General features: G+C 60.2%; 51 protein-coding genes (1 of these 51 cut by a window edge). 19 read left to right on the plus strand and 32 right to left on the minus strand.

Translation table 11 applies throughout. The features are described 5' to 3' along the window. Positions 1–55: 55 nt before the first annotated feature. On the minus strand, positions 56–1141 hold the full coding sequence (ychF, locus tag ACMXX3_RS02020) for a redox-regulated ATPase YchF (protein WP_421083140.1): 1086 nt from the start codon (positions 1139–1141) through the stop codon (positions 56–58). A 152-nt stretch (positions 1142–1293) separates the two neighbouring features. Here ychF and ACMXX3_RS02025 point away from each other — a divergent pair, with 152 nt between their 5' ends. Both ACMXX3_RS02025 and ACMXX3_RS02030 read left to right on the plus strand, forming a co-directional pair. Beyond that, the gene (locus ACMXX3_RS02025; RefSeq protein WP_421083141.1) at positions 1294–1503 is read left to right on the plus strand and encodes a hypothetical protein; all 210 of its coding nucleotides are present in this window, start codon (positions 1294–1296) and stop codon (positions 1501–1503) included. 18 nt (positions 1504–1521) lie between these two features. Next, complete coding sequence (locus tag ACMXX3_RS02030; protein ID WP_421083142.1) at positions 1522–2325, plus strand: hypothetical protein; 804 nt, start codon at positions 1522–1524, stop codon at positions 2323–2325. Here the strand turns inward: ACMXX3_RS02030 and ACMXX3_RS02035 are convergent. After that, entirely contained in the window at positions 2322–2645 is a 324-nt protein-coding gene (locus ACMXX3_RS02035) for a DMT family transporter (protein WP_421083143.1), read from the minus strand. The genes ACMXX3_RS02030 and ACMXX3_RS02035 overlap by 4 nt on opposite strands. Before the next feature lie 149 nt (positions 2646–2794). Here ACMXX3_RS02035 and rmuC point away from each other — a divergent pair, with 149 nt between their 5' ends. After that, positions 2795–4006, plus strand: a complete 1212-nt coding sequence (rmuC, locus tag ACMXX3_RS02040; RefSeq protein WP_421083144.1) for a DNA recombination protein RmuC — start codon at positions 2795–2797, stop codon at positions 4004–4006. Between the two features lie 180 nt (positions 4007–4186). On the opposite strand, the gene ACMXX3_RS02045 is transcribed toward rmuC, so the two are convergent. Beyond that, positions 4187–5278 (minus strand): 4-hydroxy-3-methylbut-2-enyl diphosphate reductase, encoded by a 1092-nt coding sequence (locus tag ACMXX3_RS02045; RefSeq protein WP_421083145.1) that lies wholly within the window; start codon positions 5276–5278, stop codon positions 4187–4189. A 20-nt stretch (positions 5279–5298) separates the two neighbouring features. Continuing rightward, positions 5299–6492 carry a hypothetical protein gene (locus tag ACMXX3_RS02050; RefSeq protein WP_421083146.1) on the minus strand — a complete coding sequence of 398 codons (1194 nt, stop codon included), beginning with the start codon at positions 6490–6492 and terminating at the stop codon, positions 5299–5301. A gap of 231 nt (positions 6493–6723) precedes the next feature. Here ACMXX3_RS02050 and xseA point away from each other — a divergent pair, with 231 nt between their 5' ends. Then, positions 6724–8037, plus strand: coding sequence for an exodeoxyribonuclease VII large subunit (xseA, locus tag ACMXX3_RS02055; protein WP_421083147.1), 1314 nt, complete (start codon positions 6724–6726; stop codon positions 8035–8037). Positions 8038–8068: 31 nt separating this feature from the next. After that, positions 8069–8308: an exodeoxyribonuclease VII small subunit gene (locus tag ACMXX3_RS02060; RefSeq protein WP_421083148.1), complete on the plus strand. Its 240-nt coding sequence runs from the start codon at positions 8069–8071 to the stop codon at positions 8306–8308. Positions 8309–8373: 65 nt separating this feature from the next. On the opposite strand, the gene ACMXX3_RS02065 is transcribed toward ACMXX3_RS02060, so the two are convergent. The 3 genes from ACMXX3_RS02065 to ACMXX3_RS02075 are packed head-to-tail and all read right to left on the minus strand — an operon-like array spanning position 8374 to position 11166. Continuing rightward, positions 8374–9591 carry a pyridoxal phosphate-dependent aminotransferase gene (locus ACMXX3_RS02065; protein WP_421083149.1) on the minus strand — a complete coding sequence of 406 codons (1218 nt, stop codon included), beginning with the start codon at positions 9589–9591 and terminating at the stop codon, positions 8374–8376. 10 nt (positions 9592–9601) lie between these two features. Next, positions 9602–10699 carry a glycine betaine ABC transporter substrate-binding protein gene (locus tag ACMXX3_RS02070; protein WP_421083150.1) on the minus strand — a complete coding sequence of 366 codons (1098 nt, stop codon included), beginning with the start codon at positions 10697–10699 and terminating at the stop codon, positions 9602–9604. Further along, on the minus strand, positions 10696–11166 hold the full coding sequence (locus ACMXX3_RS02075; RefSeq protein ID WP_421083151.1) for an NUDIX hydrolase: 471 nt from the start codon (positions 11164–11166) through the stop codon (positions 10696–10698). Before ACMXX3_RS02075 ends, ACMXX3_RS02070 begins: the two co-directional genes overlap by 4 nt. An 89-nt stretch (positions 11167–11255) precedes the next feature. Here ACMXX3_RS02075 and ACMXX3_RS02080 point away from each other — a divergent pair, with 89 nt between their 5' ends. After that, the gene (locus ACMXX3_RS02080; protein WP_421083152.1) at positions 11256–12239 is read left to right on the plus strand and encodes a mechanosensitive ion channel family protein; all 984 of its coding nucleotides are present in this window, start codon (positions 11256–11258) and stop codon (positions 12237–12239) included. On the opposite strand, the gene ACMXX3_RS02085 is transcribed toward ACMXX3_RS02080, so the two are convergent. The 5 genes from ACMXX3_RS02085 to galU form a co-directional block, all read right to left on the minus strand. After that, positions 12236–13126, minus strand: coding sequence for a LysR substrate-binding domain-containing protein (locus tag ACMXX3_RS02085; RefSeq protein WP_421083153.1), 891 nt, complete (start codon positions 13124–13126; stop codon positions 12236–12238). The two genes, ACMXX3_RS02080 and ACMXX3_RS02085, sit on opposite strands and share 4 nt — an antisense overlap. Then, entirely contained in the window at positions 13123–13608 is a 486-nt protein-coding gene (locus tag ACMXX3_RS02090) for a hypothetical protein (protein ID WP_421083154.1), read from the minus strand. Before ACMXX3_RS02090 ends, ACMXX3_RS02085 begins: the two co-directional genes overlap by 4 nt. Before the next feature lie 442 nt (positions 13609–14050). Continuing rightward, positions 14051–15667, minus strand: a complete 1617-nt coding sequence (locus ACMXX3_RS02095) for a CHAD domain-containing protein (RefSeq protein WP_421083155.1) — start codon at positions 15665–15667, stop codon at positions 14051–14053. 127 nt (positions 15668–15794) lie between these two features. Next, entirely contained in the window at positions 15795–16727 is a 933-nt protein-coding gene (locus ACMXX3_RS02100) for a hypothetical protein (protein ID WP_421083156.1), read from the minus strand. A 171-nt stretch (positions 16728–16898) separates the two neighbouring features. Continuing rightward, entirely contained in the window at positions 16899–17804 is a 906-nt protein-coding gene (galU, locus tag ACMXX3_RS02105; RefSeq protein WP_421083157.1) for a UTP--glucose-1-phosphate uridylyltransferase GalU, read from the minus strand. 105 nt (positions 17805–17909) lie between these two features. Here galU and ACMXX3_RS02110 point away from each other — a divergent pair, with 105 nt between their 5' ends. Then, positions 17910–18494 (plus strand): 5-formyltetrahydrofolate cyclo-ligase, encoded by a 585-nt coding sequence (locus ACMXX3_RS02110; RefSeq protein WP_421083158.1) that lies wholly within the window; start codon positions 17910–17912, stop codon positions 18492–18494. A 55-nt stretch (positions 18495–18549) separates the two neighbouring features. Next, positions 18550–18732, plus strand: coding sequence for an FmdB family zinc ribbon protein (locus ACMXX3_RS02115; protein ID WP_421083159.1), 183 nt, complete (start codon positions 18550–18552; stop codon positions 18730–18732). A gap of 49 nt (positions 18733–18781) precedes the next feature. Here ACMXX3_RS02115 and ACMXX3_RS02120 read toward each other — a convergent pair whose 3' ends face one another. From ACMXX3_RS02120 to ACMXX3_RS02140, 5 genes are all read right to left on the minus strand, one after another. After that, positions 18782–19015: a hypothetical protein gene (locus tag ACMXX3_RS02120; RefSeq protein WP_421083160.1), complete on the minus strand. Its 234-nt coding sequence runs from the start codon at positions 19013–19015 to the stop codon at positions 18782–18784. After that, positions 19012–22914, minus strand: a complete 3903-nt coding sequence (locus ACMXX3_RS02125) for a DEAD/DEAH box helicase (RefSeq protein WP_421083161.1) — start codon at positions 22912–22914, stop codon at positions 19012–19014. The genes ACMXX3_RS02120 and ACMXX3_RS02125 overlap by 4 nt, the downstream gene beginning before the upstream one ends. Before the next feature lie 46 nt (positions 22915–22960). Next, positions 22961–23416, minus strand: a complete 456-nt coding sequence (locus tag ACMXX3_RS02130) for a cell shape determination protein CcmA (protein ID WP_421083162.1) — start codon at positions 23414–23416, stop codon at positions 22961–22963. 2 nt (positions 23417–23418) lie between these two features. Continuing rightward, positions 23419–24210 (minus strand): MurR/RpiR family transcriptional regulator, encoded by a 792-nt coding sequence (locus ACMXX3_RS02135; protein ID WP_421083163.1) that lies wholly within the window; start codon positions 24208–24210, stop codon positions 23419–23421. A gap of 78 nt (positions 24211–24288) precedes the next feature. After that, complete coding sequence (locus ACMXX3_RS02140) at positions 24289–25932, minus strand: alpha-glucoside-specific PTS transporter subunit IIBC (protein ID WP_421083164.1); 1644 nt, start codon at positions 25930–25932, stop codon at positions 24289–24291. A 284-nt stretch (positions 25933–26216) separates the two neighbouring features. On the opposite strand from ACMXX3_RS02140, the gene ACMXX3_RS02145 reads away from it, so the two are divergent. The 5 genes from ACMXX3_RS02145 (at position 26217) to ACMXX3_RS02165 (ending at position 32181) form a co-directional block, all read left to right on the plus strand. Continuing rightward, positions 26217–27047, plus strand: a complete 831-nt coding sequence (locus ACMXX3_RS02145; protein ID WP_421083165.1) for an endonuclease/exonuclease/phosphatase family protein — start codon at positions 26217–26219, stop codon at positions 27045–27047. Positions 27048–27083: 36 nt separating this feature from the next. Then, positions 27084–28832 (plus strand): alpha-glucosidase, encoded by a 1749-nt coding sequence (locus ACMXX3_RS02150; protein WP_421083166.1) that lies wholly within the window; start codon positions 27084–27086, stop codon positions 28830–28832. A gap of 209 nt (positions 28833–29041) precedes the next feature. Next, positions 29042–30781: a glycoside hydrolase family 13 protein gene (locus ACMXX3_RS02155; protein WP_421083167.1), complete on the plus strand. Its 1740-nt coding sequence runs from the start codon at positions 29042–29044 to the stop codon at positions 30779–30781. Positions 30782–30907: 126 nt separating this feature from the next. Then, positions 30908–31327 (plus strand): VOC family protein, encoded by a 420-nt coding sequence (locus ACMXX3_RS02160; protein ID WP_237208070.1) that lies wholly within the window; start codon positions 30908–30910, stop codon positions 31325–31327. Positions 31328–31440: 113 nt separating this feature from the next. Then, positions 31441–32181: a type 1 glutamine amidotransferase domain-containing protein gene (locus tag ACMXX3_RS02165; protein ID WP_421083168.1), complete on the plus strand. Its 741-nt coding sequence runs from the start codon at positions 31441–31443 to the stop codon at positions 32179–32181. Positions 32182–32327: 146 nt separating this feature from the next. Here the strand turns inward: ACMXX3_RS02165 and ACMXX3_RS02170 are convergent, their stop codons facing one another. The 9 genes from ACMXX3_RS02170 to groES form a co-directional block, all read right to left on the minus strand. Continuing rightward, positions 32328–32840 carry a hypothetical protein gene (locus tag ACMXX3_RS02170; RefSeq protein WP_421083169.1) on the minus strand — a complete coding sequence of 171 codons (513 nt, stop codon included), beginning with the start codon at positions 32838–32840 and terminating at the stop codon, positions 32328–32330. Between the two features lie 389 nt (positions 32841–33229). Then, positions 33230–34822, minus strand: a complete 1593-nt coding sequence (gene guaA / locus ACMXX3_RS02175) for a glutamine-hydrolyzing GMP synthase (RefSeq protein WP_421083170.1) — start codon at positions 34820–34822, stop codon at positions 33230–33232. A gap of 128 nt (positions 34823–34950) precedes the next feature. After that, complete coding sequence (locus ACMXX3_RS02180) at positions 34951–35502, minus strand: DUF3817 domain-containing protein (protein ID WP_421083171.1); 552 nt, start codon at positions 35500–35502, stop codon at positions 34951–34953. 56 nt (positions 35503–35558) lie between these two features. Further along, positions 35559–36512 (minus strand): SURF1 family protein, encoded by a 954-nt coding sequence (locus ACMXX3_RS02185; RefSeq protein ID WP_421083172.1) that lies wholly within the window; start codon positions 36510–36512, stop codon positions 35559–35561. 92 nt (positions 36513–36604) lie between these two features. Continuing rightward, complete coding sequence (locus ACMXX3_RS02190; RefSeq protein ID WP_421083173.1) at positions 36605–37732, minus strand: GuaB3 family IMP dehydrogenase-related protein; 1128 nt, start codon at positions 37730–37732, stop codon at positions 36605–36607. Positions 37733–37832: 100 nt separating this feature from the next. Beyond that, a complete protein-coding gene (guaB, locus tag ACMXX3_RS02195) occupies positions 37833–39350 on the minus strand; it encodes an IMP dehydrogenase (RefSeq protein ID WP_421083174.1) in 1518 nt (505 codons plus the stop codon). Between the two features lie 204 nt (positions 39351–39554). Beyond that, positions 39555–41705: an acyltransferase family protein gene (locus tag ACMXX3_RS02200; protein ID WP_421083175.1), complete on the minus strand. Its 2151-nt coding sequence runs from the start codon at positions 41703–41705 to the stop codon at positions 39555–39557. A 173-nt stretch (positions 41706–41878) separates the two neighbouring features. Then, positions 41879–43471, minus strand: a complete 1593-nt coding sequence (groL, locus tag ACMXX3_RS02205) for a chaperonin GroEL (protein ID WP_421083176.1) — start codon at positions 43469–43471, stop codon at positions 41879–41881. Between the two features lie 51 nt (positions 43472–43522). After that, on the minus strand, positions 43523–43810 hold the full coding sequence (gene groES / locus ACMXX3_RS02210; protein WP_135013045.1) for a co-chaperone GroES: 288 nt from the start codon (positions 43808–43810) through the stop codon (positions 43523–43525). A gap of 266 nt (positions 43811–44076) precedes the next feature. On the opposite strand from groES, the gene ACMXX3_RS02215 reads away from it, so the two are divergent. From ACMXX3_RS02215 to ACMXX3_RS02225, 3 genes are all read left to right on the plus strand, one after another. Then, complete coding sequence (locus ACMXX3_RS02215) at positions 44077–45285, plus strand: MFS transporter (RefSeq protein WP_421083177.1); 1209 nt, start codon at positions 44077–44079, stop codon at positions 45283–45285. Positions 45286–45480: 195 nt separating this feature from the next. Then, positions 45481–46761: a THUMP-like domain-containing protein gene (locus ACMXX3_RS02220; RefSeq protein ID WP_421083178.1), complete on the plus strand. Its 1281-nt coding sequence runs from the start codon at positions 45481–45483 to the stop codon at positions 46759–46761. 110 nt (positions 46762–46871) lie between these two features. Then, on the plus strand, positions 46872–48014 hold the full coding sequence (locus ACMXX3_RS02225) for a glutamate--cysteine ligase (protein ID WP_421083179.1): 1143 nt from the start codon (positions 46872–46874) through the stop codon (positions 48012–48014). Positions 48015–48065: 51 nt separating this feature from the next. On the opposite strand, the gene tsaD is transcribed toward ACMXX3_RS02225, so the two are convergent. The 5 genes from tsaD to alr all read right to left on the minus strand — a co-directional run bounded on the left by tsaD (position 48066) and on the right by alr (position 52436). After that, on the minus strand, positions 48066–49172 hold the full coding sequence (gene tsaD, locus ACMXX3_RS02230; RefSeq protein ID WP_421083180.1) for a tRNA (adenosine(37)-N6)-threonylcarbamoyltransferase complex transferase subunit TsaD: 1107 nt from the start codon (positions 49170–49172) through the stop codon (positions 48066–48068). Beyond that, entirely contained in the window at positions 49162–49689 is a 528-nt protein-coding gene (rimI, locus tag ACMXX3_RS02235) for a ribosomal protein S18-alanine N-acetyltransferase (protein ID WP_421083181.1), read from the minus strand. Before rimI ends, tsaD begins: the two co-directional genes overlap by 11 nt. Continuing rightward, positions 49689–50366 carry a tRNA (adenosine(37)-N6)-threonylcarbamoyltransferase complex dimerization subunit type 1 TsaB gene (tsaB, locus tag ACMXX3_RS02240; RefSeq protein WP_421083182.1) on the minus strand — a complete coding sequence of 226 codons (678 nt, stop codon included), beginning with the start codon at positions 50364–50366 and terminating at the stop codon, positions 49689–49691. Before tsaB ends, rimI begins: the two co-directional genes overlap by 1 nt. Before the next feature lie 199 nt (positions 50367–50565). After that, positions 50566–51165, minus strand: coding sequence for a tRNA (adenosine(37)-N6)-threonylcarbamoyltransferase complex ATPase subunit type 1 TsaE (gene tsaE, locus ACMXX3_RS02245; protein WP_421083183.1), 600 nt, complete (start codon positions 51163–51165; stop codon positions 50566–50568). Positions 51166–51167: 2 nt separating this feature from the next. Then, positions 51168–52436, minus strand: a complete 1269-nt coding sequence (gene alr / locus ACMXX3_RS02250; RefSeq protein ID WP_421083379.1) for an alanine racemase — start codon at positions 52434–52436, stop codon at positions 51168–51170. Positions 52437–52583: 147 nt separating this feature from the next. On the opposite strand from alr, the gene ACMXX3_RS02255 reads away from it, so the two are divergent. From ACMXX3_RS02255 to ACMXX3_RS02265, 3 genes are all read left to right on the plus strand, one after another. After that, positions 52584–53789, plus strand: a complete 1206-nt coding sequence (locus ACMXX3_RS02255) for a glycosyltransferase (protein WP_421083184.1) — start codon at positions 52584–52586, stop codon at positions 53787–53789. An 8-nt stretch (positions 53790–53797) separates the two neighbouring features. Then, positions 53798–54586: a phosphatase gene (locus ACMXX3_RS02260; RefSeq protein WP_421083185.1), complete on the plus strand. Its 789-nt coding sequence runs from the start codon at positions 53798–53800 to the stop codon at positions 54584–54586. A gap of 150 nt (positions 54587–54736) precedes the next feature. After that, positions 54737–56209: a sugar transferase gene (locus tag ACMXX3_RS02265; protein WP_421083186.1), complete on the plus strand. Its 1473-nt coding sequence runs from the start codon at positions 54737–54739 to the stop codon at positions 56207–56209. 56 nt (positions 56210–56265) lie between these two features. On the opposite strand, the gene ACMXX3_RS02270 is transcribed toward ACMXX3_RS02265, so the two are convergent. Beyond that, on the minus strand, positions 56266–56680 hold the end of the coding sequence (locus tag ACMXX3_RS02270; RefSeq protein WP_421083187.1) for an ADP-dependent NAD(P)H-hydrate dehydratase. 509 nt of this gene lie beyond the right edge of the window; only the last 415 of its 924 coding nucleotides appear in the window; its start codon lies off the right edge, out of view — the gene reads right to left on this strand; the stop codon is at positions 56266–56268.

Genomic DNA, 56680 nt, shown 5'->3' on the forward strand with positions numbered 1-56680 from the left:
GGCTGGTAGCTCCTTCCAAGGAGCTACCAGCCACTCAATCATCAAAAGCTACAAGCTAGACGTTGAAGCGGAACTCCACCACGTCGCCGTCCTGCATGACGTAATCCTTGCCTTCCATGCGGACCTTGCCGCGGGCCTTTGCCTCGGCCATAGAACCGGCGTCGTCCAGGTCGGAGAAGGAGACAACCTCAGCCTTAATGAAGCCACGCTCAAAATCGGTGTGGATCACACCGGCTGCCTGGGGGGCGGTGTCGCCCTTGGTAATGGTCCAGGCGCGGGTTTCCTTGGGGCCTGCGGTCAGGTAGGTCTGCAAGCCCAGGGTGGAGAAGCCAACACGGGCCAGCTTATCCAGGCCGGACTCGTCCTGGCCACTCATTTCCAGCATTTCCCGGGCCTCTTCTTCAGAGAGCTCAACCATGTCAGCCTCAAGCTTGGCGTCCAGGAAGACGGCCTCAGCGGGGGCAACCATGGCGCGCAGTTCAGCCTGCTTTTCCTCAGAGGCAAGGACGCCCTCGTCCGAGTTAAAGACGTAGATGAAGGGCTTGGAGGTGAGCAGGTTCAGCTCCTTGAGCAAGGCCATGTCGATCTTTGCTTCTTCGTACTTGGAGATCAGGGTGTCGCCCTGTTCCAGCACGGCCTGGGCCTTCTTGTATTCCTCAAGCTGGGCAGGGTCGCCCTTCTTGATCTTGACGGCCTTTTCCAGGCGGGGAATAGCGTTTTCCAGGGTCTGCAGGTCAGCCAGCACCAGTTCGGTGTTGATGGTTTCCATATCGCTGGCGGGGTCGACTTTGCCGTCGACGTGGATGACGTCGGGGTCGTCGAAGGCGCGGACGACCTGGGCGATCGCGTGAGCCTCGCGGATGTTTGCGAGGAACTGGTTACCCAGGCCTTCACCCTCAGAGGCACCACGGACGATACCGGCGATATCCACGAAGGAGACGGTCGCGGGCAGGATGCGCTCGGAGCCGTAGATTTCGGCCAGGCGGGCCAGGCGCTCGTCAGGTAGGTTGACGACGCCCACGTTGGGTTCGATGGTTGCGAAGGGGTAGTTCGCTGCCAGGATGTTGTTTTTGGTCAGTGCGTTAAAAAGGGTCGACTTGCCGACGTTGGGCAGACCCACAATTCCAATAGTTAAAGCCACGGTTTCTAGTTTACAGGGGTGAGTCAAGCGGGCGCGGGAGCCTTAGGCATGAGCTGTAAGCGGTGCGGACGCCCGCCACCGGCGGGTAGGTCTGGCAGCTCCCCCTCGCCCACTTCTTGTTATCCAGGACACATCACATTAAGCTGGTCAGCATGACAGGAGCCCAGTTTTCAACTCAAGACATCATCATCCGCCCGATTAATATCGACTCCGATGCCGATATGGAGCAGCTCAATGCCCTGGATTCTGCCTGCGATGAAAAGCTCTACGGCTTCCCGTCCACCACAACCGTTGAAGAGCGGCGAGCTATTCTTGCTCCCTCCAGTTACTATGAAAACCACCGTTGGGTGGCAGAGGCTTAGGGGAAGATTCTCGGTATTGTGCTGGTATCACTCCCCCTCAAAGAGAACCTGAATGGCCTGAACTTCCATCTCGCCGTCCATCCCAAGGCCGAAGGGCGGGGCCTGGAAGAGGCACTTACCCACCATGCCCTAGCCGAGGCTATCGAACCCAGCGGACGCACCCACATCACCTATTACGGCTACCTCATGCAGGATCACAACAAGGACGACCCCGCCCTGCCCATCAACAGGGTTGCGGCCCTTCTGGGCTTGGAACCTAAGAATTCTGCTATCACGAGAATCGCTCCCCTACCGCTTCCCGCAGACCTTGTGCAGGAGGCTGGGCACAAGACAATAACCGATCCCGCCTACACCTTCGAGGTTTGGGAACATAAAATTCCCGAACAACACCTAGAGTCAGCCGCAGCTGCTTACCACCAGCTAGAGGTAGATGAACCCACTGGAGAAGCCCGCCGGGAGGCTTCAAACTTCACCCCTGAGCGTCTGCGCGAGATAGAGGAGAAAACCCATGCATCAGGAGAAGAACTGATGTATGCGGCAGCCCTACACCAAGGAAAGATTGCAGCGATAACGGCTTTGACCTATCCCACCGATACACGCAATGCCTCAGCCTGGCAGGAATCCACCGTGGTCATGCCAGAGCACCGCGGCCTTGGCCTCTCGCGCACCCTCAAGGTTCTGAGCCATACCCGACTGCCGGCGTCCGCACCCCACATTCGGCAAATTATTACCATGAACTCGGCCGTCAACCCGGCCATGATTAGGGTTAATGAGGAGCTGGGCTACCGGCCCGTCTGGGAAGAAATCTGCTATCAGAACTAGTGGCTAGCCCCGCCCAGGTTGAGCACTAGCACCCCGGCAACAATCAGGGAAATACCCACTACCTTCACTAGGGTGATGGGCTCCCCCAGGAAGACCGCACCGATAGCGACGATGGCAGCGGTGCCCAGCCCCGACCAGAGGGCATAGGCCACCCCCACCGGAATGTCCCTCACCGCCAGGGCCAGCATGAAAAAGGCAAAACCATAACCTGCCAGGCAGCCGAGGGTAAACCAGAGGCGGGTAAACCCTTCGGTGTACTTCAAAAGGCTCGTGGCAAGAAGCTCAGAACCGATGGCAAGGGCAAGAAAAAGGTAGGGCATGCAACCAGTCTAGGGCACTTCAGCCAGCACCAGATGAGGCACTTGGAAAGGGTAGCTTGAGTATTTCCCCACCCCAGTAAAAGAACCCCGGGTATGACCCACGGGTGACGGCCTCTCCGGTTACCTGTGGGCTGGGTAAAGTAGGGGGTATGGCTACTTCAACGGTTCTTCTTGCTGTCCTGCTCGCCCTGATTCTGGGGGCGCTCGCAGGCTATCTTTGGGGACGGGCGGGCAGCGGCTCTGTTGATTCCCTCAAGGAAAAGAATTCCCGCCTGACTGCCGACCTCGCAGCAGCCCAACGAGCCGAAGCCCTGCTGAGCGAGCGCGTCCGGGAGCTGACAGTCAAAGCGGAAGAAGATGAAGACGTCCTGCTGGCCCTGGCTCCCCTCAAAGCCCAGCTGGCCACAATGGAAAAATCCGTTCGCACCATGGAAACCCAGCGGGCCCAACAGTACGGGGGCCTGGCGGAGGCTCTTGCAGAGACTAACCGCACCGGGGCCCAGTTGCGGGAGGCTACCGGCGCTCTGGCCGGGGCCCTGCGTTCCTCATCAGCCCGGGGAACCTGGGGAGAAGCCCAACTCCGCCGAATCGTTGAAGCAGCCGGTATGACCCGCCACATCGACTACACTGAACAAACCACAGCCCAGGCTACTGCCGCCAATGGAACAGACCGGGTGATCCGTCCCGATATGGTGATCAACCTGCCCGGTGAAAAAACCATTATCTGTGACGCTAAAGCGCCCCTGGCTGCTTACCTGACAGCCCAGGAAGCTGACACCCCTCAGAAACAAAAGTCCTTCCTGACCCAGCACGCCCGGGCCCTTAGAACCCATATCGACGCCCTGGCTAGTAAAAACTATTGGTCCGGCTTCCATACCTCCCCCGAACTCGTCCTCTGCTTTATCCCCTCCGAGTCGGCCCTCTCTGCAGCCCTCACCGCAGATCCGACCCTCCTGGACTACGCCGCGGCGAAGAATATTGCCCTTGTCTCCCCAACCTCCCTTCTGGCTGCCCTCAAAGCGATTTCTTTCTCCTGGCGTCAGGACGCTTTGACCGACAACGCCCGGGAGCTCTTTACCTTAGCGACCCAGCTTTATGACAGGCTGGGTACCGCAGGAACCCACCTCAACGGCATGGGCCGGGCTCTGACCCGCGCCATTGACTCCTACAACGGCCTGGTTGGCTCCCTCGAAACCCGCGTCTTTGTGACCGCCCGCAAAATGAGGTCCCTCTCTGGCCAGACAGGCCCGGCAGATCAGCTCATCCCTACTCCCGTCGATTCCACGGTCAAGCCCCTCACCGCCCCTGAATTTACCCAGGGAGATCTTCTCACTGAAGAAGACCTAGACTGGACCCGGTAAAGCACAACCCCGGCACCTCATTCAAGAAAGAGGTGCCGGGGTCTGAACTTTTTAGGTGGGCTAGGCTAGCCTGCGTTACCGGGTCGGCTTTGCTCCACACTTCCTAAATTTGCCCAATCGTGGGCAAATTTTTAACGGAAGAGGACTTCGTCGCGAAGCCAACCCGGTCGCTTCGCGATTTTACCGGGTCGGCTTCGCTCCTCGTCCTCCAAGACGCATAGCAGGCTCGCCTGAATCGTTCTTCAGGGCCGCGCGAAGCTCCTTGGGCAGGGAAAAGAGGATGTCTTCCTTAGCAGTCTCAAACTTTTCAACATCAACGTAACCGTAGTCGGCCAGCAGACGCAGAACGTCCTGCACCAGAACCTCGGGCACCGAAGCGCCGGAGGTTAGCCCCACGGTGGTGACGCCCTCAAACCAGGCTTCATCAACCTCATTGGCGTAATCCACCAGGTAGGCCTGCTTGGCCCCGTATTCCAGGGCAACTTCCTTCAGGCGCACCGAGTTAGATGAATTGGTAGAGCCAACAACGATCACCAGATCAGCCTGGGGAGCAATCTCCTTAATAGCGCCCTGGCGGTTAGAGGTTGCGTAGCAGATATCGTCGGACGGCGGGTCCTGCAGGGTCGGGAAACGCTCCCGCAGGCGGGCAACGGTTTCAAGAGTCTCATCGACAGACAGGGTGGTCTGAGAAATCCACACGACCTTCTCGGGGTCGCGGACGGTTACCTTATCTACCTCATCGGGTGAGTTCACAATCTGGATGTGGTCGGGGGCTTCACCAGCGGTTCCCTCAACCTCTTCATGGCCTTCATGACCAATGAGCAGAATATCGTAATCCTGCTTGGCAAAACGTACTGCCTCACGGTGCACCTTGGAGACCAGGGGGCAGGTGGCGTCAATAGTGTTGAGCTGCCGATCCTCAGCTGAAGAAACCACAGCTGGTGACACGCCGTGGGCTGAGAACACCGTGACCGAGCCTTCGGGAACTTCCTCGACCTCGTCCACAAAAATTGCCCCCTGGGCTTCCAGGGTTTCAACGACGTGGCGGTTATGTACGATTTGCTTCCGGACGTAGACGGGCGCACCGTAGTGCTCTAGGGCCTTCTCAACGGCGATTACGGCCCGGTCAACGCCAGCACAGTAACCTCGGGGGGCTGCGAGGAGCACTTTCTTCTGACCGGTCGGGGCGGCCGCTTCAACCTCTTCACGGGAGCGGCGCACGCGCGGCACGGTGGGCAGGCCAAGTTCAATGGTCTTTTCAGCTGTAGACATAGTCTCCATCTTACGGGTTTCTAGCGGGTCCGTGCAGTGGCGAGTCTCGCAGAAATCTTCAGGACGGCCGCCAAGACCGCCAGCAGGGCTGCCAGGGCAGCGGCTACCAAAAGGCTCAGGGCAACAGTGGTGTGGAAGTCAGCAAAGGATCCTGCAATCGTTTCAGAAAGCTTTTGGAGGAAGGTAAGTGCCGCTCCTCCTACCGGCAGGTCAAGGCCCGTGGTCAGGGAGAAGCCGGTGGCCAGGAGGCTGGCCAGCCAGCTGAGGCCTGCACCTATCAAGAAGACAACCGCCAGGTAACCGAAGCGGCTGCCAGGCCATAAAAGAACCCCGGCGAGCGCCGCTGCTGCGCTGAGAACGAAGAGGAGCGGCCAGAGGTCTGAGATGAAAATCAGGGTATTGGCTAGAGAATTGAGGGGCCAGATGCTCTGGCCGGTATCGAGGACGAGGGTGCGGCCAGGTAGCCCAGAGGTGTCGATAGGGACTCCGGTTGAGGTAGCTACGCTGGTGGCTGCTGCATCGTAGATGGCGCTCAAGTCCAAGATTGCAGGCCTGCTCTCTCCGCTGAAGTTATAGGCGTGGGTATCTGTGATGACCTGGTTCCAGAGCTGGGGGTAGGCCTCTGAGTTAATGGTTGCGCCGGTTGCCGTATCGACAAAATTTTTGGTTTGGTCATAGAGCCAGTTCTGCACTCCCCCGTACCAGGTGGTTGAGTTGCCGTCTCCCAGGTAGGTGGAGATGGCCGGGGAGGCCATGATGTCGTCGGTCACGGCTGTAGCCAGGGTTTGCTGGAATTCTGGGTCGCTTGCGATGCCTGAGGTGAGGGCGGTGAAACCGGCTGTGTCTGTAATGGTGTGGGCTGACCAGTAGGCAGCTGCCCCGGTCAGGCCGGTGGCAAGAGCCAGGAGGGCACAGAGGACGCCGAAAAAGCGGCGGGCCAGGCTGAAGGCCGGACGGCGCCGCCCCCTTGCCAGGGCAGGGCTAGCGGCTGGTGTAGACGGTGCCCCATGGCCAGGCAGGACTGGATAGGCAGAGGCTTGACTGTAGGGAGCCGTAGGCTCTTGGCTCAGGGGCTGGTGGGTAGAAGAACCCGTTGGTGGTTGGCTGGCGCCAGGATGAGGAGGTAAGGAGTTGGCGGACTGGTGCCGCCGCTGGACCTCGGGATTGGTCCAGTTGCCATCGAAGTCTTTGAAATCGGTAGGAGGAGTGCCCATGATGCCCTATCCTAAACCTTTTGGCTGTGGATTAGCTTTCTGGTTCTTGAGAGATAACCAGTGGTCCGTTGAAGGCAGGTCGATGGCTAGGTAGCCGGTGCTCTTATCTGTGCTAGCCGCCTGACCTGAGATGCGGGGCGGGTGCGTCCTGCCCCTCATTTTTCTGTTTTTCTTGGTGGTATTTGCCCCTGAGCTTCTTAAAATGTCAGGCAGCGGTGGTAATAGTGGGGTATGAACAGTTTTGGTGAGCAGTCCCTTTCCCTAGCCCAGGCCCAAGAGCAGGCAGCCCAAGCGGCTGCTGCCCCTGCCCAGCCCCTGGCTGAGCGGGCTGGCCAGACCACTGCTGATAACCCTTGGCCCCTGCACCTCTTATCCAACAAGATGCACGAATACATTGCCCGGTGCGTCCCCACCTGGGTTGAGGGTCAGATTATTGAGCTCAACCATCGGGGCCGGGTCTCCTACCTGACCCTTCGCGATATCGAGCAGGAAGTCTCAGTATCGGTCACGGTCTGGGGCTCCGAAATGGCTAAGGTCCAGGGCCAGCTGGAGCGGGGCTCCCGGGTTGTCCTCCAGCTCAAACCTGATTTCTGGGTCAAGACCGGACGCCTGTCCATGCAGGGTTCCCATATCAAGCCTGTCGGTGTGGGCTCCATGTTGGAGCTGATTGAGAAGCTCCGGGGCAAGCTTTCGGCCGAAGGGCTCTTTGACGGTGCCCGTAAGAAGCCCCTGCCGCTCCTCCCCCGCCGGGTCGGCCTCATTACCGGCCGAGATTCCGATGCCATGAAGGACGTCATCCGCAACGCCTCCCTCCGCTGGCCCGCCGTAGATTTTGAGGTCCGCGAGGTCGCTGTTCAGGGCGTTAATGCGGTTGCCCAGGTGACCGCCGCCCTAGCAGAGCTTGATGCCCGCCCCGATATCGACGTCATTGTCATAGCCCGTGGCGGTGGCTCCTTTGAAGACCTCCTGCCCTTCTCCGAAGAAGCCATGGTCCGGGCAGTTGCCGCAGCCCAGACCCCGGTCGTCTCCGCTATCGGCCATGAGGCTGACTCCCCGCTGATGGACCACGCAGCGGATCTGCGGGCCTCCACCCCCACCGACGCAGGGAAAAGGATAGTGCCTGACGTCCGCGAAGAACAAGAACTCTTCCGGGGGGCTCGATACCAGCTCGCCCGGGCTATCGAACAGATGCTTGCCCGCGAAAAGCAGGGCCTTGCCCAGGTACGCTCCCGTCCGGCCCTAGCCAACCCGGCTTCAACCCTCTTGGCCCGGGCCGAAGACCTTGACAGGCTCCGCACCCGCGGGCTCAAGGCAGCTACCCACCGGGTTGCCCGCGACCGCGATCTTATCGGCCAGCTCCGGGCCCGAGTTACCGCCCTCTCCCCCCAACAAACCCTCAACCGGGGCTATGCCGTCCTGCAAACCAACGACGGCCACCTGGTCCGAGACGCCACAGGCCTTGCCCCGGGTTCCGCCATTACCGTCAGGGCTGCAAAGGGCTCCCTGGAAGCAAGCGTCACCGCCGTCCACCCTGATAACCACTAAGTATTAGCTACAGACAAGAAAGAAGAAACCCATGAGCAACCCCATCGAATTCAAGACCGAACTCAACGCTCTTCCTGTCGACCAGCTCACCTACGAGCAGGCCCGGGAAGAACTGCTGCAGGTCGTTAGCCGAATGGAGTCAGGGGCAGGAACCCTTGAAGAATCCATTGCCCTTTGGGAACGCGGTGAAGCCCTTGCCAACCGGTGTGAAGCCTGGCTAGACGGGGCAAGCGCCAAACTAGATGCAGCCCGCCAAGAAGCCCAGGGCTAAATAAGCAGCCCCGCACCACCAAAGGGTAAGTGCGGGGCTAACCTGGCTTTCAAGCAGGGTCATGATTAGTTTTGCTTGTAATCGCTCAAGAAATTGCCCAAACGTTCCAGGGCATCTGCGAGGACGTGGATATCGGGCAAGAAGACCAGGCGGAAGTGGTCAGGAGCCCCCCAGTTAAAGGCTGAACCGTGGCTCAGCAGAATCTTCTGCTCCCGCAACAGGTCAAGCATGAACTTCTCATCGCTGGTGATATTGAACTTATCAACATCGATCTTGGGGAAGAGGTAAAGGGCGCCCTGGGCCTGCTGGACGGTGATTCCGTCCATCTCGCTGAGCATCTTGTAAGACAGGTCGCGCTGTTCCTTCAGACGGCCGCCGGGCAGAATCAGATCGTTGATGGACTGGTAGCCACCAAGAGCCGTCTGGATAGCGTGCTGGGCCGGAACATTGGCGCACAGGCGCATATTAGCCAGCAGGTTAATGCCCTCAATGAAGGGGGCTGCAGCCAGCTTCGGGCCAGAAATCGCAACCCAGCCGGCCCGGTAACCGCAGACCCGGTAGGCCTTCGAGAGGCCAGAGAAGGTCAGACAGAGGACGTCATCGCCGGTGAGAGAGGCAACGTGGGTCATGACGTTGCCATCGTAGAGAATCTTCTCGTAGATTTCATCGGCAAAGATAATCAGCTCGTGCTCGCGGGCAAGGTCTACGATCTGCTGCAGAACCTGGGGTGAATAGACAGCACCGGTGGGGTTATTGGGGTTAATCACCACAATGCCGCGGGTGTTCGGGGTGATCTTGGATTTGATGTCCTCGATATCGGGGTTCCAGCCATCTGCTTCGTCACAGGTGTAGTGAACCGGCTTGCCGCCTGCCAGCTGGGTTGACGCCGTCCAGAGGGGGTAGTCGGGGCTGGGCACCAGGATTTCATCGCCGTTATCGAGCAGGGCCTGGAGGGTCATGGGAATCAGCTCAGAGACGCCGTTACCCAGGTAGACATCATCAGTGGTGATGTTCATGATGCCCTCGTTCTGGTAGTACTGAACGATGGCGGTCCTAGCTGAGTAGAGTCCCCGGGAATCTGAGTAGCCCTGGGTTTCGGGGAGGTGCTCGATGATGTCCATCATGATGGTTTCGGGCGCCTCAAAGCCGAAGGGGGCGGGGTTGCCGATATTGAGCTTGAGGATACGGTGGCCGCGGGCCTCCATCCGCTGGGCTTCTTCGAGGATAGGGCCGCGGATGTCGTAGAGGACGTTTTGGAGTTTCTTTGATTGCTTGAATGCCATGAGATTCAGATTACCCTTTCAGGGCTGTCAACCAGAAATGTGCGGCCTCTGTTTCAGTAAGCGGATGGTCACCGCTGGTGAGGGTGTTCAGTCGGGCCAGGTGGTCAGAGGTCAGGGAGGCTGAGACACCATTGATGATGTCGATGGCCTCTTGGGGTAGTTCGTCGCTTCTGACGATGGGCACAATGTTTTGGGCCAGCTGGGTGCGTTCGGGGTCGTCGAGAAGAATGAGGTTGTGGACGCTGATAGCTGGGTTTGCGGTGTAGACGTAGGCCAGATCAGTTTGCCCGGTGATGAGCTGATGGATTTGGTCGGCCCGGTCATCGAAAGTGTTAATGGCACCTGGGGTGCAGGAATAGTCGGCTTGGAGAGAAGCTGCTCCGCTGGGGTTCTCCTGGTAGGTTTCGGGGGCAACCAGGGTGAGGTTTCGGCAGGTTTCTCCGAGATCCTCCATGTCACTGATGCTGTGGCGGGTAGCTGTAGCCCGGGTCATCACGTAACCGTAGCGGTTGGTGGCCGATGAGGCGTCAAGGAGGCTAGCTCCAGCCGGCAGGGTTCCTTCTAGGGCCTTGTAGATATCTGAGGGGCTCAGCCCCCGTACATTGACTTGCTCACCATTGGGGCCCTTAGCGCCGTTGTCGGTGAGGTACAGGAGCAAATCGCCGGTAAGGTCAGGGGTTAGGTGGGTGACTCCGGCCATCGGGAGGGGCTGACCTGTAGCCTGGGGGCTTGCACTTTCTTGGGGCGTACCCAGGTCAAGGCCCATGCTGGTAAAGAGGGATTCGCGGTTTGGTTCCGTTTCGACCACTTCTACCCGGTACCCTGCAGCTTGGAGGGCAGCCTGGTAGATGTAGGCGGCGTGGCGGGTTTCTGGGGTCAGGCCGGTACCGACGGTGAGAGTAGCCTGGGTCGGGCCGCTTGAGGGTGAGGACGCCCCTACCCCACCGGTCGCCGAAAGGCTGGGGGTTGAGGGGGCGGCAGCGTCCTGGGCGGAAGAACCGCAGGCGCTCAGGGCAAGCAGGGGCAGAAGGAGTAGGCAAGTCATCCGGGTGGCAGACTGCCGCCCAGTGCCAGCTAGGTGGGGGCGGGGCCGTCCTGAAAAAATCATGCGGATTCCTGCCGGTAGGAGCGGGCCATGTCGCTGGCGTCGTCAAAGCCTAGTAAGCGGGCCGCTTCATCAAGGGCTGAGTAGTAGGGGTGCTGATCGAGTTCAGCAAGAGGGATCCAGGCGGCCATATCGCTGGACCCTCCCACCTCATGGGTTAGCTCCCCGCCGGTGACGTGCCCGCGGTAGATGGTGCGGAAGGCACAGAAGGGCCGGTCGGTGCCGTCCTGGTCGAAGTAGGCGGTATGAACTCCAAGCAGGCCATCGAGTTCGATGGTATAGCCGGTCTCTTCCAAGACTTCGCGCACGGCCGTCTCAGCTGGTTGCTCGCCGGGATCCATACCGCCGCCGGGTAGGGTCCAGCCCGGTTCATAGCCGGGGATGGTGGGCACCCAGCGGGATAAGAGTATCTTGCCGTCCTCAATCACCACAGCGTAAGCAGCCGGGCGGGTATCCATCACCAGGGGCATTGGGGCAACCTTCCGTCACAAACAATCGTCATCATTTCAGTCTACGGCTTTGGCGGCTATGCTCAGCTAAACCCGCTAACCTCGTGAGTATGAGTTTTCTGAACGCCACCACAACGACCCCCCTTGAAGAAAGCGCTGAGGTTGCAGGCACCGTCCTGACCCGCCTGGCTAGTCTCGATTTCTGGCTCGGGGCACCGGCGAGGATTGCCATCATTATTGTTCTGGGCATTATCCTTCAGATGCTGGTGCGCCTGGTGATTCGTAAGGTTACCGATTCGATTGCCCGCGGTACTAAAAACCGGGTTCTTGCAACCGATGAGAAGCCCGGGGCTATCAGCCGTTGGCGGGCCGATGCCTCCCTAGCTTCAGCGAGGCAGACCCAGCGGGCCCAAACTGTCGGGTCGGTGCTGCGGTCCGTTTCGTCCATCGTGATTTGGACGGTCATGATTGTCATGATTATTGCCGAAATGGGCTTTAACATTGCCCCGGTGATTGCTTCAGCCGGTGTCGTCGGCGTGGCCCTGTCCTTTGGTGCCCAGTCCCTGGTGAAGGACTTCCTGGCGGGCATCTTTATCGTTGCCGAAGACCAGCTTGGCATCGGGGACTGGGTCAATCTGGGTGAAGCTGAAGGTGAAGTCGAAGCTGTTGGCCTCCGCACCACCCAGGTGCGAGATAGTGCAGGCACCCTCTGGCATGTTCGCAACGGGGAGATCCTGCGGGTGGGCAATTCTTCCCAGGGCTGGGCCCGCACTATCATCGATCTCCCTATCCCCTACACCGCCGATATCGACGAGATGGGCCAGTTCCTCCTGGAGTCAATGCAGCAGGCTGTAACCCTGCCCGGTATTGCAGAGAATATCTCGGGTGAGCCCCAGTACCTGGGTGTTCAGTCGGTGACCGGTGAACAAGTGATCTTGCGCCTGACCGTCAAGACGGCCCCCTCGGAGCAGTTTATGGTGGGCCGTAAGCTCCGGGAGCAGCTGAAGAAGGCTATGGACGAACGGGGCCTGCGTATTCCCCTGGCCAACCAGTCTGTTGTCTACGGGGAAAAATCAACCGATTCCCAGGCCTAGCGCTTCTTCCTCTTCTGGGCCTGGTACTGGCGCAGGTTCCCGTTCTTCTGGGCATTGCGGCGCTTGCGGTCTTCAGCTTCCCACTTCTTGTTGGCCGCAGCCCGCTTGCGCTTAGCTTCTTCCTTAGCCCGGCGCTGCTTGTCGAGGGCCACCTCGCGGGTATCAGACCCGCGGTTGGAGGCTGCCGTCCGGCCCCGGGTAATGCCGACAAAATCTTGAATAATCTGTTCGCGCTCATCACTTCGGCCGGGGTTGCGCGGCCAAACCAGGAGCACCGGGTATTCTTTCAGCCCTTCTACCGGCCGATAGGTCAGATCCTTGCGGTGGTAAAAACGGGCCACTGACATTGGCACTACGAGTAGGCCAATTCCGGCCGCCACGAGTTCAACAGCGTCGCCCCGGTGACGCATTTCGGGCAGGGGCCGGGGATTTTCTTCCCGGTAGGACGCTGAAACCTCAGCCCAGGCGGGCACCTCGGCAGGGTCTTGGAGCAGGAACTCTTCAGCTAAATCAGCTACCGGGACAGTCTCTAGGACGGTGAGCAGGTGGTCTTTAGGTAGCACCACCACCGGAGTCTCCCGGTAGAGTTCAATGGCGTGGTAGCGCTTACGGTCAAGGGCAGCTGCCTCGTCCTCACCTCGCAGAAGGACCATGTCGGCAAAAGCGTCCAGGGCTGAGAGCCCCTGGCCCTCAGCCAGGGCAACCTCGGTGAGCGGGGCCAGGGCTGAGTAGCGTTCGCGCCAGCGGTTGAACCATTTGCCGGGCATGACACCGGGAACGTAACCGACACACAGGCCGGGAACCTGGCCGACGCTTTCGTAGCGGTCAGTGTGGTCATCAATGAGCAGGTGGGGGTGGGCGAGTATTGCCTCGCTGAGAGAGGTCATGGGCGGTTCCCTTTCGAGATTCGAGGCATGGAGCGGCGGGCGTCCTTCCATTTGAGGACGGCGATGATGGTGATGAGCAGGAGGATGAGGGGGACGGCAACGGCCGGGTTTTCGAGCCAGAGCCAGATGACGGACATACCGATGGTGGCGTAGATGGTGCCCCACATGAGGGTTCCGATGAGCATGGCTGGAATCCAACGGATCAGGGGCATTCGGGTAAAGCCGGTAGTGATGATGACTGCGGTTTGGAAACCGATCGTGAGGAAGCAGAGGGGGACGGCCAGCACTCCCCAGCGGTTGATGAAGAGTTGGGCCCGCTGGTAGAGGGGGTGGTCCATGAGTTTCCGTATAGTGGCAAGCCGACTGCCTCCGGTGGCGGCGAGGTAGCCGAGGCTGTAGATGATGCTGGTACGCACAATTCCCACTATCCACATAAAGCCGATAGCGGCAGACCAGTGTAATCCTTCAAGCCATTCTCTCACTCCCCCAGTCTAGCGGTTCTGGCGGAGCCAGGACGTTTCCGTCCGACCGGGAGGGGCAGAGCAGACCCTTCTCCCAGTGGTGACTTGGGGAAACACCCTTTTAGTTAGGTTAGCCTATTTTCATAGATAGCTTTGCCAAAATTTTTTTGCTCAAAACACTAGCCAAACCCTCCAGAATTAGGATATATTTTTATTACCTAATAGCCGCACGGCCCTGTGGGAGGGCTGGCTATTTCGGTGCTGTCGAAGACTTTTCTTCCTGTGTGTGATGTAAAGTCCCCTGGCCACCTCCTCGGTGACCAGGGGACTTTTCTTATCTGGGCGCTTCAAAGGTTGGGGCCTAGGATCTACAAGCGGATTGTGGGGCAACCAATTGCTAATCACAACCCAGTAACCCACCACAGGCACCGAGGTTGGCCCATCAGCGGAAGCCAGCCCACTTCTACTTCAGCTGCATATCCTTGAGGGTTTCAAGCTGGCAGGTGATACTTGCTCCAAGCGTTATCCTTACGACTTCCGCCTTGAGGTCGCTACGGCCCAGGAGATAGCCGAGGGTCAGCTGGTCTACCGCACCCTGGTGGCCCAGCAGCCAGGCTGCCAGAGTGTTCTGGTCGGTTAGTTTTCCCTGCTGGCTTTGAATCTTCTTAGCCAAGTTCAGAAGCTCTTGCTGCCCCGAGGTGAGCTGGCCGCCTGCAGCCTTGATTGCGCTCAAACAGTAGCGGGCTGCCTTAGCCAGCTTGCGGACGTCGTGAACCTGCTCGTCGAGGTGGGCTGAAGCCGCCCGCCCCTGGGGGTCTTGCGGGTAGGTAGCAGCAAGAGGGGCCGCAGTCTTCACCAGGTGCTTGCGTAACCGCTTGGAGACCTTGTTGATGTAGTTATCCGGATTCAGGGGCAGGTCACAGTAGGCAGTGACATCGGTGGCTAGCTGAATGAGGCCAGCCTGCAGGTCCAAACGGGCAGGGGAGGTGATGTAGGTTCGAGCGTTTTTCAGGTAGGTGGCATCTTCGGCCTCTAGAACCTGCTTCAGGGTCTGGGATTGGAGGGCAACGGTTGCTGGGCTACTCTCCACTGTCTCTGTGACAAGCTCTGCAATGAGCTCCCCGTTCCGGTGGGGTTCTAACTGGCGGGCATAGGTCTTGAGTCCCTTGGCCAGCTGTTTGAGGCTGGTCTTAGCCTCAGCCTCTTGGGCGTAGGGCTGAGCCATATACTTGATGACGCTGCGGAGCTGACGGGCAGCTACCCGCCCCTGGTGGGTTGAGTCTGGCGCTCCTGCCCGAATCAAGAGGTCAGCCTGGGCAAGCTTCACCGTCAAATCCCGCACAATCCCGGCAAGCAGGTGGGCCGATGGCAAAATGACCTTATCATCTGCGGGTGCAGGGAACAGGCCACCCGGCACCTGAGCAGCAGCACCCAGTTGTTGGGCCCGGCGGGCTTCAAATTCAGCATCGGCCCCCAGGGCACGGGCTATCTTAGCTGTAGAGGTTGAGGCAGAAGCCCCTGCTGCCAGCAGGGTAGCCTCCACGGCTGCAAAAACTCGGGCTGCCCCGTCCGGATCTTCTAAACCTCCATCTAAAAGTTCAACCTCCCACTCGTGCCAGGTGCGTTCAACACCTGTGGAGAAATCGGTGGCAGCAACCGAATCATCACAAATCTCAGCAATGGCCGCCCCGGCCTCAGACCTCACAACAGTCCTGACCCTGCGGGTGAGCAGGGAAACGGCAGGGACAGCCTGCTCTTCCAGGAGCACCGGGGCAAGGAAGTCAGCCACAGCAGCAGGAATCTTGTCGCCTTCCTCTAGCTCAAAGGTGACCTCGTGGCGTCCTCCGGCTGCATCAAACTTGATGTGCCACCCCTGGTCGTAGCCACCGGTGCGGCGGCGCAGGGCAACCTGGTGACGGCCCAGGGCCTGGCTGGCCGTGTCATAGTAGGTGGCATCGAGATTTTCCACCACCGGATGATCAGCGGTGAAACCGTCAAAAGACCAGGTTAACTCTGGAGTGGCCTGGGTCAGATCCAGCATTTCAAACTTACGTTCAACTTCGAGGTGGTGGGCAACCATGCCTAGCCTTTCGGTGATCCTCTTTTTCCTCTTTAAGCCTATACGGCGCCCCGCCTACCGGTAGGCAGGCGGGGCGCCAAAAAGGTTCTAAGACATCTAGAGTTTTTACCCTCCAGAACTGCGGGGGTTAGGCTCGGCGGCGACGCAAAACTTCGTCAAGGTTCATGCCAGCTGCCTCAGCTAAGGTCTGGCTGGTGCTCTGCGGGGCCTGGACGGTCTCGACCGGCTCGACCACCTTGCGCTGGGCGACGGGGGCGTCCAGGTAGGTGGGGCGGGGCACCTCGGTGACGGTCCAACGGGTGTCAGGTAGGGCCTCGTCCATGCGGAGCCGGGTGGGTTCTGCTGACTTTTCTTCGGCCTTAGATTCAGCCGGAGCTTGGATCCGTACGGGCTGATGTTGGGTGCGGGCCTTGCGCAGGGCCTTGGCTGCGTGGCTGACAGGCAGGGTTGCCTGGGCCCGGGCAGGAAGCGTCGGGGTTGCCCGTCGGGGCTTCTCCTCGCCGGGGGCAATCTCAGCCCGAGAAGCCTGAGTCTTCTCCTGGAGGGTGGGACGCTCAGGGCGGTGGAGCTTCTTGCTCTGTTCTACCTTCATAGCCGTGCTGGCCCGACGCCGGTCCCGATCGCGCAGGGCCAAAACCCGAAGGGCAACCAGGCAGCCCAGGGCTAACAGCAGGAAAAGCACCGGGGTTACGAAGGTCAAGGCTGTGAATGCAGCAACCAGGGCGGTCACCCCAGAAACAAGCAGAAAGAGGGCACCGGCCCCAAAAATTGCCATACGGCCCCATCTCAGGCGCAGGGCCGGACGAGCTTCGGTAGCGTCAGCGGTAGAAGCGGAGCCAGATCCACCAAATCCACCGGCAACCGCTACCGGCGAATCAGCGTCCGCATAGGCCATGAGGGCAACCTGCTCATCGGAGTCTGTAGGTACCAGGATGTCATCGCAGGCCTTTTCAGCACCAAAGGCGTAGGCTACGCGGGACTTGGATTGCCGATTGATCATCATGAGACCCACTAATACAAGAGCAAGCAGAATGACGCCTGACGTTCCCAGAACACTCATCGGGGTGGGCCTCCTTCAAGTCAAATCAATGATGTACCGGTCAATTCTACCCCAGCAACCCGGCCCCCTCCCCCAGTTTTCAGGCGGAGGACAATAAACGAAGGCCTCTCGTTCACAGTATGAACAAGAGGCCTTCAAGGTAAGGTTCAGGTTTATGAACCGGCAGCTTCTTTAGATCTCAGCTGCGAATTCCTTAATCCAGGTACGCAGCTCAGGGCCGAGATCCTCGCGCTCTGCTGCAAGGATGACGTTAGCCTTCAGGTAGGAGAGCTTATCACCGGTATCGAAGCGGCGGCCCTTGAATACAACGCCGTAGACACCCTCGCCCTCACCAGTACCCTGAGCCAGGGTCTGCAGGGCATCGGTCAGCTGGATCTCGTCACCGCGGCCGGGTGCGGTGTTTTCCAGCACCTCAAAAACCTTGGGAGACAGCACATAGCGGCCGATGACTGCCAGGTTGGAGGGGGCGTCCTCCTTGGCGGGCTTTTCCACCAGGCCGGTGACCTTGTAGAAGCCCTCTTCACCTTCTACAGCCTCAATAGCTGCACAACCGTAGGCTGAAATCTGGTCTTCGGGAACCTCCATGAGGGCCACTACTGAGCCGCCGGTCTTCTGCTGAACAGCAACCATCTCTGAGAGCAGGTCCTCTGATTCATCGATCAGGTCATCGCCAAGCAGAACCGCAAAGGGCTCGTTACCAACGTGGACCTTGCCACGCAGAACAGCGTGGCCCAGCCCCTTGGGGTCGCCCTGGCGGACATAGTGGATTTCACCGAGTTCGTTGGAATCTTCAACGCTCTTGAGCAGGGCGTCCTTACCCTGGTCTGCAAGCTGCTGTTCCAGGCCGGGAACGCGATCGAAGTGATCTTCAAGGGCCCGCTTGTTACGGCCGGTAATCATGAGTACGTCATTGAGCCCAGCGCGAATGGCTTCTTCGACAACGTACTGAATGGCAGGACGGTCTACAACAGGCAGCATTTCCTTCGGGGTTGCCTTGGTTGCAGGAAGGAAGCGGGTGCCAAGACCAGCGGCAGGGATGACTGCCTTGGTGACGGTGAGTGATTTATTTTCGGTCATAGGCATAAGAATACCTGTAATCACAGGGGGTTTCTGATCTCAGGCGGTAAATTAGACGGTGATTTGTGTTTGATACCACGGGGAGAAAAGGAAATGACCCTATCTGTGACAGATTCTAAGGCTTTTGCCAGGTCTTATCTCCGGCGGCGCCGCCGGGATGTAGGGATTTCTGCTGACCTGAGGGCAGCATTTACTGGCCAGTGTGAGCAGCTGTGGGCCCGGCTTGAACCGGTTTCGACAATTGCAGCTTTTCTGCCCCTGCCCACTGAACCCCCTATCCTCGACGGTCTTACCCGGGCGGTGGCTGCTGGCCACCGGGTCCTTGTTCCCGTTGTTGAACCGGGCCGCACCCTCACCTGGGTGGGCTGGGAGCCGGGGGCGGCGACCGTCCGTAATTCTCTGGGTATTGCTGAGCCGGACGGCCAGCGCCAGGGGCCTGAGGCCTTTGTGGGGGCAGACCTGCGTTTAGTTCCGGCCCTTGCCTTCGATTTGGCAGGACGCCGTCTGGGCCAGGGAGGTGGGTATTATGACCGGCTTTTTGAGCAGCTGGGGGAACTGGCTATGAGCCCCACAACGGTTGGTGTGGTCTTTGAGCGGGAGGTTGTGGATGCAGTCCCGACAGATCCCTGGGACGCTACCCTTGGCTGGGTGCTGACCGAACTGGGCCTGCGCCAGCTGGGAGTAAGATAGAGGGCAGATATGCCCCGCCCGGCACTGAGCCCGGGCTGATATTCAAGGAGTTGACGTGCCCGTTTACGTTTACCAGTGCAAGAATTGCGACCATGTCTTTGAGCAGCACCAGTCCTTTAGCGATGCGGCCCTCACCACCTGCCCCGAGTGCAAGCAAGATACCCTGCGGAAGAAGTTTGGCCAGGTCGGAGTGGTCTTTAAGGGATCTGGCTTCTACGCCAACGACAAGGGCAAGTAGGCCCTGACCCCAAGCTGAAAGGCTCCCCAACCGGGGAGCCTTTCCTGTTTTAAACTGTTCCTCCGTAGTGGGGAGGAAGCTGTTCTTTAAGCCATGTATCCCTATCGTCTGCCTCTGGGCTCTGCCGGGTGTAACTTTCGGCAGGTGTCAGCCCGGCAAGGGTGGGTTCAGGCCCGGTGAAGGCTGAACCGCCTGTGGCCCTGCGGTTGCCCCGGCGTTTTTTGGGAGTGGGCTGGTAGCCACTACTGACCGTCTTGAGCTGATCTTTCTGGGATTCGCTCATGATTCTGGGCTTTCTGTTATTCCCAGGTAGCTGGCGATACGGTTGACTACCGTTTCAGGCTGGGAGAAGACTTCGATGGTCCAGGCGGTCATGGAGTTCCAGCCGGTGCGGGAGAGTAGTTCCGGCACCAGGCGGGAGCGTTCCCGAACGGACAGGGAAGCGTAGGCGTCGGTTCCGTCGGAGATGACAGCCAAAGGGACGCGGGTGGGCGTGGGCTGGTCAATATCGTGGAGCATTTTGCGGGCGCGGGGGCTAGCGAGGGCACCTGCAACCAGGGATTCGGCCTCACTGGTTGCCACCAGGGAGAAAATCTCACGGGGGGATTCGTGCAGGGTCAGGGGCAGGGCCGCAACCCGGCGTTGGAGGTCCCCCAGGAGCCAATCGCCCATGTCAATGGCGTCCAGGTGGTCGTTGGTGAGGAATTCATTGACCGGCAGCTGGTCAGTAATGGGGCGGGTGAGTTCCCTCTGGGCCTTTTCTTCCTGGTCCTTCCGGTAGGCAAGAAGCAGGCGATAGATGTCGAAGGCCCCGTGTTCTAGGCGTTGGGGGTCCAGGTCTTCGGGGGTGACGCAGGTGACCAGGCGGGTGAGGTGGCGGGCCCGGGTCATGGCCAGGGCGAAGTTTTGGCGGCCGCCCCGCTCGGAGAAGTGGCCAAAGTGGTGGGCTGCTCCCTGGGTGGTTTTTCCGGCACCGAGGGAGAAGATAATGACGTCCCGTTCCATGTCCACGGCACGGGTGACATCTACGACGCGGAAGGGTTCGTTTCCGGCTGCAAAGAAGGGGGCAAACTGGGGGTAGCGGTTGACCAGCTGACGCACAGCTTCTGCGATGCGCTGGGCGTGGCGGGCGCTGGTGGTGATAACTGCTAGAGTCTGCTTGGGGGTCCGGTAGGCGTGTTCAATGACCATTTCGGCAACGCGCTGCACTTCAGGGCTGGGTGAGTCCAGGCTGGCATTGTCTGAGACTCTGCCGGTGACGTCGACGTATTCGACTGTCAGGGCTTCGGCCCCTTCGGTGTATTCTTCGCCCCAGGGGTAGCTGGTGAGGGCTCCGGAATAGAAGTGGTCGTTGAGGTAGGTAAAGAGGGTGGGATCAACAGCCCGGTTGACGGTGGCCAGGGACCGGCCGGGAAGCACCTTGGCCAGGGCCTCAAAGGTTGAGACTAGTTTGTTGCTGTTGGGGACGGGGGTGCCGTTGGCTAGGGCTGAGACCATGAAGGGGGCCGGGAAGCCGCTGTGGGGGTCGCCCAGGGCGATGACCTGTTCGGCCCGGATGAGGGCCGGGAGGTTAGCTGCCAGCGGGGTTGATTCCGCGTCCAGCAAGATGGCTGCGTCAAAACGCATGTCGGTGGGGACTTTGCCGGAGAGGGAGAAGGGGCTGGCGATCCAGAGGGGCAGGAGGGTGCTGGCCATGACGGGGGCCTTCTGCAGGACCTGGCCCAGGTTGAAGTCGTGGCTTTTGAGCTGGCTTCGCAGGTAGTTGGCTTGGTCTTCGTACTGGCCGATCCGGTTGCGCCAGCAATCGGCGACGGCTGCGTGGAGACGGGCGGGGGCAGCGGCAAGGTGGCTGTAGTCTGCCCGGCGGAAACGGGTTTCCAGGGAGCGCAGGCGGTCGCCGTCCAAGATCTCAATTTCGTGGGAGGCCAGCATCATTTCGAGGGCTGTCTGCCACCAGGCCAGTTCGAGTTCAGCGGCGACCCCCTCGGCACTGATTTGCCGGTCGTAGAGATCTTCAAGCAGGGCGCCAAGGCCTGCGGTGGTGAGCTCCCGGGTCAATCCAACCCGTTCGGGCAGGCTGTGGAGAAGAACCTCGTCGTCGATGAGGGCCTGCAAGCGGGCAGAGAGCTCAGGCAGCGGGGTGTGGGTGAAACGGGTTCCAGCAGGTGAGTCTTCCAGAACAATGGCCAGCCCCATGAACTCACCGACGAGGCGGCTGTGGGCTGAGCGGAGTTCAGCCAGGTTGTCGGGAATAGCAGGGGTACGGCCGTCGGCGGCCCAGGCCAGCCATTCTTCCCGCTGGCCCTGCACGATGAAGAGGCTTTCGTGCAGATCGTTGATGGAGACACCGGGAATGATGTATTCCTTAGCTGCCCGCCGCAGGCGGGAGCGTTGGATGCTGGACATTTCAATGCCGTGGTCCCGGCGCCAGGCCCCTGAGGCGGTGGCGGCGATGAGGTCGGTGACGGGCCGGTCGAAAATGTCCTGGTTGAAGCGGGTGAGGGTGTCGGCCAGGCGTTCAAGCAGGTCGATTTGGTTGCCCCAGTCGGTGATGCTGGTGCCCGGTTCCATGCCGGTGGAGTGAGCCATAGCCTGCATTTTGCTGGTCAAATCTGCCAGGGACGAGGCGAGATTTTTCACCAGGGTATGGGCGGCCTGGGTTTCGTCGGCGTTCAGGAGTTTAGCCCGGTGCCAGGCTGAGGCCCGGGTGGAGGGACGGAAGCCGCCCAGTTCTGCCAGGCGCTGGAGTTTGCGGACGGTCTCAGCGCGGTTGACCTGCTCGTCCATGGTGGTCTTGCTCAAGCGCACCTGGGTTGCCGGGGGCGGGGTCTGGGCGGTGAGGGCAGCTAGGGTTTGGAGGGCCTCGTAGACGGAGCAACCCCAGCGGGATTCGGTAAAACGCAGGGAGTCGGTGTGGGCTTTGAGGGCGCCTCGGGTTTCGATGAGCTCGCGGTGAATATCAGTGACGTTAGGGGCCGGGGCCTGTTCGTCGCGCACAATCGCGTTGATAAATTCGGTGCGGTATTCTTCGGAGCTTTTGTCGGCCAGCAGGTTGAAGGTCAGATCGGTGAGCTGGTGGCGTTCCAGCAGGGCAGTGAAGTCGGCTAAGGTAGAGCGCTTCTCCCCCACCACTAGTACGGATTTACCCTGGTGGATCAGGGCAGCTGCCAGGTTGGCAGCGGTTCCCAACTGGTCGGTTCCGGGGGCTGTGGTGACGGTGAGGGAGTGGCCCAGGTGGGCCAGGTCAACGATGTCCTGGCCGGCTGCGTCGGTATCGACCAGCAGCATGTCCTCATCGGGGTTGCGTTCATCCAGGGGGGCCCGGCCGTTGTGGATGGGGGCTACAAAGGGCTTTTCCAGGGGGTTGAGTTTGAGCTGGGCGATATCGCGGACGAGCTCGGTGTGGGCAGTTGCCGGCAGCTCCCCAGTGCTTTCCTTCAGGTCGGCGAAGGTGGAGATCAGGTAGGTGGAGTGGATAGTCATTCCCGGAACAGTGCCGGTGGTGGCCCGCATCCGCTCAATGACCGGCTCCGGGTCTAGCTTCCGCATGGAGTTAGCCAGCTGGGCAACGTCCATGCTGCCCAGGTCGATGCCGTATTCCTTCTTGATCTGCCGCACCATAGCCGGGTTCAGCTGGGCCGGGCCGGTCAGCTGGACCTCAAAGTCGTCGCTGGTGGGGTGCGGGGTGATGGCCAGGGGGGCCATGAGGATGGGGGCGATAAAGCGCTTCTCGCTGACCATGCCGTCCTCGCGCACGTCGCGGGAGAGCCAGGAGGCTGTGCCTGCCACGAAGTAGCCAGCGTCCAGCCCGTGCCCGGTAGCCAGCTCAAAAATTTTGGTTCTTAGGGCGCGGGCAGCCACCATGCCGGCCTCCAGCTTGGCCTTATCCCGCAGGATCGTGGACAGGCGGGTCTTACGGCCCATGAACATCTGGGCAACGCCGGAGGAATTTGCGTCGGTGAGGTCAATGTGGACGTAATCGACCTGGTTGAAGTCCAGCATCGCGTCGGGGCCGGTGTAGATTTCCATGTGCGCGGCCCAGGCTTCGAGGCCTGCGGTGATCTGGGCGGCGGCTGCGTCGTCCGGTTCTGGGGTGTTAGTCGGTGCGGACGCGGACGGCCCTGCCCAGGGGGTCGGATCGGTCTGGGCGGTTGAGGGGTCAGGAGTTACCTGGTCGTTCACGAAAATCTACCTTCGGCTGGGACGCGCTTTTACTGCCTCAACTATCTTAAGCGATATACAGGTTAAAGTTTGCGACGAGGGTGAGGAGGGAAAGGAAGCCCAGCAGGGCCATTCCCCCCACCATGACCCACTTCAGGCGAGGGGCAAAGGGCTCACCGCCTGCCTCCCAAATGGAGCGGGTGAAGAAGTAGGCCAACAGGAAACCCGGCAGGTTACCGGTCAGAAGCTGCTGGATGACAGCGAAGATACCAAAATTACGTTCGGTCAGCTCGTTCTCGCTTTCAGCAGCCCTCAGTAGCCCGGCCATAATCAGGGAAATGCAGCTCACCAGAAAAGCCAGGGCCACGGTAGGGGTCTGCAGCATCTCTTGGAAGGTTACCCCGGTTCCCTTCGACACACTGAACTGGTAGAAGAAGAAAATGAGGGGGCTGATGATCCAGTACCAGAACAGGAAGGTACGGAGCTTATCGGTGTCACGCAGGGCGTAGAGAATTGCGTTCATGCTTACTTTTCTTCTGAGGAATTAATGAATTCAATGTACTGGCGGACCAGATAATCCAGCAGGACAGACAGGGATACAAAGGAGTGGTAGGGCTCCCGGTGCGGTGGCAGGCTGGTGGGGGTGGCCTCATAGTGCAGGGAATAATCTGCAGCAGCTGACAGGGTATTGACCCCCAATGCGGTAATCGCAATCATGGGCACCTTGCGGGCAGCGAGGGCCCGAATGGCGGGAAGGGCTGATTCTGTCTCTCCCGAGAGGGAGGCAACGATCACCAAATCGTCCGGCCTCATAACAGATACGCTTCCCTTGAACTCACTGGAAGCAGGTATCACATGGGTGAACTTGCCGCAGGCCAGCATGGATTTGGCAAATTCCTGGATTGCGTTGCGCTGGGCAAAACCCGTCCCGTACAGGTAAATAGTTTTCGCTGAAGAGATTTTCTGCAGAATCGGCTCAAAGTCCGTATTCATGAGCCCCTCATAGGTTTTGAGGATGTCCTGCCGCCCGCTTTCGAGAAAATCAAAAGCCGGGGCGGTGCCGTCCGCCAGGGAATTCTTCACAAAGAACTTCAGCTCTGCAAAGCCACTAAAACCAAGTTTCTTGGTCAGGCGAATAATGCTGGACGTTGAGGTGAACGTCTTGTGCGCCAGGGCGCTAATGGTGGAGTCGGCGATGAACTTCTCATTGTTGAGCATGAAAGCGAGGATTTCGCGTTCGGTATCACTGAGGCGGTTCTGATGCGCGTTGACGATTTCCTGTAAGTCCACAAGGGCTCCTGAGATGTTCACGTTCACTGCAGTATCTAACAGTATAGGTGGTTTTCTCAGGAGCCCTTGGAGTTAGGTTGTGATGCTCAAGGCAGGTGGTGAAGGTTATTTACCGTCGTTCACCATGGTTTCGAACTTGTCACGAACCTGGGGAACGTCCATGCCGACGATGACCTGCAGGGCCTTGCCCTTGTTGACCAGGCCGAGAGCGCCAGCTGACTTGAACTGGGCTTCAGTGCCGACCAGTTCGGGATCAGCAACAGATACACGCAGGCGGGTGGCGCAGTTGTTCACTTCGGTGACGTTAGCCGGGCCGCCGAGCAGGGCCAGGAAGTCGGTTGCCCGCTGGCTGTAGGGGTCGGATGCTACAGCGGTTGCTGCACCAGCAGTTGCGCCAGCGGCAGCTGAACCTTCAGCGCCCAGGGTGCCATTCTTCTTGGCTTCCTTGTATTCAGCCTTGGTGTAGAGCTTGGTTTCGCCACCGTCAGCTTCACGACCGGGGGTGTTGAAGTTGAACTTGAGGATCAGGAAGCGGAAGACCACGAAGTAGATCAGGGTGAAGACCAGACCAATGGCGATCTGGGTCAGGACCATACCTGAGTGGTTGGGCCACATGGGGATCCAGTTCTGGAAGAGGAAGTCAATCAGACCGCCGCCCATGTTACCGACAACGCCGAAGCCGTACATGGTTGCTGACATGGTAGCTGCCAGGACTGCGTGAACAGCGAAGAGCGGGGGTGCCAGGAAGAGGAAGGTGAATTCCAGGGGCTCGGTGATACCGATCAGAATTGCGGTGAGGCAGACGGGGATCAGCAGGGCCAGGGTTTCCTTGCGCTTCTCGGGACGGGCAGTGGTGTAGAAGGCTGCTGCGATACCGAGGGGGCCGAAGACCTTGGAGTTACCGTGCAGGGCGAAGCCGCCGCCGGGGAAGAGATCCTTGACGGGGGTGGTTGATGCTGCGAAGGTTTCGAGGTTGGCAACCCAGTACTTGGTGATACCGTCCGGAACAACGGCGGGACCGAAGACGAAGGGGGTGTAGATGAAGTGGTGCAGACCGGTGGGGATGAGGATGCGCTCAAGGAAGGTGTAGAGCCATACGCCAAAGACACCGGAAGAGATGAAGAAGCCCTGCATGCTGCCGATGCCGTGCTGGACGGTGGGCCAGATGGCGACGAAGGCCAGGGCGACGGGCATCATGAGGAAGAAGCCCAGGCCGTAGACGAACTGGGTGCCCTGGAAGATACCGAGGAAGTCGGGCAGCTTGGTGTCGAAGTAGCGGTTGTGCAGCCAGACGACAATAGCGGAGATGATAATGGCACCGAAGATACCGGTGTCCAGGGTCTTGATACCGGCAATCATCTTCAGACCGGTACCTGCTGCGCCTTCAGAAAGGTCGACGCTGAAATCGACGCCAAACTTGTCGCCCCAGATGCTGAGGATAGTACCGACGAAGTAGTTGAAGGTCAGGTAGATCATGCCGGCTTCAAGGACGGCACGGGCCTGGGCGGTCTTAGCCAAAGCAATGGGCAGACCCAGGACAAAGAGGAGTTCCATCTGGTTAAAGACGGTCCAGGCACCTGATTCCCAGACAGACCAGAAGTTGTACCAGCCGGTGCCCTCAGCCGCAATGGGGCCCAGGAGCTGCTCGTTCTTGCAGATGATAGCGATACCAACGGCAAGACCGGCGAAAGCAAAGATGAGGACGGGCGCCAGCATGGCGGAGCCGAACCTCTGAATCTTCTCCATCATCGGTAGAAACCTTTCGTGATTGGGTGCCCCTGGCTCACGGGTGTGAGGTGTGTTAGGGCTTGTGCACCCGTGTGATTACTAGGCTTATCTAACCATTCTTTTGCCCCCAAGGAGGGTGATTTTGGCGACTTTGGCATTAATGCCGGGAACCGGCACAAAGTTGCGAAAGCTGGCAAGAGTTCCCCCGGATTTCAGGGCTTAGAAAAGGGGCAGACAGGAGGTCAGTCCCTAGGATAAAGGGTGACTTGACACCATTGTTGCTACAGGAGGAGGGATCTGCTGCCATGAAACTTTTAACGCTGAATACCCACAGTTGGCTTGAGGTCCACCAAATTTCAAAAATCTATGAGCTGGCCCGTTTTATTTCCCAGGAGGGTATCGATGTTGTTGCCCTGCAGGAGGTCAACCAGTTCATCCACTCCCCGGCTTTAGAGTCCCCTACTGGGTATCTGGGCGGGGCAGATCGGGCGGTGCGGGCTGACAATTTTGCCCACCTGCTCAACAGGTTCCTCGCAGACTTGGGAACCCCCTACTACTGGGGGTGGGCGGTGGCCCACCGCGGTTTTGAGCGTTATGACGAGGGAGTGGCCGTCCTCACCCGCAACCGGCCCCAGAGCGTCCAGGCCCTTGACCTTTCCCCCAACTACACCTACGAGGACGTCCCCCGCCGGGTTGCCCTGGCCGTGCAACTTGGCGAGGAAGCCCAGGGAGCCTGGGTAGTGAGCACCCACATGAGCTGGTGGCAGTGGGAGGGCACCCCCCTCTTTGAGGCCGAGTTCAACCAGCTTGACCGGCAGATACGGGAGCTCGCCCAGGGGGCCCCCGTCATTCTGGCAGGAGATTTCAATAATGCAGCTGGAATAGAGGGGGAAGGCTACGACCTTATGGCCTCATCCGGCTGGCAGGATACCTACCTTGCAGCTAAAGAACGCAGCGGGGAGACCACCGTCCACAAGGCCATCCACGGCTGGGACACCCTGACCCAGGCCCTCCGCATTGACCTGGTCCTCACAGACCGGCCCCTGCCCGTCCTCACCCACTCTGTGGTCTTCCCCGACACCAGCGAAGAAGCAGTCTCAGACCACTCAGGCCTGTACCTGACCTTCGACCTTTAACCTCATTTCTCACTGACCCTCTGGAAGGAAGAAACAATGAGCAACCAGCCGTCAACCTCCCGTCCCACCGCCTGGTGGCAAGAACCCGTTGTCTACCAGATTTACCCCCGGTCTTTTAACGACTCCAACGGCGACGGTATCGGCGATCTGCCCGGTATCACCGAAAAAATCCCCTACCTGGCAAAGCTCGGGGTGGACGTCATCTGGCTCTCCCCCATTTATAAGTCCCCCAACGACGACAACGGCTACGACATCAGCGACTACCGCGACATCATGGACGAATTCGGCACCATGGCCGACTTCGATGAGCTGCTTGAAACCGCCCACGGTGCCGGTATCAAGATCATGATGGATCTGGTGGTCAACCACACCTCCGACGAGCACGACTGGTTTGTGCAGGCCAAGAGCAGCAAGGACAACCCCTACCGCGACTACTACATCTGGAAGGACCCGGCGGGCTACACCGAGGACGGTACCCCCATCCCGCCTAACAACTGGGTCGCCGCCTTCTCCCCCTCCGTCTGGGAATGGGAACCGGCCACCGAACAGTTCTACCTGCACCTCTTCTCCACCAAGCAGCCCGACCTCAACTGGGAAAACCCGGTCGTCCGCAACGAAGTCTACGACCTCATGCGCTTCTGGCTGGATAAGGGCGTCGACGGCTTCCGCATGGACGTCATCAACCTCATCTCCAAGGACCCGGCCTATCCCGATGACCCCCAGGTAGCAGCCGGTGGCGGCACCGACTCCATCACCATGGCAGCCAACGGCCCCCGCGTCCACGAATACCTCGCTGAGATGAACCGGGAAGTGCTCTCCCACTACCCCGTCATCACCGTGGGTGAAGCCCCCGGCGTCACCACCGCCGACGGCCTGCTCTACACCGGCTTTGACCGCGGCGAGCTGCAAACCCTCTTCCAGTTTGAGCACATGGGCGTGGACGCCAACCCCAACCCGGCCCTGGGCAAGTGGAACGATCAGCGTTTTGATCTGCGCGACCTCAAGCGGATCCTCACCAAGTGGCAGGTAGACCTAGCCGGTAAGGGCTGGAACGCCAACTACTGGAACAACCACGACCAGCCCCGCGCTGTCTCCCGCTTCGGCAACGATTCACCCGAGTACCGGGTTCTCTCCGCCAAAATGCTGGGCACGATGCTACACGGTATGGCAGGTACCCCCTACATCTACCAGGGCGAAGAGCTAGGCATGACCAACGTCTTCTTCACCGACCTGGCCGACTACAACGACCTGGAAATCCACGACCACTACGCCAAGCTGGTCGGCTCCGGTGTGGTCGATCACGACACCATGCTTCGCTACATCTCAGCCTCCGGCCGCGACAACGCCCGCACCCCCATGCAATGGACGGCCGGTGAGCAGGCTGGCTTCACCAGCGGCACCCCCTGGCTGAAGCTCAACCCCCGCTACACCGAGATCAACGCCGAGGCAGCCCTAGCCGATGAGAACTCGGTCTTCTACCACTACCGCGACCTCATCAGCCTGCGCCATGCCCACCCCATCATGGTCAACGGTGTTTATGAGCTGATTGATTCAGCAGAAGTCCCCGCCACCGAAGACGGCCAGGTCTACGCCTACCTGCGCCAGGGCACCGGCCCCACCATTGGTAAAACCCTGCTGGTGGTTGCCAACTTCACCGAGGACGTCCTGACCCGCACTTTCACCGAACCGGCAGGCGAGCGCACTCTAATCAGCAGCAACTACGCCGACGACCAGGGCGCAACCCTGCGCCCCTACGAGGCAAAGATTTACCTCTACCAGCAGTAACCAACCCGAAAGGGTGTAGTGACGTCGGGAGGAAGGACAGGCGCCGCGCCGACAACCGCTCTCGCTGGCTCGCAGAGCTCGCAAGCGATTCACCGCCAGCCCCGATCCACGTCGGCTGCCGGCGCCGCCCTCCCCTCCCTCCCCGGGCCCCACAGAAGGGCACCGGGGCTAGGAACTTTTTTCACTCAATCAGAAAAGGACACATGAGCATGGCAAATAATTCAGGAAAGACCTGGTGGAAGGAAGCGGTCGTCTACCAGATTTGGCCGCGCAGCTTCAACGACTCCAACGGCGACGGTATCGGCGATATCCCCGGTATCACCGAGCGCCTGCCCTACCTGGCAGACCTGGGAATCAACGTCATCTGGCTCTCCCCCGTTTTCGCCTCCCCCAACGACGACATGGGCTACGACATCTCCGACTACCGGGCCATTATGCCCGAGTTCGGCACCATGGACGACTTCGATACCATGCTCGAAACCGCCCACTCCCTCGGCATCAAGATCCTGATGGACCTGGTGGTCAATCACTCCTCCGATGAGCACGAGTGGTTCGAAAAGTCCCGGGCCTCCCGCGATAACGGCTACCGCGACTACTACATCTGGCGGGATTCTTCGGGCGTCGATGAGGACGGTAAGCCCCTACCCCCCAACAACTGGGGCAGCGAATTCGGAGGCCCGGCCTGGGAATACGATGAGACCACCGACCAGTGGTACCTGCACATGTTCTCCCGCAAGCAGCCCGACCTCAACTGGGAGAACCCCAAGGTCCGTCAGGAAATCTTTGACCTGGTCACCTTCTGGCTGGATAAGGGGGTCGACGGCTTCCGCCTGGACGCTATCAACATCATCTCCAAGCCTGAGGGTCTGCCCGATGACCCCAGCGTCGACCCCGAGAAGCATTCCTCCTCTATCCCCTTCGTGATCGCCAACGGCACCAAGGTGCACGAGTGGATGCACGAGCTCAACATGGAAACCTTCGACAAGTACGACTGCATGACCGTGGGCGAAATGAGCGCCACCGGGCCGGATGAAGCTGTACGGTTCTCAGGCTTCACCACCGATGAGCTGCACATGATCTTCCACTTTGAGCACATGGGTCTGGACTCTGACCCAGCTACTGGTATGGGCAAGTGGTCTTACAAGCCCGTGCAGCTGACGGAGATGAAGGAAATCTTGAACACCTGGCAGACCGAGCTGGACGGCAAGGCCTGGGGTTCGCTCTACTGGAACAACCACGACCAGCCCCGCGTTATCTCCCGCTTTGGTAACGATTCACCCGAGTACCGAGAGCTCTCCGGCAAGATGCTGGCCACCGTGCTGCACGGTATGCAGGGCACCCCCTACATCTACCAGGGCGAAGAGTTCGGCATGACCAACGTGCAGTTCGAATCGATCGAGGACTACAAGGACCTGGATTCGATTAACTTCTACACCGATATGGTTACCGAGCACGACCGCATGAGTTCGGATGAGGCCATGGCCCTGATCTACGCCAAGGGGCGCGACAATGCCCGTACCCCGGTGCAGTGGAGCGCGGACGCCGGTGCCGGCTTTACGAGCGGCACCCCCTGGATTGGGCTGAATGAGAACTACACCGAGATCAACGCGGCTGAGGCTGTGGACCGTGAAGATTCCCTGTGGCACTACTACCGCCAGCTGGTAGCCCTGCGCCGCGGCGAGCTCAAGGACCTGCTGGTCTACGCTTCCTTTGTACCCTTGGACCCCGAAGATTCTGAGGTCTACGCTTATGAGCGCCACGGGGAGGGCGAGAAGCTGCTGGTCGTCGCCAACTTTACGGACGGCGTCCTAACCCGCTCCTACCAGGTGCTGGAGGGTGCGGACGCCCAGGTGGTGCTGGCTAACTACGCGGACGCCGCCGAGCAGGCTGCTGGCTCTGAGCTGACCCTGCGCCCCTACGAGGCCCGGATCTACCGCGTCACCTCCTAGCCCTAGGTACCATCTAAATCGGAAAAACCCACGAACTAGGTGGGTTTTTCCGAGTTAGATGGTCTTTTCTTTTCACCGGTGCGTGATACGCTGTGAACGCTCAATCACTTTAGAGAAAGGCCTCTCATGGCTATCCAGTTCAACCCCTACTTCACCTTCGCCGGCAACGCCCGCGAAGCCATCGAATTCTACGCTGAGGTTTTCGGCGGCGAACTCCAGCTGGCAACCTTCAAGGACTTCCAGGCCCCCGTCGCCCCCGAACACGAAAACCTGGTCATGCACGCCGAACTCATCACCGAGCACGGCTTCAACCTGCGCGTCTCTGACGGCGCGGCCCTCTCAGAAGCCCCTGCCCAGGCCACCACCAACATGGAAGCCTCCCTCATCGGCCCCACCGAGGACGTCGACACCGCCCGCCCCTGGTTCGACAAGCTCTCCGACGGCGCAACCAACATCCAGCCGCTGACCGCAGCCCCCTGGGGTGCAACATTCGGCTCCCTCACCGACAAGTACGGCATCGCCTGGATGTTCAACTTCGGCGGCTAAAACCTAGCCCTACGCGCAGAACAGCCCCCGTCCGCTCCCTGTGTGGGAATAAGGACGGGGGCTGTGCCGTTACTCTTCTGTCCAATAAAGAAGACAAGAGATAAGTTGAACCAATGACCCAATCAAATACCAATTCATCAGCACGCCGGATTCTTCAGGTTGTCACCAACGTCAGCGCATACGAGTCAGACCCTAGCCACCCCACCGGCCTATGGCTTTCCGAACTCACACATTCCTACGATGCATTCGAGCAAGCTGGCTTCGAGCAGGTCATTGTAAGCCCCCAGGGCGGGAAGTCTCCCCTTGAGCCCCGCTCCCTCAAATTCCCCAACCTGGACGCTTCAGCCAAGGCATGGCTCAAGGATCCTGATCGTATGAAACTGCTAGAGGAAACCAAAAGCCCCGAGCAGATTAACGCAGCAGACTTTGACGCCATATTCTTCACAGGCGGTCACGCCGTCATGTACGACTTCCCATCAAGCGAAGGCTTGCAAGAACTTACCCGAGAAATCTACGAACACGGGGGCGTCGTTGCCTCAGTCTGCCACGGCTACTGCGGCTTGCTAGAAACCAAGCTATCTGACGGTTCGGTGCTTATCGCCGGAAAAAATATCACCGGCTTCTCCTGGCGTGAAGAAGTCCTTGCCGGAGTAGCAAAGCTCGTACCCTACAACGTTGAGCAACAGGTCAAGGATCTCGGTGCCCACTACTCAAAGGGACTCATCCCCTTCATCCCCTACGCTACAGTCGATGGGCGCCTCGTCACCGGGCAAAACCCTGCCTCAGCCAAAGTCACAGCTAAAAAAACAGTAGAACTCCTACGCAGCCTAGGCAACACTACGCGCCCCGCTTAGTAGCAGGGCTCACCCGACAGCCCCCGTCCGCTCCCTGTGTGGGAATAAGGACGGGGGCTGTTCAGTTATACGAGGCCCCCAAGCGGCAGCCGCACTAAGACAACCAGCCACTCGCAAGTTCTTCTCTTCTTCGCCATGTCTCTTAACTAAAATTTAGATATTAATTTTATCTCTTTTAACCTGGACAAATCGCTTTCAATATTTCCTGGAATATATGTTTCATACCAAGAATAAAAATGTTCAACACCTTTAATTAAACTTTCAATGAACTTATAAGGAGAAGCCAAGTACCTTTTATCACCAACAGTAATAACAAGACCTGATGCACTCATCTTTAAAGAGAAATTTTTAGATTGAAAACCCAACTCAACATTCCCCTCCCCATATTCAAGTACTTGATAAATAACTTTCAATATCTTTGACCAGGTATCATACAGTTCTACATTTTCGATATCAGAAAATAAGTTCTTCTTGCCAGATTCTATAGCTATCAGACCCTCCGCCATATGACTCGACGGTTGTTTCTGCGCTTTCCATGCAAGACTAGCTCCCAAAGGGTCTTCTCGTATTGATATTAACGACCCTACAGACTTCCCAGCGACAACACTCGTTACACAGGTGCAACTTTGCACTTGTGCCCAACTAATATCTGGAATCATAGATCACCTCGGAGAAAGCGGCGTCCGCACTGATTCAACCAGCTGCTCGCAGGCTCGCGGAATAAAAGAAAGGAGCGAGCAAGCTCGCCCCCTCCCAACCAGGCCCAGCAAGCGGCAGCCACGCTAAGTCAACTAAACCGCTCGCAGGCTCGCGGAATAACAAAACGAGGAGCTCACTACGTTCGCAAGCTCCTTGCCCGAGGCCCGCAAGCGACGGTCGCACTAAGACAACTAAACCGCTCGCAGGCTCGCGCAATAAAAGAAAGGAGCGAGCAAGCTCGCCCCCTCCCCCGAGGCCCGCAAGCGGCAGCCGCACTAAATCGTCCATGCCGCTCGCAGGCTCGCGGAATAACAAAAATTTTATTTTCCCCTGTTGGGGAAAATTTTTGTTATTCCCACTCAATCGTTCCCGGAGGCTTTGAAGTCACGTCCAGAACCACACGGTTCACCTCAGCAACCTCATTGGTAATCCGGTTAGAAATCTTCGCCAGCAGGTCATAAGGCAGGCGTGACCAGTCAGCAGTCATCGCATCCTCAGAAGAGACCGGGCGCAACACAATCGGGTGACCGTAAGTACGGCCGTCACCCTGCACGCCCACGGAGCGGACGTCCGCCAGCAACACCACGGGGCACTGCCAGATCTCCTCGTCCATGCCAGCGGCAGTCAGTTCCTCACGCACAATCAGGTCAGCAGCGCGCAGGATATCCAGGTTGTGCTTATTGACCTCACCAATCACGCGGATACCCAGGCCGGGGCCGGGGAAAGGCTGACGGGCAACAATCTTCTCAGGAACCCCCAGCTCACGGCCAATAGCGCGAACCTCGTCCTTAAAGAGGGTGCGCAGGGGCTCAACCAGCTCAAACTGCAGGTCATCAGGCAGACCGCCCACGTTGTGGTGGGACTTAATGTTGGCAGCGCCCTCGCCACCGCCAGATTCAACAACATCCGGGTAGAGGGTGCCCTGCACCAGGAACTTAATGTCGGTGCCCTCAGCGCCAGCCTCTTCAATCAGCTTGCGCTGGGCAGCTTCGAAGGAGCGGATGAACTCGCGGCCAATAGCCTTACGCTTAGCCTCAGGCTCAGTAATACCGGCCAGGGCGCCCAGGAAGCGCTCTGACTCATCAATGGTCACGACCTTAATACCCATGGTTGAAGCGTAGTCCTGCTCAACCTGCTCACGCTCGCCCTCGCGCAGCAAACCGTGGTCGATGAAGAAGCAGGTCAGCTGGTCGCCCACAGCCTTGTGAACCAGGGCCGCGGCAACAGATGAATCAACACCGCCAGAGAGGGCGCAGATGACCTGGTCATCGCCTACCTGCTCGCGGATCTTAGCAACCTGCTCTTCGATGATGTTGCCGGTAGACCAGGTCTTCTTCAGACCAGCTACGTTAAAGAGGAAGTTCTCCAGGGCCACCTGGCCGTAGTCGGAGTGCTTGACCTCGGGGTGCCACTGCACGCCACCGAACTTGCGCTTCTCGTCCACAAAAGCTGCAACCGCTGCACCGGGAGTCTGGGCCAGAACCTCAAAGCCCTCAGGGGCTACAGAGACGGAGTCGCCGTGGCTCATCCAGACGTTCTGGGTCTTGGGGGTACCGGTCAAGAAGGAAGAGTTCTCAGCACAAACTACAGCGTCGGTGGCCCCGTATTCGCGCAGACCGGTCTTAGCAACGGTACCGCCGAGGGTCTGGGCCATGACCTGGAAGCCGTAGCAGATACCAAAGACAGGCACGCCGGCTTCGAACATGGCGATATCGCCCTTGGGGGCGCCGTCCTCATAGACGGAGGAGGGTCCACCGGAGAGGATAATGGCGGCCGGGTTCTTAGCCAGCATCTTCTCGGTGGGCATGGTGTGGGGTACCAGCTCGGAGTAGACACCGGCTTCGCGGACGCGGCGGGCGATGAGCTGGGCGTACTGGGCACCATAGTCAACGACCAGGACGGGGCGCTCTTCGAGCTCCTCGACGGGGGTGTGAGTAGTCACAGGTTAATACCTTTTCTGTGGGTTGAGTTGCCTGGGAACGCCGGACGGAGGCGGGTGGGCCCGTCCGAGCCCCACGGGGCAAGTTCTGGGTAAATCCTTGGATTCTATTCTAGTTCAGGAGGCGCCGTTTAGTAGCGCTTGGTAGCCTGCGGGTTGGCGGCCAGCAGGGCCAGGGTTTCTGCGTAGATGCGGCGCTCCACGATGAAGGAGAGGAAGGGAACCACACCGCCCAGGGCCATCACAATCATCTGGGGCAGGGCCCAGCGCATCAGCAGCCAGAGGCGGAAGCAGGAGAGAAGGTAGACCACATAGAACCAGCCGTGGATAATCAGGATCCAGGTAGAGATGTTGAGTCCCCCGTGCAGGTTCTCGGTCTCAAGGTTAAGCCAGCCCAGGGCCACGGTTTGGCCGGTTTGGGCATCTACACCACCGGCGACCAGGTCGTAGCCGAAGATATAGCGGCTAATCATCTCAGCAACCAACAGCAGCAGGAAGGTACCTGAAATCCAGGCACACCACTTATAGAAGGTCAGGGCGCTGCGGATTTGGGATTCGGTGCCACCAAACTTCTTGCGGACGGTAAAGCCCCCCGGGCTGCTAGCCTGGGTGGCACCGCTAGCGAGGGTTACTTTTTTACCGTCGGTGCGTTCGGTGGGGCGGGGGGCTGGCTTCTCGCTCACTGGTGTTCTCTTCCTTGGGTTCGGGGTCTGGTTCTGGTCAGGGTGGGGACGGCCGGTTAGCGGCTTGGCTCTTGGCTTCCGGCGGCGGGGTTCACTTGGTCAAAGAAGTAGTAGGCGTCGTCGGCCGGGTCGTAGTAGTAGGGGCGGCCGGTGGCCTCGTCCACCCAGTATTGGCCTTCGTATTCGAAGTAATGGGTAGGATTGGTGTCCTTGTCAACACTATCTTTGAGCATCCGCCACCAGAAATAAAGGGCGAAACCTGCAAAGACTAGCCATTCGATTGCGTAGAAGATGTTGAGCCAGTCGAGGGAGTCGTTGGTGACCTGCTCGGCCCTGACGGGGGTGTAGGTTTCGCTTTGGCCCAGGACGGTGGCGGCCGGGTCAATGGTTCCTTCAGCGGTCAGGGGGGTTAGGCCGTTTGTCTCTGAGTCAGCGGTAAGGATTCCGTTGAAGAGGGCCGTGTTCCAGACGTTGGTGAGGTAGGAGGAATTGGCTGAGGCCAGCGTCCGTCCTTGCTCTTGCCCAGCCTGGCTGAGCTGGTTGGTGCCCAGGGGGGCGTCGTTGCCGACGATCCGCCCTGCAACTGTGACGGTTCCGGTCGGTTCGGCTGGGATTTCTGCCTCTGAGGTCCAGGCCCTGGCAACAACTAGGCCGCGGGGCCCCTCCCCCATGCTGGTGGTAACGGTGTCCGTGCCGTCCGGAATGAAGAGGGCTACCACCCAGTAGCCCTGCTTACCGTCATTAAGCTTGTTCTCCACCAGGTAGCTGGATCCTGGTACATAGGAGCCGGTGGCTTCCACCACGGTATCAACTTCATCAAGGTCCAGAACACTGTAGGGGGTGAAGATTTCGCTGTAGGGCCTCACCCGGTCCTTGTCAGGATCTGCACTGCGGGTCGCTGAGGTCGAGGCAGAAAGCTGCCAGGAGCTCAACCAGACAAATCCGGTGACCAGGGCGAGCACCGCAACTAGACCCACTAGCCACCGGGGGGTTAGGGCAGTTTTGAGCACGGGTTCACCTTCTCTGGTTTTGATGTGTGGGGTGCTGGTGAAAGCAGGTAAGCCCTGCCCCGGCGGACGGCCGGGGCAGGGCTTCTTGGGGCCTACTTAATGTAGGGGGTGACGTTGACGTCGATACGCTGGAAGGACTTGAGGTCGGTGTAACCGCAGGTTGCCAGGGCCCGTTTGAGGGCACCTACGATGTTGGCAGAGCCGTCGGTGTGGGAGGAGGGGCCGTAGAGTACCTCTTCTAGGCTGCCGACGGTACCCAGCTGGGTGCGGACTCCGCGGGGGAAATCCTTGGAGTGGGCCTCGTTGCCCCAGTACCAGCCGGCGCCGGGTGCTTCGGCAGCGCGGGCCAGGGGCGCACCGATCATGACGGCGTCTGCACCCATGGCCAGGGCCTTGACCATGTCACCGGAGCGGCCCAGGGAGCCGTCGGCGATGACGTGCACATAGCGGCCACCGGATTCATCGAGGTAGTCAGAGCGGGCGGCAGCCACATCTGAGATAGCGGTTGCCATACCGGCCTGGATTCCCAGACCGCGGCGGGTGGTCAGGGCAGCCCCGCCACCGAAGCCCACCAGCACACCGGCTGCGCCGGTTCGCATCAGGTGCATGGCCGGGGTGTAGCCGGTGACGCCACCGACCAGCACAGGAACGTCAAGTTCGTAGATGAACTTTTTGAGGTCCAAAGGCTCCTTGCGGCTGGAGACATGCTGGGCTGAGACGGCAGCCCCGCGAATAACGAAGAGGTCAACACCAGCCTTGACGACGGTCTGGTAGAACTCTTGGGTGTTCTGGGGGGTGAGGGAGCCCGCTACGATGACGCCTGACTCGCGGATTTCTGCAAGGCGGGCGGTAATCAGCTCAGCCTTGATGGGTTCGGAGTAGATTTCCTGCATCCGGCGGGTGGCTGCCGGGGCGTCGTCACCGCTGAGGGCGTTGATTTCGTCCAGCAGGGGCTGGGGGTCTTCGTAGCGGGTCCACAGGCCTTCAAGGTTGAGGACGCCCAGGCCGCCTAGCTTGCCCAGGGCAATGGCTGTTGCCGGTGACATAACCGAGTCCATGGGGGCGCCGATGATCGGGGTGTCGAATTTGAAGGCGTCAATCTGCCAGCTGAGGTTCACGTCGTTGGCGTCGCGGGTACGGCGGGTGGGTACCAGGGCGATTTCGTCGAGCGAGTAGGTGCGGCGGGCGCGCTTGGACATACCAATCTGGATGTCGGTCATCGTCTTCCTTTCACCGGTCGGTGGGCCGGTTCGTTATCAGGGTGAGGGGGCCCCGTCCGTCCTTTCGTGTGGGCCGGACGGGGCGCGTCACGGGGGTGCCTTAGCGGCGGTAGTTGGGGGCTTCGACAGTCATGGTGATGTCGTGGGGGTGTGATTCTTTCAGACCTGCTGAGGTGATCCGTACGAACTGGCCCTTGTTTTTGAGCTCTTCAACGGTGTGGGCACCGACGTAGAACATGGTCTGTCGCAGGCCGCCTTCGAGCTGGTGCAGGACGGAGGCGAGCGGGCCCCGGTAGGGCACCTGGCCTTCGATACCTTCGGGAATCAGCTTCTCTTCGGAGGATACATCGGCCTGGAAGTAGCGGTCCTTGGAGAAGGACTTCTTGCCGCCGCGGGACTGCATAGCGCCCAGGGAGCCCATGCCCCGGTAGGCCTTGAACTGCTTGCCGTTGACGAAAATAAGGTCGCCGGGTGATTCGGCGGTACCTGCCAGCAGGGAGCCGAGCATGACGGAGTCAGCACCTGCTACCAGAGCCTTGCCGATTTCACCGGAGTGCTGCATGCCGCCGTCCGCAATCAGGGGAACACCTGCGGGAATAGCAGCCTTGGCGGATTCATTGATAGCGGTGATCTGGGGGACGCCGACACCTGCAATAATGCGGGTGGTGCAGATAGAGCCGGGGCCAACGCCGACCTTGACGGCGTCTGCACCGGCATCGATGATTGCCTGGGCACCGGCGCGGGTTGCAGCCTGACCGCCAACAACGTCAACATGGGCAGCGGCCGGGTCCTTCTTGAGGCGGGCAATCATATCGAGTACGCCCTGGGAGTGGCCGTTGGCGGTGTCTACGAAGAGGGCATCCACGCCAGCTTCGACCAGGCTCATGGCGCGTTCGTAGCCGTCGCCGAAGAAGCCGATGGCAGCGCCGACGCGCAGGCGGCCTTCTTCGTCCTTGGTGGCACGGGGGTACTGCTCGCTCTTGGTGAAGTCCTTGACGGTGATCAGGCCGGTGAGCTTACCTGCCTCGTCGATCAGGGGCAGCTTCTCAATCTTATTGCTGGCCAGCAGGTTGAAGGCCTCGTCCTTGCTCATGCCCTCGTGGCCGGTGATCAGCGGCATCTTGGTCATGATGTCGCGGACGCGGGTGGTTTCGAAGGTGGATTCGGGCAGGTAGCGGGTATCGCGGTTGGTGATGATACCGACGAGAACACCTGCTTCATCAACGACGGGCAGGCCTGACACCTTGTAGTGGCCGCAGAGGGCGTCGAGCTCAGCGATGGTGGCGTCGGGGCCGACGGTCACGGGGTTGGTGATCATGCCGGATTCGCTACGCTTGACGCGGTCGACGTGGTCAGCCTGGTCTTCGATAGAGAGGTTGCGGTGGATAACGCCCATGCCGCCGAGGCGGGCCATGGCGATAGCCAGGGTTGATTCGGTGACGGTGTCCATGGCTGCCGAGATAATCGGGGAGGCAATAGAAATACGCTTGGTCAGGCGGGTGGTGGTATCGGCGTCGGAGGGGATGACGTCGGTATTGCCGGGAAGCAGCAGGACGTCATCGTAGGTGAGGCCGGTGAAGCCGAAGGGATCTTCACTCAGGGCGGTGGGGGTTGACATGGGGCTGATCGCTACCTTTCGAGGGGTTCAGGTGGACGCGGGCGACACTGCCTTTAATCTTAGTCGGGTTAGCCCCGATGTGCGAGTGTGGGACCTGGTACCGGGGTGCCGTGTACTCACTTCCGGGGGCTTTCCCGGGTTGTACTGGTTGAAACCCCTTGCAAGGCTCTTCTATTCCCAGTCCGTATGGACCCTACCTGCAGGCTACAGCTGGGTGCTTCTCGGTAGGCTAGTTTCGGCCTTTTCCAGGGCTTCAAGAAGGCGCGGGTCAAAGTAGGGGCCCAGGGTTTCGATGTAGGTTGCGGTGATGTGGTCGTAGTCGAAGTAGGTGTAGATATTGCCAATGGAGGCCGGGCAGGAGTTCTCGGGGCAGATTAGGTCTGAGAGGTTCAGGGCGGCAAAGCCGGGGTAGGTCTGTTCCAGCGCTGCCAGGGGGTTGACGGTGACGTCCTGGCCGGGGTTCATATGGCAGTCGTCTGCCGAGCCAAAGGCATCGAGGCAGTCCTTGTGCATGATTTCCATGCGCGGGGTATCGCGCAGGCCAATGACCTGGATTCCAGCTGAGGTGAGCTGACCGATGTGGCTTTCTGCATCAGTTAGAGGTTCATCTGGCAGGTTGGGCTCTGCTTTACTGCCGTGGAGCATGACGGTATCAGGGGCCAGGCCCTGGATGAAGGCGGCACTGTCTCTTGCCCAGGAGTCACATTCAAAGCCACTGGCGTAGGCTGCGTTGTCGGTGTCTCCAAGGAAGCAGCCGGGGCGGGTCAGAGCAAGGACCGTCCAGCCCTGGGCTTGAGCGAGCGGACGCATCGCCGTCATCCACATCTGCATGTGGGAGTTACCCCAGGCCACAATGGTTCGTGTGGGCTGGGGCGAGTAGGCAACGTAGGTGCAGTCCCCGGCCAGGGAGTCGGGGACGGCCAGCTCAGGAGTGACATCGGTGCAGGAGGTACCGAGGTCTGCCCAGTCAGCATCGAGCACAGCTCGGATAGGAATCACGGTGGCGTCCTCCTCCCCCCGGTATTCAAAGGAGGGGTCAAGTACAGCCGCGCCAACATTGTTGTCTTCGCGTTGGGCTTCTGCCTGGGCAGCCTGACGGTGGATGGTGGAGGTCCAGGTGGAGGCCGGGACCAGGGCCAGGGCCAGGCAGGCCCCGATCAGGGCCAGGGAAGCTAAGGACGACCGGTTGGGCAGGGCCCAGGAGCCCAGGGGTTTTTCAACCAGCTGGGTCAGGGCCCAGGCTAAGACACCGGAGAGTGCCAGCAAGACCAGTCCCGCAAAAAGTCCGGCTTTTTCCTGGCGGGTCTGGGCCAGGTAGAAGACCAGGATTGGCCAGTGCACCAGGTAGAGGGCGTAGGAGAAGGAACCGATAAAGAGCAGCGGCCGGGCTGTGAGTAGCTTTTCGGGGCCGAAGCGGGTGCCGGTGTCTCCAGCGATAATCACCAGGGAGGCAGCTAGGGTGGGCCAGAGGGCAACATAGCCGGGGAAGGTGCCGTTGACGTCCAGCACGAATCCGCAGGCAACGATGGCGATTATTCCCACCCAGCCCAGCAGGGCACGCAGGTACCGGGGCAGGGTCAGGGCAGGAAGCCACAGGGCGACCAGGGAGCCTAGGGCAAACTCCCACAGGCGGGCTTTGAAATCAAAGTAGGCAGTTTGTTGGCTGGTTGCAGTCTCCTGTACCGAATAGGTCAGAGACAGGGCAAAGATCAGGCCGAACCCTAGGGTCAGGGCCAGACGGCCCCACCTACTGCCCCGCCGTCCTATCCCCAGGGCAACCAGAACCATGAGCGCTGGCCAGAGCAGGTACATTTGCCCCTGGATAGATAGGGACCAAAAATGCCGCAGCGGCGAGGCTTCGGAAGTATTTGCCGCGTAGTAATCCACGGTGTTCTCTATGGACCAGAGGTGGTGCTGGTAGAGGGCAACCGCCTTAGCCTCATCGAGAATCGAGAGCCAGCTTTCTGCCGGGATAAAAAAAGAGGTTCCTAAAAGGGTCAGGGCAAGGGTGAGGCTGGCCAGGGGCAGGAGCCGTTTGAAGACATGAACCCAGTAGGAAACGAGGGTTTTCAGGCCGAAGAAGGTGCCCGGGCCGACGAGTTGGTTGCGCTCAAGTTTGCGAGCAAAGGAGCCGGTGAGCAGGAAGGCAGAGACCAGCAAGAATACGTCAACCCCGCCTGAGACCCGGCCAAACCAGAAGTGGTAGGCAGCTACCAGCAGGAGGGCAAGCGCCCGCAGACCCTGAATTTCAGGCCGCCAGGCCCGCTCGGCTTTTTGCACGATCGCAGGCAGGGATTGGGTTCGAGGACGCGCCTTACCTTGTGTAGGTGCATCGCTGGTACGGTGGTCACTCATTATCTCTACCCTCCCCCAAAGGCCGCCTATGACTGGTCTTATTGATACTGCCCGTTCAGAATTATCTGCAAAGTTGCATGCTATCTCAGCTACCAGGTCAGTGAAACTCTAGGGAGCAGAAAGCCCGCTACCGTGTTGCTCACGGTAGCGGGCCTAAAACCTACAGGAGGGACTTACTTTTCGTCTTCGTCCTCGTCAGCAGGCTTTTCAACGACCAGGGTCTCGGTGGTCAGCACCAGGGCAGCGATAGAAGCTGCGTTTTCCAGGGCTGAACGGGTGACCTTGACGGGGTCGATGACGCCGCGGGCGATGAGGTCTTCGTACTCGCCGGTAGCGGCATTGAAGCCGGAGCCGACGGGCATGTCTGCGACGCGGGAGGCAACGACGTAGCCGTCCTCACCGGCGTTCTCAGCAATCCAGCGCAGGGGCTGGACCAGGGCCCGGCGGACAATATCGACACCAACCTGGGCGTCGTGGGAGTCCAGCTTGACCTCATCCAAGGCTGCCAGGGCATGGACGAGGGCGGTGCCGCCACCGGCGACAATGCCCTCTTCCAGGGCAGCGCGGGTGGAGGATACGGCGTCCTCAATGCGGTGCTTGCGTTCCTTGGCTTCAACCTCGGTTGCAGCTCCGACCTTGATGACGCCGACGCCGCCTGCCAGCTTGGCCAGACGTTCCTTGAGCTTCTCGCGGTCCCATTCGGAGTCAACGCGCTCAATTTCGGCCCGGAGCTGGTCAACGCGCTCGGCAACAGCCTCAGAGGTGCCACCGCCGTCAACGATGGTGGTGTTGTTCTTGGTGACGGTCACGCGGCGGGCTGAACCAAGCTGGTCCAGGGTGACGGCCTCCAGGGTGATCCCCAGTTCGCCGGTGATGACGGTGCCGCCGGTGAGGATAGCCAGGTCCTGGAAAATTGCCTTGCGGCGGTCGCCAAAGCCGGGTGCCTTCAGCGCTACGACGTCCAGGTTGCCGCGGAGCTTGTTGACCACCAGGGTGGAGAGGGCTTCGCCGTCTACGTCCTCAGCGATGATGGTGATGGACTTCTTGGCCTGAACAATCTTTTCAAGCACGGGCATGATTTCAGCTACGGTTGAAATCTTGCCCTGGTAGAGCAGGATCGCGGTGTTCTCAAGAACAGCCTCGGCCCGCTCGGGGTCGGTGACGAAGGAGGGTGAGAGGTAGCCCTTATCGAACTGCATACCCTCGGTAACTTCGAGTTCAATCTCGGTGGTGGAGCCGTCCTCGATGGTGATGACGCCGTCCTGGCCGACCTTGCTGAAGGCTTCAGAGAGCAGTTCACCGATCTGGGTGGACTGGGCAGAAATAGCTGCCACATGGGCGACCTCTTCGCCCTTAACTTCGCGGGCGTTAGCCAGCAGGCGCTCAGAGACCAGCTTGGTGGCGGTTTCGATACCGCGCTTGACTTCACCGGGGGCAGCGCCAGCGGTGACGTTTCGCAGGCCCTCGGTGACCAGGGCCTGGGCAAGGACGGTCGCGGTGGTGGTGCCGTCGCCGGCTACGTCGTTGGTCTTGGTGGCGACCTCTTTAGCGAGCTGGGCACCCAGGTTTTCGTAGGGGTTTTCCAGTTCAATCTCGCGGGCAATCGAGACGCCGTCGTTGGTGATGATGGGGGCGCCCCACTGCTTATCAAGCACCACGTTTCGGCCGCGGGGGCCCAGGGTTACCTTGACAGCGTTGGCGAGCTTATCGACACCTGCCTGCAGGTGCTTACGCGCATCATCATTGAATTCAAGCTGCTTTGCCATGAATCCTTACTTCCTTCTTCAGATCTAACGGTTGATAGGGGACGTTAGAACTTAGGAGACAACAGCCAGGACGTCGCGGGCTGAGAGGATCAGGTATTCAGCGCCACCGTACTTAACTTCGGTGCCACCGTACTTGGAGAAGATCACGACGTCGCCCTCGGCTACGTCAACGGGGATGCGGTTGCCCTTGTCGTCAATGCGGCCGGGACCAACGGCGATAACCTTAGCCTCCTGGGGCTTTTCCTTGGCGGTATCGGGGATGACCAGGCCGGATGCGGTGGTCTGCTCTGCTTCAACGATCTGAACAACAATGCGGTCTTCGAGGGGCTTGATAGCCATGGTGAGGTACTCCTTTGAGTGGGTTCTCAGCGTAAAACTTACGGGGTGACCACACAGCTCTAAAGCGGCAAGACCAGGTATCGTCGCGGTGCTACCGGCTGCCTATTAGCACTGTCAGCGGTCAAGTGCTAACTAAAACTTTATTCCCCTCACCCCCAACGGGCAAGATAAGGCGCCGGTTTCGCAGTCAGCGCACCGTCCCGGCTCGGGCTGTTGTATCCTAAAACACAGGTCGACGTGACTTTCACCCCGGAAGAAAGGCAAGCATGCTCAAACTCATCTTCTGGCCGGTGCTCGTTCCCTCCTTCCTCTTTGCAGCTGGTTTCGGGGCCGTCGTTCCCATCCAGATTCTGGCAGCCATCAGGCTGGGAGCCTCGCCAGAACTGGCCTCCCTGCTGGTAGCTGCCTCAGGCGTCCTGGCTCTTTTCTGCACCGTCCCGGTAGGGGCTGCTATCGACCGAGTGGGCGATAAACGCGCCATGACCCTGGCAACCCTCAGCGCAACCGGAGCCCTCACCCTCTCCGCGATCTCCCTGGCCCTGCCCCTCGTAGGGGCCCTGTGGCTCTACTTTTTCGCTCATATGGCCCGAGTCCCTGCCACCGTGGCCTGGGGTCTGGCCCGGCAATCGGTACTGGCTGAAACTGTTGATACCCACGACCGTGGCAAAGCCATGACCGCTCTGGGCGGAGCCCAGCGGGCAGGTTCCCTTGCGGGGCCTCTTCTCTCAGCCCTCCTGCTGATTTGGCTCCCCCTATGGACGGTTTTCCTAGTCGCCCTCCTGCTCGTTGCCTCAGCCACCCTCTGCCTGCGCATCCGCAAGCTCAACCAGCGCTTCGACACCGCCACCAGCACAGCCCGCTCCAACCGCACCGATGAAGATTTAGCCCTGGCTGTCCGCTGGCCGGCCGTTTGGGTAGCGGGACTGGGTATCATCACCCTGGCGGTCGCCCGCGTCACCCAGCCCATCGTCCTGGCCCTGTGGGGCCTGCACCTGGGGTGGAGCGACTCCCAGATCGCTCTGGCAGTTGCCCTAAGCTCTGCCCTCGAAATGCTTCTTATGGTTCCCGGCGGCTACCTCAAAGACCGGGTCGGACGCTCCGCCGTCCTCGCCCTCTGCCTTGGCCTTTTTGGAGCCGGCTTCCTTCTTGTCCCTCTAGCACCCACCAGCGCAGGCTTCATCGCGGGACTTGCCCTCATGGCCATCGGCAACGGTTTCGGAGCTGGCATCAATATGACCATCGGGGCAGACCTCTCCCCCAACACCGGGCGGGCTAAGTTTCTCTCCATCTGGTCGATGTTCTCCCAGGTCGCTAGCGTCGCCGGGCCCCTGGCTATCTCAGGCATCATGCTAGTTTCCTCCCTCCCGGTAGCCTTTACCGTCATTGGCTCCAGTGCCCTGGGCGGAGCTGTCTGGGCGCTGGCCACCCAGCCCATCACCAAACTACCCACGGGAAGAAGGGCAGATAAGGGGTAGGACGGAGCGCGTTCTGGAACTTAATTGGTTGGGGACGGGGCGGGGTAGACCCTCTTGCGCCGACTGACCCTCTCGGGCTCGCCCTGGGGGCTCGCCCGATTCACGCCAGACCCAGCCAGTCGGCTTTCAGCGGGTCTTCCCCCGCCCTTCGCTTTCTGAACCAGCAGGTCTTCCCCCACCCCTTAAACTAAGTACATGACCTTTTTCCCCCGCGCCGGTGCCCACCCTTTCTCAGCCGACCAACTGGCTCTGCTTGACCAGCTCGTCCCCTACAACCCGGCTGACTCCCTACAAACCGTCAGCAAGCTGCGGGCCCAGGGCTTCAGCGCCGAGGATTCCTCTGCCCTGCTCACCCAAGCCCGCCTGCGAACCCTGGGAGCCACCAAGTTTGGTGCTGCGGCTTCCACCATGTTGTTCACCGAGGCCAGCTATGAGCAGGCCACCCGGGCAGCGGTTGCCGACCATCACGCTGCCCGCTTTGTGGAGGCTGGGCTAAGATCTGTTGCTGATTTGGGCTGTGGTCTGGGGGCAGATTCCCTAGCCTTTGCCCGCGCGGGATTGGCGGTGACGTCCGTCGAACTCGACCCCGCCACAGCGGCCCTGACAGCCCACAACCTCTCCCCCTACCCCTCAGCCCAGGTACTGGTGGGCGATGTTGAGCAGGTTGACCTTAATACGCTGACGACCGTGACCGGCGAGCGCGTCTTAGCCCTCTGGCTGGATCCGGCCCGCCGCGAGGTAGAGGGCGGTTCAACCACCTCCCGGATCTTTGACCCCGAGGCCTTCTCCCCTCCTTTCTCCTTCTTAGAGAAACTGGCTGCCAGCGGTATCCCCATGGGGGTCAAGCTGGGCCCGGGTCTGCCACACGAGGCGATCCCGAGCGGGGTGGAGGCTGAGTGGGTCAGTCACGGCGGCTCCGTGGTTGAGGTGGTGCTCTGGTTCAATGCCCTGGCCCGGCCCGGGGTTGCCCGCTCGGCCACCGTGTTGGGGGCGGACGCCGTCACCCGGCAGGTCCTGGGTGAGATGACTTCCCCGCTACCGGCTAACGCTGATGAGCAGCCGCTTGAAGTAACGGACCTGGGCGCCTACCTGATTGAGCCCGACGGGGCGGTGGTACGTTCCCACCTGGTCGCGGATTTTGCGCGGACGGTCGGGGCCACCCTGATCGATGAGAATATTGCCTACCTGACCTCAGACTCCCCAGTAGTTAGTCCCCTGGGCCGCACCTACCGCGTCCTGGGCACCCTGCCTCTGAACGAGAAGAAGCTACGCCGCTGGGTCAAGGAAGAGGGGGTCACTTCACTCACCATTAAGAAACGGGGTGTTGATGTGATCCCCGAAAAGCTACGGGCTACCCTGCTGGCCGGGGTGAAAAAGAAAAAGGGGGCTGCCCATAAAGAAGCCACCCTGGTTCTTACCCGGCTAGGTGCAGGATCAGACTCCCAGCGCCTTGCTATCTGGGCTGAGCCAGCCTAATTTATTACGTCTATCTCACCTGGGGCGTCACAGTGGGAGCCAGATTCTCCTGGCTATGCTCCTGGCCCTAAGATAGAACCAGCACCCCACCGAGACCCTGGAGCCAGCACATGATGTTTCACCCCTCAGACCAGTCCACTCTTGGGGTGGAATGGGAGCTCGCCCTCGTTGATCCCGAAACCCGGGAACTGGCCTCCCGGGCCGACGAAGTGCTTGCCTTACTGAGGGAGCAAAACCCCCACATTCTTGACGCCGCCCCGCACCGGGCCCACATCACCGGCGAATTTCTCAACAACACCGTTGAACTAGTTACCGGTATCTGCCGAACCCCCGCCGAGGCGGCCGACCAGCTCTCCCAGGCCACCGGCGTCCTCAAAGAAGTGACCGACCAGCTGGGCCTGGCCTTCTTCTCAGCCGGTACCCACCCCTTCTCCCGGGCCCTGGACCAGAAAGTCGTAGACAAGGACCGCTACCTGCGGGTGCTCGACCGATCTCAGTTCTGGGGCCGCCGCCAGATTATCTACGGGGTCCATGTGCACACAGGGGTTGATTCCCGGGATAAGGCCCTGCCGGTACTCAACGGGCTCACCAACTTCTACCCCCACCTACTAGCCCTCTCGGCATCCTCCCCCTTCTGGGAGGGGGAAGATACCGGCTTTGCCTCCCAGCGGGCCCAAATTTTTCAGCAGCTACCCACCTCGGGCCTGCCCTTCACCTTTGAAGACTGGGGGGACTACGAGGACTACCTCAATGATCTGGTAGTCACCGGCGTCATTGACGACCCCAGCGAAAACCGCTGGGACGTGCGCCCCGTTCCCAAGTACGGCACGGTGGAGATGCGGGCCTATGACGGGCTGGCTTCTATCCGAGATATCACCGCCCTGACCGCCTTCACCCAGTGCCTGGTGGAGTGGTTCTCCCGCCAGCTCGATGCAGGTAAGCGCATTGAGCCCCTCAAACCCTGGCATGTGCAGGAAAACAAGTGGCGGGCTGCCCGCTACGGCACCGAAGCCATCGTCATTCTTGATAACCAGAACACCGAACGCCTGGTCACCGACGATACCCTGGGGCTGCTCAACAAGCTGGAGGGCATCGCCACTGACCTAGGCTGCGCTGCTGAGCTGGCTGACGTGGAGCGAATCTGCCTGACGGGGGCAGGCTACCAGCGCCAGCGCCGAGTTGCTGCCGAAAACGACGGCAACCTGCAGGCGGTAGTGGACGACCTCACAGCCCAGGCTATCGAGGGGCTGTAAGTCTCCTCTTCATCCCCTCCTGCACATCTGGGGGCTTGCCCACCTGCCCCTTTAGAGGGAGATTGTGGTAACGGGCAGGGAGGAATCTGCCGTAAAGTCAATGCCTGACGACTCCCGTCCCTCTGACACCAGACGAGCTCCCAGGGCAGCCACCATAGCCCCGTTATCGGTGCAGAGGCTCAGCTGGGGAATGACCAGCTTAATGCCGTATTCGGCGCAGCGCTGGGCGGTCAGCTCACGCAGGCGCGAGTTAGCGGCTACTCCCCCACCCAACAGCAGGGTGGTAATGCCGCGCTCGGTGCAGGCCAGCATAGCTTTCTTGGTAATCACATCGACCACAGCCTCCTGGAAGGAGGCGGCAATATCAGCAACCGGAACTTCTTCGCCCCGGGCTTCAAAGCCTTCAACAACGCGGGCAACTGCGGTTTTCAGGCCCGAGAAGGAAAAATCGTAACGGTGGGGGCCAGGTTCCTCGGCGGTGCCCATGAACTTGCGGGTCGATAGGCCGCGCGGGAAAGCAAAAGCCGCCCCGTTGCCGTCCGCAGCCACCCGGTCAATCACTGGCCCACCCGGGTAGGGCAGGCCCAGCAGGCGGGCTACCTTGTCGTAGGCTTCACCGGCGGCGTCATCCAGGGTAGCCCCCAGTAGCTCAACATCGCCGGTAATATCGCGCACGGCCAGAATTTCCGTGTGCCCGCCAGAGACCAGCAGGGCCCCGATTCCTTCACTGGGCAGGCCGTCCAGAAAATCAGCCGTATGCCCCTCGATACCGCAGTCATCGAGCAGGCCAACCCCCACATGGGCTACCAGGTGGTTGATCCCGTAGAGGGGCTTGCCGGTGGCGGTTGCCAGAGCCTTGGCGGCAGAGACACCGACCATGAGGGCACCGGCCAGGCCGGGACCTGCGGTCACGGCGATAGCGTCCAGATCGTCCAGGCTGACCTGGGCTTCATCCAGGGCTGCTTGAAGGGCAGGAACCAGAGCGTCCAGGTGGGCGCGGGAGGCAATTTCGGGAATCACGCCGCCAAAGCGCACATGCTCATTCATGGAGGACGAAACCGTGTTAGTGAGCAGGGTAGAACCCCGCACAATACCGATGCCGGTTTCATCGCAGGAGGATTCAATGCCCAGTACCAGGGGTTCGGTCTTAGCGGTCATGGCTGGTTTCTCCTTGCGCAGGGGTCATCTCGGTCAGGTCGCGGCGCATAATGAGGGCGTCCACCCCGTCGTTGTAGTAGCGGCGGCGCACATGAATCTGCTGGTAGCCGTTTTTCAGATAGAGGTCTTGGGCCCGGGGGTTATCGGCGCGTACTTCCAGCAGCATCTGTTCAGCGCCACGGGCAGCTGCTTCGCGGGCCAGAAAATCGAGCAGGGCCCGCCCGTAGCCACGGCCCTCAAAAGCGGGGGTCACGGCAATGGTTTGCACATCGGCGGTATCAGCTACACTCATGAGCCCGGCATAGCCAATAATCTGCGGCCCGGCATCTGTTGGCAGTTCAAGGACGACGTACCCCCGGGTTTCGTGGGTAATTTCAGCTAAGAACATATCCAGCGGCCAGGCGTCGGCGGGGAAGAGTTCAAGTTCTAGGGTGTGGACGGCAGGCACATCGTGCAGGGTCATTTCCCGGGCCCGAGCCCCATCAGCCAGGCCCTTGGGCAGGTCGGTCAGCAGCATTAGGCGCTGGCCTTCTTACGGGCAGCCGGGACCTTGGCATCAGATTCCCGCAGGTAGAGGGCGCTAGTGTCGGTGCTCAGCTGCGCCAGGCCCAGGCGGGCTGCGGCGGCCAGGAGGGCGGCGGCGTCCGGCTGGGTATGCTCAAAGCCGGGCTGGGCGTCCAGAACCTCAGGGTAGAGGGAGGTGCCGAACCCATAGGCGGGCAGGGCGGGAGCCTCGCTGGCCGGGCCGACGGTGGGGCCGCTTTCAAGCTGGTAGCCGTCCTCGGTCAGCTGATAGACAGCCGAGTATATTTCCTTACGGCGGGCATCTGACGCCACCAAAAAACGGGTGTGACCGGACGCCCGCGCGGCAGCTTCTGCTCTCTCGGCCAGGGCGGTCAGGCTCATGATTCCATACAGGGGCTTGCTCCAGGCAAAGGCCAGGGAACGTGCGGTAACGATACCGGCGCGCAGGCCGGTGAAGGGACCGGGGCCGGTACCGGTGATGACGGCATCGATATCCTGGCCCGATACTCCTGTCTCAGCCAGAACCTCAGCCACAAAGGGAGACATGACCTCAGCGTGGGAGCGGGTGTCTTCGGTCGCCCGTGAGGCAAGCAGGGTCAGCTGGTTACCATCGAGACGGCCCAGAGCCACAGAAGCTATAGCGGATGAATCAAGAGCAAGAATAAGCACCCCACCAGTCTAGCGTGTTTAGGCTCGGGGACTATGTGATAGGTATTTCCTGACGCACCGCGGGCTCGCAGCGAAGCTGCTGGCTCGGATGAAGTGAGCGGGTGCGTCAGCACATAAGAGCGAACGGAATCCGCCGTTAGGCGGGGCGTGAATCGCTGGTGATGAGCACCGAGATTTATTTTCCTCGCGCGCTCGGAATCTAGGTGCTCATCCCCTCTATCTCGCTCAGCTTCTCTACCAACTCATCCCAAACATTTTCCCAGCGTTTTCCGTTCCCGATGAGGCGCAGGCGGCGGGGTTCGGGGGCGCCGTCGTCCTCGTCCTCTTCTTCCCAGCTTCCGGGGGCGTAGAGGGCGTAGGGGTCGGTTTCGGCCAGGTCGGCGCCGGTGACACGGGTGAATTCCACATCGAGGATAGAGTCTGACAGGTGTTCTGCCTTGTCCCTGCCCCATTCGATGACGGTGACGGAGCGCTCTAGGGAGTATTCGAGGTCAAGGTCATCGAGTTCTTCAGATGAAGCTAGGCGGTAGGCGTCCACATGCACCAGGTCGGGGCCGCCGGGGCGGGGGCCGTCCGGGAGGTTGGGGTGGACGCGGGAGAGCACGAAGGTGGGGGAAATGACGCCTTCGCGCACCCCTAGTCCCTCACCGAGGGAGCGGGTAAAGGTGGTTTTTCCGGCCCCCAGTTCACCGGTCAGGATGAGGACGTCCCCCTTCGTGAGCAGGGGGGCCAGGGCCAGGGCGACGGCGCGGGTGTGGGCCGGGCCGGTAATTTCTAGGTCAAGGACGAGCTCGCTCACGGTTATGCTTCCCCTTCTGCTTTGCGGGTGCGCCAGGACCCGCCGACGCTGATGCGGGTGATGCGCGGTGAGATCCGGGTGACAACTTCGTAGTTAATGGTGCCTGCAGCATCTGCCCACTCTTCTACCGGGGGGTTGGCCCCAGAGCCGAAGAGGACGGCTGGGGCCCCGAGGAAGCCGGCGGCAGGGTCAGTGAGGCCGGGTTCGCCCAGGTCAATGACCATCTGGTCCATAGCAATTCGACCAACTTCCCGGTAGGTTTTGGCGGGGCGGCCAGCCGGGTAGATTCGGACTGGCCCACCGGTAGCAACCCGGGGAACACCGTCGGCGTACCCTACGGGGACCAGAGCCAAGGTGGTGGGCTTGTCGGTGACATAGTTGAGGCCGTAAGAGACACCCTGACCGGCGGGGACCTCCTTGACCGCGTTGATGAATGTTTGCAGGTGCATCACCGGTTTGAGCCCCAGGTCAGCTGAGGTTGTGCCAGCCAGGGGGGAGAGCCCGTAGATGCCCAAGCCAACCCGGACAGCGTCCTGCATAATTCCTTGCTCTGTAGCCGGGTCTGCCCCCGCCTGCATTCCGAGGTGGAGGGTTGCGGGGCTATTGGCCAGGTGGCGGATGTGCGGGGTGAGTCCGGCCTGCTGGACGATCTGCCCGGCCCGCTCAAAGGCTGCTACCTGCTCAGCTGTTTCTGGGCGGGCAGGTTCATCGGCAACAGCCAGGTGGGTCATGATTCCCACGACTTTCACCAGGCCTTGCTCTTCCGCTGCCCGGGCGGCTGCTGCGAGCGCTGGTAGTTCGGCCATCGGGATACCGTTGCGGCCAAGGCCGGTATCAATTTTCAGGTGCAGGCGGACGGGCTGGCTCCGCTCGGCTTTACGGGCGGCAGAGCAGATGCGGGTGAGCTCATCTGCGTGGGAGAAGCCCAGTTCCAGGTCGAGGGCCAGGGCCTTGTCAAAGTTGGTGCGGGGGGTGTGGAGCCAGGCGATCAGGGGGGCGGTGATTCCGGCTTGGCGGAGTTTCTCAGCTTCACTGACGTGGACGACCCCCAGGTAGTCTGCTCCCGCGGCTATTGCTGAGCGGGCTACGTCGATCGCCCCGTGGCCGTAGGCGTCTGCCTTAACCACGGCGATGAGGGCCCTTTCCCCGAGCAGGGCCTTGATGTGGCGGACGTTGTGTTCAAGGGCGTCGCAGTCGATGATGGCAAGGCGTTCGGCCTCCCCGGGGGCGTCCAGCGGAATAAAGCCGTGTTGCCGGTATAGGTTTTCCATCGACATGCGTCCCTCCTTGGGCTGTACTTACTGTTCCTCCTAGCTTAGTGCAGTTCTCCGTTTGTTCCCGGGCTGGCAGGCTGGAGCTTGAGGTTCGGCGGATCCCCCACCCTGCTCGGTTGCCCAGCACCCACTAGACTAAAGACCGTGGATACTCTTCAGCCCTTACACCTGCATATCTTCTCCTTGCATACCTCCCCTTTGGCTCAGCCGGGTTCTGGGGACGCGGGGGGGATGAATGTTTATATTGAGCGTTCTTTGGCGGCCCTTCTTGAGGTCTGCCCGCAGTTGACGGTTGAGGTATTTACGCTGGCGACTGACCGTCAGCAGGCGGGGCAGGTGCGGTATCACGAGCGGGCTACCGTAACTGCGCTGTATCTACCTGAGGCTGAGGGGGCCCGGAAGGAAGATTTGCCTGAGCTGGTTCCGGGCTTTGCCCTGGCGGTTCGAGCCACCGCAGAACGTCCGCCCCAGCTAATACACAGCCACTACTGGCTTTCGGGTCTGGCGGCCCTGGCCGCCTACCCTCAGGTGCCGCTTGTTCATACCATGCACACCACTGCAGCCGCCAAGAATTCCCGGTTAGGGGACGGCGAGCGTCCGGAACCTGAGGTCCGTTTGCGTGGTGAGCAGGTGCTGGTGCGTCGGGCCGCTGCCCTGGTGGTCAACACCGAGTATGAGGCCCAGCAGATGCGGGATTACTATGGGGCGCAAGAGCAGCAGCTAGTGGTGGTAGCCCCTGGCGCTGATAACCAGATTTTCTTCCCGGTACCTGGCGAGGGCCCTGCCCATGCTGGTAGTTGTGATACCGCTGAGGTGTTTTTTGCCGGCCGTCTCCAGCCCTTGAAGGGGCCCCATCTTTTGGTTGAGGCCCTGGCCCTGCTCCCTGCTGATCTCAAGGTTTCCCTGACTATTTCGGGGGCTTCGGCGGACGGTTATGCCCGGCAGCTCCTGGACCGGGCAGCTGAACTTGGCTTGGGAGACCGGGTGCGGCTTACGGCCCCCCTGGCCCCGAAGGACCTTGCAGCGGCCTTCCGTCGGGCCGATATCGTGGCAGTCCCCTCATCTTCTGAAACCTTTGGCCTGGTGGCCTTAGAGGCCTCTGCCTGTGGTACGCCCGTCCTTGCCAGTAAGGTCGATGGCCTGGTGGAGGCGGTTGCGGACGGCTACTCCGGCCGCCTGGTTGCTGAACGTACCGCCAGTGCCTGGGCGGCAGCCATCGAAGACTTGGTGCGCTCCCCAGAAGCCCGCAGCTCCCTGGGGGCAGCCGGTGCCCGCCGAGCCCGTTCCTTCACCTGGCAGGTGACAGCCAGCAAACTTAATCATCTCTACACCCGTTTACGATCCTCCTAGGAGCCCACATGACTTTTTCTATGTCCCGTGAAGAATTTGCCGCCTATCTCAACGCTTCGAAGATTACCGGTAATGTCGCCACTGCCCGGGAAAACAACCTGGCCCACATGCAGGGGTTTGTGGACGGCAACGAGCACCTAGAATTCGGCGTCACCTGGACCCGAGACTGGACCTTTGACCAGGTCTTTGACGTGATGGTTCGCCGCTGTGGCAACAATCCTGACCGCCAGCACCTTACCGGCCAGGACACCATCAGCGCTGAGCTCTGCATCGACGCACTGACTGAATACGCCGAACATTTTGGTCAGGCTGTCAGAGCCAAGAAGTCGATCCTCTTCGGCACCGGCCACCCTGCCGGGCTCTTCCCCATCTACGCCCACCTCGCTGCAGCAGCCCAGGCGGCCGGCGCGACCGTCCTCACCATTGAAGAGGGCGACAAGTTCCTGGACGGCGATATCCGCCAGATCTTCAAGGTGGTCATGTTTGAGCAGTACGGGAATCTGCAGCACACCCATTTCCCCGGCCCCATGAAAATCGCCCTTACCCAGCTAGAGGCCCGGGGCATCACCCCCGACCTGGTGGTCGCCGACCACGGCATGGCAGGTTTCGCAGCCTCCGCCGGTCTCCCAACCCTGGGCATTGCCGATTGCAACGACCCCGGCCTCTTCATTTCCAAGGAACAGGGGCAGATTCTGGTAGCTGTCCCCATGGATGACAATCTTCCTCCCCACCTCTACCAGCCCATCATCGATTTCATCCTTGATAAGGCAGGCCTAACCCCCGTCCTGTCAGCATAATTATTTTTGATGTGAAGCAAATTGCACTCTTGTATGCCCCGCCCAGATCCCCTAGGCAGGGTAGTATTTAAGCTGAATACACGGCAGTTTTGACCCCCTACCATTCGCACTTATTCCCTGGGGGCCATCTCTTGTCTTTAGGGGACACAAGTGAATGAAGAATACATAGAAGAGCGCTGGGCTGAAACTCGCAACCGGCGCACTTGGCACCGCAAACTTAAAGGTGCCCTTTACCTGGCGGACGTAGTTACCATCGCAGTAGCTATGGCGCTGAGCCACATCATTATTTTCGGCTTTGAAGACTCCCGAGTCTTCGGCCAGTTCGATTTGCCCTTCGGGTATGTGGGCACCGGCATCATCCTAGGGATTTCATGGCTCCTGGTTCTCACCCTGGCCAAGACCCGCAACATCCGCTACCTGGGCCACGGCACCGATGAGTACCGTCTGGTCGTCAAATCGACTACCTATTTTTACTGCTCCATCGCAATTTTTGCCTACCTCACCAAAATTGAGTTTGCCCGCGCCTACCTGCTGATCTCCTACCCGATGGGCATCGCCCTCTTGCTGCTGGCCCGCTGGTTGGTCCGCCGCTGGTTGGTCAAGGTCCGCAGCGAAGGCCGTTTGCTCTCCCGCGTCATGATTGTCGGCGACCTTGATTCTGGCAACCACCTCTACAACAACTTGATGGACGCCCAGGCCTCCGGCCTCAGCCCCGTCGCCGCCTACCTGCCCCGGGAACCCCACGGAACCCAGCTAGCTAACGGGGCTATCCCCACCCTGGGCTACTCCCCCGATGCCGCCCACGTCCTGGAGGTGGTGCGGGCCAACAATATCCATGCCGTTGCAGTCTCAACCGGCCACGGGCTGACCCCCACTGAGCTGCGCCGTCTGGGCTGGGCCCTGGCTGCTGCCCACGTCGCCCTGATTATGGCACCGGCCATGACCGACATTGCCGGCCCCCGCATCCACACCCAGCCCCTCTCCGGTATCCCCCTGATTCACGTCAGCACCCCCCGTCTGGAGGGCGTCCAGGCTATCTGCAAGCGGGCCATCGATGTGCTCGCCTCGGGCCTGGGCATTGTCCTCCTTTCCCCCCTCTTCCTGATCGTGGCAGCTATCGTCAAGTCAGATGGTGGCCCCATCTTTTTCTTCCAGGAGCGCGTTGGCTACCGGGGAACCTCCTTCCACATGATCAAGTTCCGTTCCATGGTCACTAACGCCGAGGAACTCAAAAAGGAGCTGATGGACCAGAACGAGGGCAACGGGGTGCTCTTTAAGATGGCTGATGATCCCCGTATTACCAAGATTGGTAAGTTTATCCGCAAGTACTCCATCGACGAGCTGCCCCAGTTGTGGAACGTCTTTGTGGGCGATATGTCCCTGGTGGGCCCCCGCCCGCCGCTGGAATCTGAAGTTGCCCTCTACGAGGAGGACGCCTACCGCCGCCTGCTGGTAAAGCCCGGCATTACCGGCCTCTGGCAGGTCTCAGGCCGTTCTGATCTTTCCTGGGAAGAATCCATCCGCCTTGACCTCTACTACGTTGAAAATTGGTCTGTCATGGCTGACATGATGATCCTGGTGCGGACGGTCCGTGCGGTCTTCGCTAAGGACGGCGCCTACTAGAATTTGACGGACTACAGGCCGGTTACCGTTAGTGGTAACCGGCCTGTGTCGTTGGTTTATTGTTCAAGAAATATGGCCACAGCCTCTGGGATCTTCTGGGCGACGAGAGTGGGTGGGGTCGGCCCAGATTTTCCGGCCCCGTGAACCAGCCCTGCTGCCTTCTGGTGAAGATAGACTGCCGCAGCAGCTAGCAGGGCATAATCAGTTGGTTGGCTCCCGGGGCGAAAATCTTCTGCCTGGTAGCGGGCTAGAAGAGCACCGAGTAAACCGGTCAGAGTATCTCCGCTTCCTGCTGTGGCCAGCCAATGGTTTTGGCCGGTGATCTGGAAAAGTTCACCGGTGGGGGTTGCAAAGATGGTTCTGCTGCCCTTGAGCAGGACGGTTGCCCCGGTTGCCCGTGCCAGCACGGCTGCATAGCGGGCAGGGTCGGCCTCCACCTCGGTGCGGGTCGGGGCCTCGCTGAATGCCCCG

The sequence above is a fragment of the Rothia nasimurium genome (assembly GCF_049068285.1).
GTDB classification, from domain to species: Bacteria; Actinomycetota; Actinomycetes; order Actinomycetales; family Micrococcaceae; genus Rothia; species Rothia nasimurium_I.

Bases quoted from the DNA above. Each gene is read 5' to 3' on its own strand.
- ACMXX3_RS02025 (WP_421083141.1), top strand. From the start codon at position 1,294: ATGACAGGAGCCCAGTTTTCAACTCAAGACATCATCATCCGCCCGATT.
- ACMXX3_RS02035 (WP_421083143.1), bottom strand. From the start codon at position 2,645: ATGCCCTACCTTTTTCTTGCCCTTGCCATCGGTTCTGAGCTTCTTGCC.
- rmuC (WP_421083144.1), top strand. From the start codon at position 2,795: ATGGCTACTTCAACGGTTCTTCTTGCTGTCCTGCTCGCCCTGATTCTG.
- ACMXX3_RS02045 (WP_421083145.1), bottom strand. From the start codon at position 5,278: ATGTCTACAGCTGAAAAGACCATTGAACTTGGCCTGCCCACCGTGCCG.
- ACMXX3_RS02050 (WP_421083146.1), bottom strand. From the start codon at position 6,492: ATGGGCACTCCTCCTACCGATTTCAAAGACTTCGATGGCAACTGGACC.
- xseA (WP_421083147.1), top strand. From the start codon at position 6,724: ATGAACAGTTTTGGTGAGCAGTCCCTTTCCCTAGCCCAGGCCCAAGAG.
- ACMXX3_RS02060 (WP_421083148.1), top strand. From the start codon at position 8,069: ATGAGCAACCCCATCGAATTCAAGACCGAACTCAACGCTCTTCCTGTC.
- ACMXX3_RS02065 (WP_421083149.1), bottom strand. From the start codon at position 9,591: ATGGCATTCAAGCAATCAAAGAAACTCCAAAACGTCCTCTACGACATC.
- ACMXX3_RS02070 (WP_421083150.1), bottom strand. From the start codon at position 10,699: ATGATTTTTTCAGGACGGCCCCGCCCCCACCTAGCTGGCACTGGGCGG.
- ACMXX3_RS02075 (WP_421083151.1), bottom strand. From the start codon at position 11,166: ATGCCCCTGGTGATGGATACCCGCCCGGCTGCTTACGCTGTGGTGATT.
- ACMXX3_RS02080 (WP_421083152.1), top strand. From the start codon at position 11,256: ATGAGTTTTCTGAACGCCACCACAACGACCCCCCTTGAAGAAAGCGCT.
- ACMXX3_RS02085 (WP_421083153.1), bottom strand. From the start codon at position 13,126: ATGACCTCTCTCAGCGAGGCAATACTCGCCCACCCCCACCTGCTCATT.
- ACMXX3_RS02095 (WP_421083155.1), bottom strand. From the start codon at position 15,667: ATGGTTGCCCACCACCTCGAAGTTGAACGTAAGTTTGAAATGCTGGAT.
- ACMXX3_RS02100 (WP_421083156.1), bottom strand. From the start codon at position 16,727: ATGAGTGTTCTGGGAACGTCAGGCGTCATTCTGCTTGCTCTTGTATTA.
- galU (WP_421083157.1), bottom strand. From the start codon at position 17,804: ATGACCGAAAATAAATCACTCACCGTCACCAAGGCAGTCATCCCTGCC.
- ACMXX3_RS02120 (WP_421083160.1), bottom strand. From the start codon at position 19,015: ATGAGCGAATCCCAGAAAGATCAGCTCAAGACGGTCAGTAGTGGCTAC.
- ACMXX3_RS02130 (WP_421083162.1), bottom strand. From the start codon at position 23,416: ATGAACGCAATTCTCTACGCCCTGCGTGACACCGATAAGCTCCGTACC.
- ACMXX3_RS02140 (WP_421083164.1), bottom strand. From the start codon at position 25,932: ATGATGGAGAAGATTCAGAGGTTCGGCTCCGCCATGCTGGCGCCCGTC.
- ACMXX3_RS02145 (WP_421083165.1), top strand. From the start codon at position 26,217: ATGAAACTTTTAACGCTGAATACCCACAGTTGGCTTGAGGTCCACCAA.
- ACMXX3_RS02150 (WP_421083166.1), top strand. From the start codon at position 27,084: ATGAGCAACCAGCCGTCAACCTCCCGTCCCACCGCCTGGTGGCAAGAA.
- ACMXX3_RS02155 (WP_421083167.1), top strand. From the start codon at position 29,042: ATGGCAAATAATTCAGGAAAGACCTGGTGGAAGGAAGCGGTCGTCTAC.
- ACMXX3_RS02160 (WP_237208070.1), top strand. From the start codon at position 30,908: ATGGCTATCCAGTTCAACCCCTACTTCACCTTCGCCGGCAACGCCCGC.
- ACMXX3_RS02165 (WP_421083168.1), top strand. From the start codon at position 31,441: ATGACCCAATCAAATACCAATTCATCAGCACGCCGGATTCTTCAGGTT.
- ACMXX3_RS02170 (WP_421083169.1), bottom strand. From the start codon at position 32,840: ATGATTCCAGATATTAGTTGGGCACAAGTGCAAAGTTGCACCTGTGTA.
- ACMXX3_RS02190 (WP_421083173.1), bottom strand. From the start codon at position 37,732: ATGACCGACATCCAGATTGGTATGTCCAAGCGCGCCCGCCGCACCTAC.
- guaB (WP_421083174.1), bottom strand. From the start codon at position 39,350: ATGTCAACCCCCACCGCCCTGAGTGAAGATCCCTTCGGCTTCACCGGC.
- ACMXX3_RS02200 (WP_421083175.1), bottom strand. From the start codon at position 41,705: ATGAGTGACCACCGTACCAGCGATGCACCTACACAAGGTAAGGCGCGT.
- groL (WP_421083176.1), bottom strand. From the start codon at position 43,471: ATGGCAAAGCAGCTTGAATTCAATGATGATGCGCGTAAGCACCTGCAG.
- groES (WP_135013045.1), bottom strand. From the start codon at position 43,810: ATGGCTATCAAGCCCCTCGAAGACCGCATTGTTGTTCAGATCGTTGAA.
- ACMXX3_RS02215 (WP_421083177.1), top strand. From the start codon at position 44,077: ATGCTCAAACTCATCTTCTGGCCGGTGCTCGTTCCCTCCTTCCTCTTT.
- ACMXX3_RS02220 (WP_421083178.1), top strand. From the start codon at position 45,481: ATGACCTTTTTCCCCCGCGCCGGTGCCCACCCTTTCTCAGCCGACCAA.
- ACMXX3_RS02225 (WP_421083179.1), top strand. From the start codon at position 46,872: ATGATGTTTCACCCCTCAGACCAGTCCACTCTTGGGGTGGAATGGGAG.
- tsaD (WP_421083180.1), bottom strand. From the start codon at position 49,172: ATGACCGCTAAGACCGAACCCCTGGTACTGGGCATTGAATCCTCCTGC.
- rimI (WP_421083181.1), bottom strand. From the start codon at position 49,689: ATGCTGCTGACCGACCTGCCCAAGGGCCTGGCTGATGGGGCTCGGGCC.
- alr (WP_421083379.1), bottom strand. From the start codon at position 52,436: ATGGAAAACCTATACCGGCAACACGGCTTTATTCCGCTGGACGCCCCC.
- ACMXX3_RS02260 (WP_421083185.1), top strand. From the start codon at position 53,798: ATGACTTTTTCTATGTCCCGTGAAGAATTTGCCGCCTATCTCAACGCT.